This window comes from Glutamicibacter sp. (assembly GCF_032154645.1).
Taxonomy (GTDB): Bacteria; Actinomycetota; Actinomycetes; order Actinomycetales; family Micrococcaceae; genus Glutamicibacter.
Genome location: NZ_JALDXV010000011.1, coordinates 1 through 57,671, shown reverse-complemented (window position 1 = coordinate 57,671; position 57,671 = coordinate 1). Strand labels below are relative to the sequence as shown.

51 protein-coding genes, 1 tRNA gene and 1 pseudogene (1 of these 53 running past the window's edge) are annotated in these 57,671 nt (G+C 60.1%); 26 read left to right on the top strand and 27 right to left on the bottom strand.

What is annotated here, in order from left to right; translation table 11 throughout:
* The 5 genes from RUH64_RS10760 to RUH64_RS10740 all read left to right on the top strand — a co-directional run.
* Positions 1–2,475 carry the 3' portion of an MMPL family transporter gene (locus tag RUH64_RS10760; RefSeq protein WP_313813290.1) on the top strand. Its footprint begins 1,032 nt before the window's first position, so 2,475 of the gene's 3,507 nt are visible here — the last part of the coding sequence; its start codon lies off the left edge, out of view; its stop codon occupies positions 2,473–2,475.
* Complete coding sequence (locus tag RUH64_RS10755) at positions 2,472–3,113, top strand: nucleoside triphosphate pyrophosphatase (protein WP_313813288.1); 642 nt, start codon at positions 2,472–2,474, stop codon at positions 3,111–3,113. The genes RUH64_RS10760 and RUH64_RS10755 overlap by 4 nt, the downstream gene beginning before the upstream one ends.
* An 88-nt stretch (positions 3,114–3,201) precedes the next feature.
* A complete protein-coding gene (locus RUH64_RS10750) occupies positions 3,202–3,657 on the top strand; it encodes a hypothetical protein (RefSeq protein ID WP_313813285.1) in 456 nt (151 codons plus the stop codon).
* A 5-nt stretch (positions 3,658–3,662) separates the two neighbouring features.
* Positions 3,663–4,961: a glutathionylspermidine synthase family protein gene (locus RUH64_RS10745; protein ID WP_313813284.1), complete on the top strand. Its 1,299-nt coding sequence runs from the start codon at positions 3,663–3,665 to the stop codon at positions 4,959–4,961.
* A 261-nt stretch (positions 4,962–5,222) separates the two neighbouring features.
* Positions 5,223–5,738 carry a CGNR zinc finger domain-containing protein gene (locus RUH64_RS10740; RefSeq protein ID WP_313813283.1) on the top strand — a complete coding sequence of 172 codons (516 nt, stop codon included), beginning with the start codon at positions 5,223–5,225 and terminating at the stop codon, positions 5,736–5,738.
* 19 nt (positions 5,739–5,757) lie between these two features.
* Here the strand turns inward: RUH64_RS10740 and RUH64_RS10735 are convergent, their stop codons facing one another.
* A complete protein-coding gene (locus tag RUH64_RS10735; protein ID WP_313813281.1) occupies positions 5,758–5,955 on the bottom strand; it encodes a hypothetical protein in 198 nt (65 codons plus the stop codon).
* A 149-nt stretch (positions 5,956–6,104) separates the two neighbouring features.
* Between RUH64_RS10735 and RUH64_RS10730 the strand changes: the two genes are divergently transcribed.
* Positions 6,105–7,889, top strand: a complete 1,785-nt coding sequence (locus RUH64_RS10730; RefSeq protein WP_313813279.1) for a biotin carboxylase N-terminal domain-containing protein — start codon at positions 6,105–6,107, stop codon at positions 7,887–7,889.
* Positions 7,890–8,878: 989 nt separating this feature from the next.
* On the opposite strand, the gene RUH64_RS10725 is transcribed toward RUH64_RS10730, so the two are convergent.
* The gene (locus RUH64_RS10725; protein ID WP_313813277.1) at positions 8,879–9,232 is read right to left on the bottom strand and encodes a hypothetical protein; all 354 of its coding nucleotides are present in this window, start codon (positions 9,230–9,232) and stop codon (positions 8,879–8,881) included.
* An 84-nt stretch (positions 9,233–9,316) separates the two neighbouring features.
* Positions 9,317–9,553 carry a hypothetical protein gene (locus RUH64_RS10720; RefSeq protein WP_313813275.1) on the bottom strand — a complete coding sequence of 79 codons (237 nt, stop codon included), beginning with the start codon at positions 9,551–9,553 and terminating at the stop codon, positions 9,317–9,319.
* 222 nt (positions 9,554–9,775) lie between these two features.
* On the opposite strand from RUH64_RS10720, the gene RUH64_RS10715 reads away from it, so the two are divergent.
* The gene (locus RUH64_RS10715; RefSeq protein ID WP_313813274.1) at positions 9,776–10,087 is read left to right on the top strand and encodes a hypothetical protein; all 312 of its coding nucleotides are present in this window, start codon (positions 9,776–9,778) and stop codon (positions 10,085–10,087) included.
* 104 nt (positions 10,088–10,191) lie between these two features.
* Positions 10,192–11,103 (top strand): IS3 family transposase, encoded by a 912-nt coding sequence (locus tag RUH64_RS10710; RefSeq protein ID WP_313813273.1) that lies wholly within the window; start codon positions 10,192–10,194, stop codon positions 11,101–11,103.
* A 13-nt stretch (positions 11,104–11,116) separates the two neighbouring features.
* On the opposite strand, the gene RUH64_RS10705 is transcribed toward RUH64_RS10710, so the two are convergent.
* The gene (locus RUH64_RS10705) at positions 11,117–11,560 is read right to left on the bottom strand and encodes a GrpB family protein (RefSeq protein WP_313813269.1); all 444 of its coding nucleotides are present in this window, start codon (positions 11,558–11,560) and stop codon (positions 11,117–11,119) included.
* Between the two features lie 148 nt (positions 11,561–11,708).
* On the opposite strand from RUH64_RS10705, the gene RUH64_RS10700 reads away from it, so the two are divergent.
* Positions 11,709–12,206, top strand: coding sequence for a hypothetical protein (locus RUH64_RS10700; RefSeq protein WP_313813268.1), 498 nt, complete (start codon positions 11,709–11,711; stop codon positions 12,204–12,206).
* Here RUH64_RS10700 and RUH64_RS10695 read toward each other — a convergent pair.
* Complete coding sequence (locus RUH64_RS10695) at positions 12,196–12,936, bottom strand: NAD-dependent epimerase/dehydratase family protein (protein WP_313813267.1); 741 nt, start codon at positions 12,934–12,936, stop codon at positions 12,196–12,198. The two genes, RUH64_RS10700 and RUH64_RS10695, sit on opposite strands and share 11 nt — an antisense overlap.
* Positions 12,937–13,122: 186 nt before the next feature.
* Here RUH64_RS10695 and RUH64_RS10690 point away from each other — a divergent pair, with 186 nt between their 5' ends.
* Entirely contained in the window at positions 13,123–13,917 is a 795-nt protein-coding gene (locus RUH64_RS10690; protein ID WP_313813348.1) for an SDR family oxidoreductase, read from the top strand.
* A gap of 76 nt (positions 13,918–13,993) precedes the next feature.
* On the opposite strand, the gene RUH64_RS10685 is transcribed toward RUH64_RS10690, so the two are convergent.
* Both RUH64_RS10685 and RUH64_RS10680 read right to left on the bottom strand, forming a co-directional pair.
* A complete protein-coding gene (locus RUH64_RS10685; RefSeq protein ID WP_313813265.1) occupies positions 13,994–15,382 on the bottom strand; it encodes an MFS transporter in 1,389 nt (462 codons plus the stop codon).
* 244 nt (positions 15,383–15,626) lie between these two features.
* The gene (locus RUH64_RS10680; RefSeq protein WP_313813263.1) at positions 15,627–17,030 is read right to left on the bottom strand and encodes an NAD(P)H-quinone dehydrogenase; all 1,404 of its coding nucleotides are present in this window, start codon (positions 17,028–17,030) and stop codon (positions 15,627–15,629) included.
* A gap of 132 nt (positions 17,031–17,162) precedes the next feature.
* Here RUH64_RS10680 and RUH64_RS10675 point away from each other — a divergent pair, with 132 nt between their 5' ends.
* Genes RUH64_RS10675 through RUH64_RS10660 form a run of 4 tightly spaced genes read left to right on the top strand, consistent with a single transcriptional unit; the run spans position 17,163 to position 20,716 of the window.
* Positions 17,163–17,963 carry a purine-nucleoside phosphorylase gene (locus RUH64_RS10675; RefSeq protein ID WP_313813347.1) on the top strand — a complete coding sequence of 267 codons (801 nt, stop codon included), beginning with the start codon at positions 17,163–17,165 and terminating at the stop codon, positions 17,961–17,963.
* A gap of 42 nt (positions 17,964–18,005) precedes the next feature.
* A complete protein-coding gene (locus RUH64_RS10670; protein ID WP_313813262.1) occupies positions 18,006–19,721 on the top strand; it encodes a phospho-sugar mutase in 1,716 nt (571 codons plus the stop codon).
* A 17-nt stretch (positions 19,722–19,738) separates the two neighbouring features.
* The gene (gene deoC / locus RUH64_RS10665) at positions 19,739–20,425 is read left to right on the top strand and encodes a deoxyribose-phosphate aldolase (RefSeq protein ID WP_313813261.1); all 687 of its coding nucleotides are present in this window, start codon (positions 19,739–19,741) and stop codon (positions 20,423–20,425) included.
* Positions 20,426–20,458: 33 nt separating this feature from the next.
* Complete coding sequence (locus tag RUH64_RS10660) at positions 20,459–20,716, top strand: hypothetical protein (protein WP_313813259.1); 258 nt, start codon at positions 20,459–20,461, stop codon at positions 20,714–20,716.
* A 69-nt stretch (positions 20,717–20,785) separates the two neighbouring features.
* Here the strand turns inward: RUH64_RS10660 and RUH64_RS10655 are convergent, their stop codons facing one another.
* The gene (locus RUH64_RS10655) at positions 20,786–21,673 is read right to left on the bottom strand and encodes a helix-turn-helix transcriptional regulator (RefSeq protein WP_313813258.1); all 888 of its coding nucleotides are present in this window, start codon (positions 21,671–21,673) and stop codon (positions 20,786–20,788) included.
* Positions 21,674–21,814: 141 nt separating this feature from the next.
* On the opposite strand from RUH64_RS10655, the gene RUH64_RS10650 reads away from it, so the two are divergent.
* From RUH64_RS10650 to RUH64_RS10640, 3 genes are read left to right on the top strand one after another with little or no spacing between them, the layout of a single operon-like run.
* Positions 21,815–23,032 (top strand): MFS transporter, encoded by a 1,218-nt coding sequence (locus RUH64_RS10650; RefSeq protein ID WP_313813257.1) that lies wholly within the window; start codon positions 21,815–21,817, stop codon positions 23,030–23,032.
* Between the two features lie 33 nt (positions 23,033–23,065).
* The gene (locus tag RUH64_RS10645; RefSeq protein ID WP_313813256.1) at positions 23,066–24,109 is read left to right on the top strand and encodes an NAD(P)-dependent alcohol dehydrogenase; all 1,044 of its coding nucleotides are present in this window, start codon (positions 23,066–23,068) and stop codon (positions 24,107–24,109) included.
* A 9-nt stretch (positions 24,110–24,118) separates the two neighbouring features.
* Positions 24,119–24,640 carry a tetratricopeptide repeat protein gene (locus tag RUH64_RS10640; RefSeq protein WP_313813255.1) on the top strand — a complete coding sequence of 174 codons (522 nt, stop codon included), beginning with the start codon at positions 24,119–24,121 and terminating at the stop codon, positions 24,638–24,640.
* Here RUH64_RS10640 and mfd read toward each other — a convergent pair.
* Entirely contained in the window at positions 24,637–28,254 is a 3,618-nt protein-coding gene (gene mfd / locus RUH64_RS10635; RefSeq protein WP_313813253.1) for a transcription-repair coupling factor, read from the bottom strand. The two genes, RUH64_RS10640 and mfd, sit on opposite strands and share 4 nt — an antisense overlap.
* Before the next feature lie 244 nt (positions 28,255–28,498).
* Here mfd and RUH64_RS10630 point away from each other — a divergent pair, with 244 nt between their 5' ends.
* The 3 genes from RUH64_RS10630 (at position 28,499) to RUH64_RS10620 (ending at position 30,965) form a co-directional block, all read left to right on the top strand.
* Complete coding sequence (locus RUH64_RS10630; RefSeq protein WP_313813252.1) at positions 28,499–28,993, top strand: DUF2505 domain-containing protein; 495 nt, start codon at positions 28,499–28,501, stop codon at positions 28,991–28,993.
* Positions 28,994–29,165: 172 nt separating this feature from the next.
* A complete protein-coding gene (nhaA, locus tag RUH64_RS10625) occupies positions 29,166–30,515 on the top strand; it encodes a Na+/H+ antiporter NhaA (protein WP_313813251.1) in 1,350 nt (449 codons plus the stop codon).
* A 294-nt stretch (positions 30,516–30,809) separates the two neighbouring features.
* The gene (locus RUH64_RS10620) at positions 30,810–30,965 is read left to right on the top strand and encodes a hypothetical protein (protein ID WP_313813249.1); all 156 of its coding nucleotides are present in this window, start codon (positions 30,810–30,812) and stop codon (positions 30,963–30,965) included.
* A gap of 96 nt (positions 30,966–31,061) precedes the next feature.
* Here RUH64_RS10620 and sufU read toward each other — a convergent pair whose 3' ends face one another.
* From sufU to RUH64_RS10605, 3 genes are all read right to left on the bottom strand, one after another.
* Complete coding sequence (sufU, locus tag RUH64_RS10615) at positions 31,062–31,508, bottom strand: Fe-S cluster assembly sulfur transfer protein SufU (protein WP_313813248.1); 447 nt, start codon at positions 31,506–31,508, stop codon at positions 31,062–31,064.
* Positions 31,509–32,801: a SufS family cysteine desulfurase gene (locus RUH64_RS10610; RefSeq protein ID WP_313813247.1), complete on the bottom strand. Its 1,293-nt coding sequence runs from the start codon at positions 32,799–32,801 to the stop codon at positions 31,509–31,511.
* A 345-nt stretch (positions 32,802–33,146) separates the two neighbouring features.
* A complete protein-coding gene (locus tag RUH64_RS10605; protein ID WP_313813246.1) occupies positions 33,147–34,214 on the bottom strand; it encodes a DUF5937 family protein in 1,068 nt (355 codons plus the stop codon).
* 130 nt (positions 34,215–34,344) lie between these two features.
* Between RUH64_RS10605 and RUH64_RS10600 the strand changes: the two genes are divergently transcribed.
* Positions 34,345–35,577, top strand: a complete 1,233-nt coding sequence (locus RUH64_RS10600; RefSeq protein ID WP_313813245.1) for an MFS transporter — start codon at positions 34,345–34,347, stop codon at positions 35,575–35,577.
* A gap of 451 nt (positions 35,578–36,028) precedes the next feature.
* Here the strand turns inward: RUH64_RS10600 and pth are convergent, their stop codons facing one another.
* Both pth and RUH64_RS10590 read right to left on the bottom strand, forming a co-directional pair.
* Positions 36,029–36,610, bottom strand: a complete 582-nt coding sequence (pth, locus tag RUH64_RS10595) for an aminoacyl-tRNA hydrolase (RefSeq protein WP_313813244.1) — start codon at positions 36,608–36,610, stop codon at positions 36,029–36,031.
* A 42-nt stretch (positions 36,611–36,652) separates the two neighbouring features.
* A pseudogene (locus RUH64_RS10590) lies at positions 36,653–36,928 on the bottom strand (50S ribosomal protein L25); the annotation flags it as partial.
* A 281-nt stretch (positions 36,929–37,209) separates the two neighbouring features.
* Here RUH64_RS10590 and RUH64_RS10585 point away from each other — a divergent pair.
* On the top strand, positions 37,210–37,641 hold the full coding sequence (locus RUH64_RS10585; RefSeq protein WP_313813243.1) for a DUF1801 domain-containing protein: 432 nt from the start codon (positions 37,210–37,212) through the stop codon (positions 37,639–37,641).
* 96 nt (positions 37,642–37,737) lie between these two features.
* Here RUH64_RS10585 and RUH64_RS10580 read toward each other — a convergent pair whose 3' ends face one another.
* From RUH64_RS10580 to RUH64_RS10570, 3 genes are all read right to left on the bottom strand, one after another.
* Positions 37,738–38,718, bottom strand: coding sequence for a ribose-phosphate diphosphokinase (locus RUH64_RS10580; protein WP_141365102.1), 981 nt, complete (start codon positions 38,716–38,718; stop codon positions 37,738–37,740).
* A gap of 66 nt (positions 38,719–38,784) precedes the next feature.
* On the bottom strand, positions 38,785–40,239 hold the full coding sequence (glmU, locus tag RUH64_RS10575) for a bifunctional UDP-N-acetylglucosamine diphosphorylase/glucosamine-1-phosphate N-acetyltransferase GlmU (RefSeq protein WP_313813238.1): 1,455 nt from the start codon (positions 40,237–40,239) through the stop codon (positions 38,785–38,787).
* A 132-nt stretch (positions 40,240–40,371) separates the two neighbouring features.
* Positions 40,372–40,446: transfer RNA gene (locus RUH64_RS10570), tRNA-Gln, on the bottom strand.
* A 167-nt stretch (positions 40,447–40,613) separates the two neighbouring features.
* On the opposite strand from RUH64_RS10570, the gene RUH64_RS10565 reads away from it, so the two are divergent.
* Positions 40,614–42,407 (top strand): ABC-F family ATP-binding cassette domain-containing protein, encoded by a 1,794-nt coding sequence (locus RUH64_RS10565; protein ID WP_313813237.1) that lies wholly within the window; start codon positions 40,614–40,616, stop codon positions 42,405–42,407.
* Between the two features lie 72 nt (positions 42,408–42,479).
* Here RUH64_RS10565 and RUH64_RS10560 read toward each other — a convergent pair whose 3' ends face one another.
* The 8 genes from RUH64_RS10560 to RUH64_RS10525 form a co-directional block, all read right to left on the bottom strand.
* The gene (locus RUH64_RS10560; protein WP_313813235.1) at positions 42,480–43,502 is read right to left on the bottom strand and encodes an LLM class flavin-dependent oxidoreductase; all 1,023 of its coding nucleotides are present in this window, start codon (positions 43,500–43,502) and stop codon (positions 42,480–42,482) included.
* A gap of 28 nt (positions 43,503–43,530) precedes the next feature.
* Positions 43,531–44,028 (bottom strand): GNAT family N-acetyltransferase, encoded by a 498-nt coding sequence (locus RUH64_RS10555; RefSeq protein ID WP_313813234.1) that lies wholly within the window; start codon positions 44,026–44,028, stop codon positions 43,531–43,533.
* 26 nt (positions 44,029–44,054) lie between these two features.
* Positions 44,055–44,609 (bottom strand): GNAT family N-acetyltransferase, encoded by a 555-nt coding sequence (locus RUH64_RS10550; RefSeq protein WP_313813233.1) that lies wholly within the window; start codon positions 44,607–44,609, stop codon positions 44,055–44,057.
* 76 nt (positions 44,610–44,685) lie between these two features.
* On the bottom strand, positions 44,686–46,056 hold the full coding sequence (locus tag RUH64_RS10545; protein ID WP_313813232.1) for an FAD-dependent oxidoreductase: 1,371 nt from the start codon (positions 46,054–46,056) through the stop codon (positions 44,686–44,688).
* A gap of 91 nt (positions 46,057–46,147) precedes the next feature.
* Positions 46,148–47,083 carry a 4-(cytidine 5'-diphospho)-2-C-methyl-D-erythritol kinase gene (locus tag RUH64_RS10540; protein WP_313813231.1) on the bottom strand — a complete coding sequence of 312 codons (936 nt, stop codon included), beginning with the start codon at positions 47,081–47,083 and terminating at the stop codon, positions 46,148–46,150.
* 3 nt (positions 47,084–47,086) lie between these two features.
* The gene (rsmA, locus tag RUH64_RS10535) at positions 47,087–47,968 is read right to left on the bottom strand and encodes a 16S rRNA (adenine(1518)-N(6)/adenine(1519)-N(6))-dimethyltransferase RsmA (RefSeq protein ID WP_313813230.1); all 882 of its coding nucleotides are present in this window, start codon (positions 47,966–47,968) and stop codon (positions 47,087–47,089) included.
* Positions 47,969–48,083: 115 nt separating this feature from the next.
* Positions 48,084–49,247 (bottom strand): transglycosylase family protein, encoded by a 1,164-nt coding sequence (locus RUH64_RS10530; RefSeq protein ID WP_313813229.1) that lies wholly within the window; start codon positions 49,245–49,247, stop codon positions 48,084–48,086.
* Between the two features lie 255 nt (positions 49,248–49,502).
* Positions 49,503–50,462 (bottom strand): TatD family hydrolase, encoded by a 960-nt coding sequence (locus RUH64_RS10525; protein WP_313813228.1) that lies wholly within the window; start codon positions 50,460–50,462, stop codon positions 49,503–49,505.
* Between the two features lie 228 nt (positions 50,463–50,690).
* Between RUH64_RS10525 and RUH64_RS10520 the strand changes: the two genes are divergently transcribed.
* The 3 genes from RUH64_RS10520 to RUH64_RS10510 are packed head-to-tail and all read left to right on the top strand — an operon-like array spanning position 50,691 to position 55,414.
* A complete protein-coding gene (locus RUH64_RS10520) occupies positions 50,691–51,653 on the top strand; it encodes a MoxR family ATPase (RefSeq protein WP_313813226.1) in 963 nt (320 codons plus the stop codon).
* Positions 51,654–51,665: 12 nt separating this feature from the next.
* Complete coding sequence (locus RUH64_RS10515; RefSeq protein ID WP_313813224.1) at positions 51,666–52,988, top strand: DUF58 domain-containing protein; 1,323 nt, start codon at positions 51,666–51,668, stop codon at positions 52,986–52,988.
* Complete coding sequence (locus tag RUH64_RS10510; protein WP_313813220.1) at positions 52,985–55,414, top strand: transglutaminaseTgpA domain-containing protein; 2,430 nt, start codon at positions 52,985–52,987, stop codon at positions 55,412–55,414. Before RUH64_RS10515 ends, RUH64_RS10510 begins: the two co-directional genes overlap by 4 nt.
* A gap of 52 nt (positions 55,415–55,466) precedes the next feature.
* Here RUH64_RS10510 and RUH64_RS10505 read toward each other — a convergent pair whose 3' ends face one another.
* Both RUH64_RS10505 and RUH64_RS10500 read right to left on the bottom strand, forming a co-directional pair.
* Positions 55,467–56,768: an ISL3 family transposase gene (locus RUH64_RS10505; protein ID WP_313813218.1), complete on the bottom strand. Its 1,302-nt coding sequence runs from the start codon at positions 56,766–56,768 to the stop codon at positions 55,467–55,469.
* A 196-nt stretch (positions 56,769–56,964) separates the two neighbouring features.
* Positions 56,965–57,671, bottom strand: a 707-nt coding sequence (locus RUH64_RS10500) for an aldehyde dehydrogenase family protein (protein ID WP_313813217.1), incomplete at its 5' end; no start/stop codon positions are given.

The window sequence follows — 57,671 nt, the reverse complement described above, 5'->3', positions numbered from 1 at the left end:
CTCAATGCTGGCTTGGATACCGCGAAATCCGAACGCCAGAAGGCTGTTGCCGGAGCTTCGCAGGCGCAGGCCGGCATCAAGCAGGCCAACTCCGCCCTTGCACAGATTGATCAGGCTCAGGCGGGCCTGAAGCAGCTCGACGCCGCCAAGGCGAAGCTGGATGCAGGTCAGAAGGAAGTAGACCAGGGCAACAAGGAACTTGAAAAGAACCGCGCCAAACTGGTCAACGCCAAGGCTGACCTGACCGCCGCGAAGACCCAATTGGATTCCGGCAAGAAGGAGTTGGATTCCAACCGGGCCAAGCTCAACGACGGGTGGGCGCAGTGGCGCGCCGGCCAGGCGAAGCTCGATGCCGGCCAGAAGGAATTCGATGCCAAGAAGGCCGAGTTCGAGGCGGGCAAGGCACAGCTTGCCGAGGCCAAGAAGAAACTCGAATCGGGCGAGAAGACCATCAAGGACAGGACCGCCCAGCTGGAACAGGCCGAGAAGGACCTGGCCAAGGGTGAGAAGAAGCTTGATTCCGGTCGCGCGGAACTCGAATTTGCATCTCGTCAGGTCAATGCCAGCAACGGCATGCGCTTCATCTCCCAGGACGGCAGCACCGCGGTAGCCCAGGTCTCATTCAAGGGACAGACCGATGCGCTGACCAGTGAAGAACGCGAGATGATCACCGCCATCGCCGCCGGCCCTCAGGCCAACGGCGTCGAGGTGCTCTTCTCCAAGGAAATCCTGCAGGACATGTCCCAGGTCTTCGGCGCCTCCGAAATTATCGGTGTGGTCATCGCCGCGGTGGTGCTGCTGGTCATGCTCGGCACCTTTGTTGCCGCCGGGCTGCCCCTGCTGCTGGCGATCCTCGGCGTCGGCGCCGGCGTGGGCACCACCATGGCCTTCTCCTCGCTGATCTCCATGGCATCGATTACCCCGGCGCTGGCCCTCATGCTCGGCCTGGCAGTGGGCATCGACTACGCCCTATTCATCATCCACCGACATCGATCCCAGCTGCTGGGTGGCATGGAAGTGGGCGAATCCATTGCCCGCGCGGTGGGAACCAGCGGCAACGCTGTGGTCTTCGCCGGCCTGACCGTAATCATTGCACTGGCTGCTCTGGCGGTTCCGGGACTTCCGTTCCTGTCGATCCTCGGCTTCTCCGCCGCGTTCACCGTGCTGTGCTCGGTGCTGCTGAACATCACCCTGCTGCCGGCGCTGCTGTCCCTGGCCGGCACCCGACTGGTGTCCAAGCGCGCGTTCCGCAAGGCGGCAGAGCAGGCTGAACACCCGGTGATCAAGGAACCGATCTCCGCGCGCTGGGTCCGCATCATCACCAGGGTGGCGGTGCCGACGGTTCTGGTAGTGATCGCGCTGCTCGGTGCCATCGCCATGCCGGCGGCGCAGATGCGCACGGCCCTGCCGGACGGCAGCGCCGAACCGGCTGACTCCCAAGCCTTCCAGGCCTTCGAGCAGACCAGCGACAAGTTCGGCGCGGGCTACAACGGTCCGCTGCTGGTGCTCGCCGACCTGCCGGCCGGTCTCTCCCAGCGTGATGCGGATTCCATGGCGTTGGACGTCGCGGACACCCTGCGAGACTACAACGGCGTGGTGGCTGCCATTCCGGTGACCATGACCGATGACCGGACCCTGTCGGCCATCCAGGTGATCCCTACCGATGGTCCGTCCTCGGCGGCCACCGAGGAGCTGGTCCACGAGCTGCGCGATGACCGTGCGAAGATCCACGACGCCACCGGAGCTGAAATCTCGGTCACCGGCCAGGTGGCGGCACAGATTGACGTGTCCGAAAAGGTCACCGAGGCGCTGGTTCCATACCTGAGCATCGTGGTCGGCCTGTCGCTGATCCTGCTGCTGCTGGTCTTCCGCTCCATCGTGGTGCCGTTCCTTGCCACCGGCGGATTCCTGCTCTCGCTCATGGCCGCCTTCGGCGCCACCACCGCGGTGTACCAGTTCGGCTGGCTGGGCAATGTCTTCGACGTGAACGTGCCGGGTCCATTGCTCAGCTTCCTTCCGATCCTGCTCACCGGCATCCTCTTCGGTCTTGCCATGGACTATCAGGTCTTCCTGGTCTCCGCGATGCGTGAACGCTATGCACACGGCGAACCGGCACGGGATGCGGTCCGTTCGGGCTTCTCCATGGCGGCCCCGGTGGTCACCGCCGCGGCACTGATCATGATCTCGGTATTCACCGGCTTCGTGTTCTCGCACCTGGCGATGATCCGCCCGCTGGGCTTCGCCCTGGCCTTCGGCGTGCTCTTCGATGCCTTCGTGGTCCGCATGACGCTGATCCCGGCGCTCATGCACCTGCTCGGCGACAAGGCTTGGTACCTGCCGAAGTGGCTGGATAAGATCTTGCCTGATGTGGATGTCGAAGGCTCCAAGCTCAATGAGCTGCTGGAAGCCGAAGATTCCAAGGAAGATTTTGAAGATGGAAACGACGCAAGCACCAAGGAGAACGTCCCAGTATGAGCGATGAGTCAACTGCCGCCGCCCGCCTGCTGCTCGCCTCCGCCTCCTGGGGGCGCAAAAAGGTCCTGACCGACGCGGGCCTCGCCTTCGACACCCAGGTGTCAACGGTTGACGAGGACGCGGTGCTGCAGGCCGCCGTAGAACAGCTGGGCCCGCGGACCCCGGCGCAAACCGCCCTGCTGCTGGCCCAGGCCAAGGCGCAGGACGTGGCGGAGCAGGAGCATCCGGCGGGCACCGTGGTACTCGGCTGCGACTCGGTCTTCGAATTGGACGGCATCGCCTACGGCAAGCCGCACACCGAACAGGTGGCCCGCGAACGCTGGCGGCAGCTGAGCGGAGCCACCGGCGTGCTGCACTCGGGCCACTGGCTGATCGACACCGCCAACCCGCAGGCGGCGCAGGGCAAGATCTCTTCCACCACGGTCCGCTTCCATACGGTCTCGGAAGCTGAAATCGACGCCTACGTGGCCAGCGGCGAGCCGCTGCCCTGTGCCGGAGCCTTCACGATCGACGGGCTGGCTGCCGCCTTCATCGAGTCCATCGAGGGCAACTTCCAAAACGTTGTAGGTCTGGACGTTTCGGTGCTGCGCGGCCTGTTGGCAGAGGCCGGAATCCAGATCATCGACCTGTGGAGGTAGCACCGGTGCGGGGCTGAGCCCCGCACCTACCTCCATCAGGTAGAATTAATGCAACTTTTTTATTTCCCGCACCGAAGGTATGACTGTTTTGAGCGTCCAACGACGATTCACCCTGCCAGCCGTGGCCACCGCCGCGGCGCTGGTTCTAAGCAGCTGCGGCAGCGATTCAGGTTTTGAATCTTCAACCCCCGATGACACGGTGTACTGCGTCGACGAAAACAACGTGGTGGTCGACGAATCCCAGTGCAACGACGCCGCCCCGTCGAGTACCCACCACACAGGTTCCGGAATCGGCACCGCCCTGATGTTCTTCATGATCGGCCGCTATGCAGGAGGACTGCGCCCGGGAACCCGGCTGGATCCAGCGCAGTCCACCCAGCGCTTCCGCTCCGATGACACCGCGGCCCGCAGCAAGGCGGGGCTGTCCGGCACCGTCCGCAACGGCTACTCGGCCTCCACCGGGAAGCCTGCAGGATTCGGATCGAACTCCAAGCAGCGCAGCGGCCACTCGGGCGGCTTCGGCGGCGGACACTCGGGAGGCTAGGACCCATGCAGCGCAAGATGACCACGGCCCGGACCGACTATCTGGCAAAGGTCAACGCCTCGGGGCTGGTCTACACCCATGAGGACCGCAACAGCAGCGCACCGGAACTCTATCGCTACTGGCGCGACGACGCCTATTACGAGCTGACGCCGAAAGAAATCGAGGTGCTGCACAAGGCATCGAGTACCGTCTTCTCCATGTTGGAGGAGGCGGGAGACTTCCTGCTTTCCCCCGCCGGCTCGGCAGATCTTGCACGCTTCGGCATCCCTTACCGGGCCATGCGCGCTGTCATTGAAAGCTGGAATGAGGAACCTGCCTGCGGTTCCGTCTACGGGCGCTTCGACTTCCGCTTCGGCGGGCTGGACCACCCGGAACCAGACCAGCGCATCCCCAAGCTCTACGAATTCAACGCCGACACCCCGACCTCCCTGGTAGAGTCGCTGGTGCAATGGGAGTGGTTTGAGGACAACCGCCGCCTCGGCGCCACCCAGTGGACCAATATGTATGAGGACCTAGTTGCTGCCTGGCAGCGCAACCTGCAGTTGATTTCCCGCAAGATCGGCTCCGTCCCCACCGTCTACTTTGCATGCAGCGAACTCGACCTGTCCCATGAGGACGAGATGAACACCCTGGTGCTGCGCGACACCTGCGCCGCGGCCGGCTACCAGACCGAAACCATCTACATCGAAAACTTGTGGGTGGACGGCGAGGGCCGCTACCGCGCCGGAGAAAACGGTCCGCTGGTCCAGGTCATCTTTAAGCTGTACCCCTGGGAGCACATGGTGCACAGCCAGCATGCCGACGACCTCTTCAACGACATGCTCGATTCGGGCTTCAACGGGGCGCCCTATCAGGGCGGCACCATCTGGATCGAGCCGCCGTACAAGATGCTCTGGAGCACCAAGGCCATCCTGCCGGTGCTGTGGAAGCTCTTCGGCAATGATCCCGAGCGCTCGCAGTACCTGCTGCCAGCATGGTTCGAGGACCAGGCGCCGTCCTACCTGAAACGCCTGGGCTACGTGCGCAAGCCGCTGCTCAGCCGTGAAGGCGCAGATATCACCCTGCACCGCTCGAACGGCGAGCGCACCCTGGGGGAAGTTCAGGGCTACGGCGAGGAAGGATTCATCCTTCAGGAACTCGCGCTTCCGCCGGTCTTCCACCGCGCGGATGAGGACAAGGACGTCAGCACGGTACTGGGCGTTTGGATGATCGACGGTGAGCCTTCGGGTCTTGCCATCCGTGAAAGCGACGGGCCGATCACCGACAACTTCGCGAACTTCATTCCGCACGTCGTCACCCACTAGTCGGACCGGAGCTTAGGGCATTTCACTGCCCGCCAGGCCCGCGGTTCACGGCTTTAGCTCGAGGCTTGAGGCGAGAGCGGCCGCTGCAGCATCCGGCGGGTGGAACATGTGCTGCACCGCTGATACTGCACCTCGCCTTCGGAGGTCCAGTGCCGTGATTCGACCTCCCAGCGGTGTTCGTCGCAGGCTTCGTCATTCAGTATTGTCGGCGCTTCGGCACTAGCTATATAAGTCATGAAATCAGCATGATGTAATGTCCTTATGCAACTCAACCCTTACGGAGAGTACGCGGTGCTGTTGGCGGCATCGCTGGCGAACAACTGGCCTTCCGAACGCGACGAAATTGAAGAACGCACACGGGATGTCGGCATGACTATGCCCTTTCCGCGGCTGCCCAAGGACCACGCGCAGGTGCGTTCGGTGATCGACGACTGGCTTGCTGTTGTCGACGCGGCTTCGGATCAGGAAAGAGCGCGACTGCTCAATATCCAACTAGCTCAGGCCGCCGCGTATCCACGCCTGGTCGACCACGACAACGAAGGCTGGCATCTGCACTATCGCGACGACGGTCAAAGCATGCCCCAGGTGCTCAGATCGGTCATCTGCACCGGCACCGCCCTGCACCTGACCACCCGCGGCATGCACAGGCTGCACCGCTGCGAAGCATCCCCCTGCACCAACGTCGTGGTCGACGTGACGCGCAACGGACGTCAACGCTTCTGCTCGGTTCGCTGCGCCAATCGGGCCGCGGTTCGACGGCACCGCGCCCGCAATTGATACGTACTAGGGGCGGCTGCTACTTACCGATGAATAAATTCTCGTGGATGCGTTGCCAGCCTTCAGATTCATAGTCACCGTTTGACGCATCATCGCGAACCAGCAGCATATTTCCCGCTTGGGTCCGCACCTGAATGATGCGTTCGGTGCCTACACATTCCAGTCCATACACATAGACGGTGAACCAAAGACCGCTTAGCTTGTCCCCTGCAGCCACTGGATATCGAGATCATAGGAAGACTTTTGTAGGAATCCTCCAAAAATTTACGGCGAACACCCCAGTTTGAGCGGTTAACTACATATAGTTCCCACAAAAACGATAGGCTCCTAGGTGAGAAACTTTAATTTTTGAAGACAAGGTTCACGATGAATCCATTGACGAAGGTGCTGATCGCCAACCGCGGCGAAATTGCTGTGCGCATTATTCGCGCCGCCCGCGACGAAGGGATCGAGTCGGTTGCGGTCTACGCAGACTCTGACCGCGACGCCCTGCATGTCCGTTTGGCTGATGAGGCCTACGCACTGGGCGGCACCACCGCAGCAGAATCGTACCTTCGCATCGAGAAGATTCTGGATGTTGCAGAGCGCTCCGGCGCAGACGCCATCCACCCGGGCTACGGCTTCCTCTCGGAGAACGCCGAGTTCGCCCAGGCCGTCATCGACGCCGGACTGACCTGGATCGGCCCGCCTCCTGCCGCCATCGACAAGCTGGGCGACAAGGTCAAGGCCCGCCACATTGCAGAAAAGGTCGGCGCACCGCTGGTTCCAGGCACCAAGGACCCGGTGGCTTCCGCTGACGAGGTCTACGCCTTCGCCGACGAGCACGGACTACCGTTGGCCATCAAGGCCGCCTACGGCGGCGGCGGACGCGGCATCAAGGTCGTTCGCAACCGTGAAGAGATCGGCGAACTCTACGAGTCGGCAGTGCGCGAAGCGGTGGCAGCCTTCGGCCGCGGTGAATGCTTCATCGAGCGCTTCCTGGACGCCCCACGCCATGTGGAGACCCAGTGCCTGGCCGACGTGCACGGCAATGTCGTGGTGGTTTCCACCCGCGACTGCTCGCTGCAGCGCCGCAACCAGAAGCTCGTCGAAGAAGCACCGGCACCGTTCCTGAGCGAAGATCAGATCGCCCGCCTCTACGAATCCTCCAAGGCCATCCTGCGCGAAGCCGAGTACAGCGGCGCAGGCACCTGTGAGTTCCTAGTCGGACAGGACGGCGTGATCTCCTTCCTTGAGGTCAACACCCGCCTGCAGGTTGAGCACCCGGTGTCCGAAGAGATCTCCGGCTTGGACCTGGTGCGCGAGCAGTTCCGCATCGCCCGCGGCGAGGAACTCGGCTACGAGGATCCGGCACTGCGCGGCCACTCCTTCGAGTTCCGCATCAACGGTGAGGATGCAGGCCGAGGCTTCATGCCAACCCCAGGCACCATCACCAAGATGAACCTGCCTTCCGGTCCAGGCGTCCGCGTTGACTCCGGCATCGAGCAGGGCGAGAGCGTCTCCGGCAACTTCGACTCGATGATCGCCAAGCTGATTGTCACCGGTCCTACCCGCGACATCGCAGCCGCCCGTGCCCGCCGCGCACTGGAGGAATTCCAGATCGAGGGCATGGCCACCGTCCTGCCATTCCACCGAGCAGTGATGAGCGATCCAGCCTTCGTTCCCGCCGAGGGCCCGTTCCGAGTGCACACCCGTTGGATCGAAACCGAGTTCGACACCTTCATCGCCCCTCATCCATTCCCTACCGAACAGGCTGAGGAAGAGGACAACGAGCGCACGTCAGTGACCGTAGAGGTCAGCGGCAAGCGCCTTGAGGTAACCCTGCCGGCATCGCTTGGTTCGGTATCATCCAACGGCGCCGCCGACAAGGGTGGAGCCAAGAAGAAGCGCAAGTCCGGCCGCAAGGCTGCGGGAGCCGCCGGCGGCAACTCCGCAGAGCTGCGCTCCCCCATGCAGGGCACCATCGTGAAGGTCGCCGTAGAGAACGGCGCCGAGGTGGCCGAGGGCGACCTGATCGTGGTCCTCGAAGCCATGAAGATGGAACAGCCAATCACAGCTCACCGCGACGGTGTAATCTCCGGGCTGGAAGTTACCCCGGGTGAGACCCTGTCGTCCGGTGCTGTCATCGCCACCATCGACGACGCGAAGTAGTCTTCGAAAATTACCAAAGACGCGAAAGGAGTCCTACTCAATTGAGTAGGGCTCCTTTCGCCATACCTACCGGAGATTCTGGATTTTGCAAACCTTTAGTTGTTGCACATGAATTCTCTGAAGACCGCATCCAGTGCATAAGCTTAATTAGTTTTACGTCAGCCCACTCACCTTAAAGAATATGATTCTGGAAGCTGATAAGGGTCCTTCGATTGGCTTCAATTTCCGCCTCACCTGCTTGAGATATCGTCCGTTCCTGAGTAAACAATTCCCCGTAGCTATGAGAGTCATGAACTTGGACAATAGCGCGGCAGGCCAGTCTAATGGCTTTGAACCGTCCCGGCGGAAATCATGCCGCTAGTCAGTTAGCGATATGGTTTCCGGGACGGTTCAGTGAGGGCAGCTGTCTTAGACGTGTGGGCTGAACTACGAAGTGATGAAGTGGACGCAATTTGCGAGCCTATCCACTAATCGGTGCGTCCCGATTTGCTACCGTGATCTGCCCGAAGCCGTTTTCCGCGAAATATGCTTCCATCGCGATGAATATGGCGCAAAATACCTGTTTCGCCGCGTTCTTCGAGAGTCGGACGGGTACCAGCCACGGGATGAAAGCCGTGCGTGCTTAGTTCCCACATACCATCGCTTCTTGGAACTCCTCGCGACCATGGCCCGGCGGAAGGCCTCGCAAATCTGAAGCTTAATACAGAAAAATCGCCTGACCACTTCGATGTGAAATGGTCAGGCGGTCCCCCTCTATCAGACTAGGAGCCTAGATTGCTCAACGTCCTTCTAATTGCTTCGTCTTAGACCGTCGCGCCCACTCAAGCCCGCCAGCAACAAGGCCAACCAGTGTTCCTACAACAGGAACCACAATCGACACTAGAAGAACAACAAGGTTCTTTACGGACTTCACCATTAAAAGATTCCAAGCGGTCAAGACGATTACAGCCATCCAAGCCACAATCACAATTACTTCAAGCAGTCCCAGCTCAAGCATCGTAGTCCCAGTATGCAATTCGAGACCCCTTTCCATTCACACGTAATCCTTGCACAGCATCGCCAACCTGAATACCCCCAGATTTGGTCATGTGCCATCTGATCTCACAGACAGCTTTAGTTTTCTTGCTCTCAAAGTATTGAGAAGGTATTGATTGGATCGTGCGCAGCGGAACCAGGTTCGTGTAGAAACCTCCACAGCTGTTGATAGCGGTGACGGTTTTCCCGTTGTACTGGTAAGTCATTCGAGCTTCCAAGGATGCGTAGGTGATCCCGAATAGTTTCCAGTTTTTCTTATGCGTATCAGTTTTCCGTTTCACTGCTGCAGCTTCAGCTATGTCTAACATGACGGCGCTCCCAGAGGAAACTACGGATTCCTTAGAAATCGATTCTTCTACAGCTTTCCATTTGCCGGTTCCTGCGTTTTGCAACTATGACGGGTCAAGTGCCGCTGCCAACAGTTCCTGTTGCTGTCCACTTGAGAGCTTGTCGAACCTTGCACGGTCTGATTGCGGCATGTTCGACCGCAGAGTTTGCAGGCTACTTTGTTCAGCTCCACCTGATGGCATCGGGGCGGCTGTCGCTGCAAGAGCAGGCGTTGCGAACAGGGTGGAGGCCAGCAAAAATGAGCCTGCTACAGAGATCACCCGCTTAAGAATATTCGTCATCAATACACCTTTGGTTGATAATACATACTATTCAGATCGCACTTTTCCTGAACACTCAATAACCTATACCGAATGCACGAATAATTCCAATCGTGGATTTTAATAGACTCACCCTTAAGAAAATCAAGTACGAAACAAAACCTGCCCCACCCTCGTTTGGCGAATTCTAACGGTCGGGTGAAACAGCCAGGTGAATCGTCCCGGAAATCATGCCGTTCCTATTTGAGAGAATGGAACACATGCCCAAGCAGTACACCCCCCGAAGTCAAGGAACGCGCCGTCACCTACGTCCTTGACCGACTGGACCGCTACAAGTCCGCCTACGGTGCCTGCCAGGACCTCGCACCGAAGCTGAACATCGGAGCAGAAACTCTGCGCCGGTGGGTTGTTCAAGCTCAGGTCGACGCCGGGGACCGGACCGGTCCCACCAGTGAAGAACTCGCCGAGATCAAAGCCTTGAAGGCCAAGGTCAAAGTCAAGGACTTGGAAGAAACCAATGAAATCCTTCGGCAGTCAGCGATTTTCTTTAGCTAAGGGAGCTCGACCCTCGCCGGCACTAATCACCGAGTTCATCGACCAGCAACGAGAGTGCGGCTACGCAGTCGCGTCCGTTCTGCCAAGCCCTGGGATTCCAGGGTTTGAAGGTCTCTGCGCGCACTTACCGCGGCTGGAAACAACGCCAGCCGGCCTCCCGGGCCATCACCGACGCTCAGATCCTCAACGTTCTGCACGACCTGCAGCAGCCGGATTCGAAGACCGGTAGGCCGAAGCCTGAAGTGCTTTACGGGCGACGGAAGATGCGGGCCTGGCTGCAGCGTCATGGTTTCCCCGACGTATCGAAACACACCGTTGACCGGCTGATGCGAGATACGGGAATGAACGGCTTGGTCCGTGGCCGGCGGACCGTCACCACGATCCGTGCCAAAGACAAGGTGCGCGCGAAGGATTTGCTGAACCGCAACTTCTTCACTAATGCACCAGATAAGGTCTGGATCACTGATTTCACTTATGTCCCGACGAGGAACGGGTTCACCTACATGTCGTTCGTGATCGACTTGTTCTCACGTCGGATCTTGTCGTGGGCTTCGTCGACCTCGCATGATACTGAGTTTGTCGAGGAGGCTCTCCGGTTGGCGTTATGGCAGCGTCGGAAAGGTTCAGGCCCTCATAAAAGCCCTGTTCAGGGGACAATTCACCACTCGCATGCGGGCAGCCAGTATACGTCCCAACGGTACACGCAGAAGCTGGCCGTCGAGGGGCTGGTTCCCTCGATTGGTTCGATCGGCGATGCGTTCGATAATGCGGCCGCCGAGACTGTGATGGGGTTGTTCAAGAATGAGGCCGTGGCCAGGGATTCCCCGTTCCGTCAGGGTCCTTTGACGTCCAAACCGGATGTGGATGACGTGGTCGTGGAATGGGTGCATTGGTACAACAATTGCCGTTTGCACTCGACTCTGGGGTATCGGAGTCCGGTGGAATTCGAAGAACTCTATTATGATGAAATCAACGGCGCGTTACCCGATGTTGCCGCTAGTAAATTAGCGGCATGATTTCCGGGACGGTTCATTTTACGGTTGGTTCTTTTTTCCCACTTGATGTCGCTGCAATTTGTTTAACCGCCAAATACTTGGCACGGGCGGAAGAGCTTTCACGCAGCAAATCCCGAAACGCAATACGACGAGTCCACCTACGAGAATTGAGATGGACGATATGAAAGATGCTTTGTCGGTTATGTCGGGACGGAAGGCTCAACCAGCAATGGTCTGAGAAACTTCCTTCGAGATCGTACCCTCGCTTTTTCAATTCCTGAGCAATCGGTTGAATTCGTTCGGGACGGACACCAATCAAGATGTCAACTACGTCCTTGGCTGGCAATCCTGGAACAGATGTTGAGCCGATATGCTCGATTCGAGTATCCCAGTCAAGCGGTAGCAGTTCTGTGATTGCAGCTTTTGCTCGTTTTCCCCACAATTCGAATTGGCTGTCATGAAGTTTTACCTTGTCCATGCTCCAACACTAGTTATTTCACCACTTAACGGCGTCTTCGTGTCTACTCCGCCATAAAAAGTACTACTCATTCGTTCAATGCAACTTCAGCCGACATCGTGGGCCCGTCATTCCCATTGATCGATGGCTGGATCTATAGACTCAACTTATGCGCTACATCTTGATAGTTTCCGGTGCAGCTATCGTTATCGCCTACAGCCTGTACGGAATGTTCGTCGTCAACGACCTGGCAGTCGCCGCTGCTAGCGGTGTCCCGCTTGAAACTGCCGTCGCGGAAATGAAAGCCGCAGACCAGACCTACAGCAAACTGGACGGCATTGGTTTTGCGGCCTTTGGCATTCTTCTGGCTTTGTCGTGGAGCCTGCTAGCAGCATTTGGCAGCAAGAATTTCCGCGGACCCATGGCGCTCCTGTTCTGGTCGGGAATCCTCTTCTTGGGAGCGCCGGCTTATTTCTTCGCGGCATTCGGCAATCTCAACTCCGTGGGAGACACCTTCTACGACTGGTACCCCGACGCGGCTTTCCAGTACGAATGGCCCATGTATCTGGCAAGCGCACTGGCACTGCTTTCGGGAGCCGGTGCGGCCGTGGCACTGCTCGTCCGCAAACCAGGTACCGGGCTTCCTCCGACTACTGCTATTGCTTAGCAAGCCATTCCGTAAAAGTTTCCGTCCCCAGTCGGGCGTTCGCATCGGGAAGGATTCCCCCGTCTTTCATGGCCTTACCCATGGCTCCCGGCAAGGGGACTTCCACGATCTTCGGCGACTGCCCGTTCTTCGCCAAATACTGTGCGAAGAGATCCGGCATCCATTCCTCTTTGGGCCCCGCAAGGTCTTGGACAATGCCAGCCGCCGGCTGCTGCGCTAGGTCGGCCAGCGCCTGTGCGACTTCATGTCCGGCGATCGGCTGCAGCCTCATCTTGGGTGCCACCTGGATTGGGCCGGCGGACAGGCGTCCAATGTTCTGACCGACGAATTCATGAAACTGCGTGGTGCGCAGCAGCGTGAACCCACCGGGCAGGACGCGCAGCATCCGCTCCTGCGCGGCTTTGCCCGCATAGTATCCCGAATCGATGGCGGCAGCCCCCACAATGGAAATTGCCACGTGGTTGCGCACGCCGGCTTCTCGACCGGCGATCAACAGGTTCGCCGTAGCTTGGGTGAAGTATTTCATCGAATTCAACGCACTGGTGGTCGGTGCGCCCGAGACATCAATGACGGCTTCACAGTCCACCAGCCACTGCCTCACCGAATGCTCATTTGTCAGGTCGCATCCTGCGGTGCGAGACAACACCAGGGCTTCATGCCCGGCTTTCTCTACCGCTGCGACCACTTGTTTACCCAAGACGCCGGTTCCACCGGCAACTGCGATTCGCACTATGCTGCCCTCTTTTATCCCGTCGGTATTTCTCGTGCCCATGCTTGCACGATCATCCGCGTTTGATAAGGGTGCGTCTAAAAGTTCACCGCAGGTTTTCAGACTTGATTCGAGCTGCTCCTATCCCCTGCACGCTGCCCTGGCATAGGCTGGCGTGAGAACTGCTGAAACTTGGAGGCCTTGATGCTGCAGATTGATCTTTCAGGAAAAACGGCTGTAGTTACCGGATCAACGGCTGGTATTGGCTTCGCCATAGCCAGCAATCTGGCTGATGCCGGGGCGACTGTCATTATCAACGGACGTTCAGAGGGCAGCGTTGGCAAAGCCGTCGACGCAATGTTCACCGAGGCATCGGGGCGCAAGCTCAAGGGCATCGCGGCGGACGTCACGACGGCACAGGGGACAGCTGCACTGGTTGAGCAGGCCGGTGCCGTTGACATTCTCGTCAACAATCTCGGCATCTTCGGCGCCGCTGACCCCTTGGAAATCAGCGACGAGGAATGGCTGCGCTACTTCGAGGTCAATGTACTTTCCGCTGTGCGGCTCACCCGCCTGCTTCTGCCGGGAATGCAGGACCGCGGCTGGGGCCGCATCTTGAACATCGCCAGCGACTCCGCTACCGTCATCCCCGCAGAGATGATCCACTACGGCGTCTCCAAGACCGCCTTGCTGGGCGTCTCACGAGGGTTCGCCAAGGCCGCGGCAGGCACCGGGGTTACAGTGAATTCGGTCATCGCCGGCCCCACCCACACCCCAGGAGTTGAGGACTTCGTCTACCAATTGGTGGACAAGGAACTACCCTGGGAACAGGCTCAGCGGGAGTTTATGAAACTGCACCGCCCACAGTCGCTGATCCAGCGCCTGATTGAGCCAGTGGAGATCGCCAACATGGTCGCCTACCTCGCTTCGGATCTGGCCTCCGCTACCACCGGCGGTGCCCTGCGCGTCGACGGCGGCTACGTGGACTCGATCCTTCCCTAGCCCCCATTAAGCAAGCGACGGCTGTACCTCCCCTGATGGAGGTACAGCCGTCGCTTGCTGACTTCGGGTTGGCTATTTAGTCAACGAAATTCTCAAGATCCACATCGGTGGTATCTCGGGTAAAGAACAATGCCACGAGGGTCAGCACCGCGGCGGCCGCCAGATAGAGTCCGACGCCCAGGGTGTTGCCTCCGCCGGCGTTCCACAGTGCAATGGCGACGAACGAAGCAGGTGCCGCGCCGATGACCGATGACAGGTTGTAGGCAACTGCAGAACCGGTATAGCGGACGTTGGATGGGAACAGCTCCGGCAGGTAGGCGGCCATTGGGCCGAAGGTCAGGCCCATCAGCGTGAAGCCAACGATCAGGCCGACCATGGCAGCCGCCTGGCCCGGTCCGAAGAACAGGGTCCAGGTGGCGCCGAAGACCAAGATGCCAGCGGTGACCCAGATCAGGAACTTGCGACGGCCAAACTTTTCAGCCAGTGGTCCGGAGACCACGGTAAAGATGCCGAAGAACACGACGCCGATGATCAACATGGTCAAGAAGACCGGACGATCGATGCCCAGACCCGGCACAAATGCTGTCGGGTCGAAGACCTTGCCCTTGGCTTCGGCCGCGGCGCGAGCCACATCTGCGGTAGCCGGTGCGGTTCCGTAGGTCAGGGTGAAGGAGGTCATCAGGTAGAACAGCACGTAGGTGGCGAGCATGATGAAGGTTCCGGCCAGGGTTGGACGCCAGTGACGCTTCATGGTCACCGCAAATGGCGACTTGACAACCTTGTTCTGCTCGACGACCTTCTGGAAGGACAGCGATTCAACCAGCTTCAGGCGTACCCAAAGGCCGATGATCACCATAACGGCGGAGAAGAAGAACGGAATGCGCCAGCCCCACGCCATGAACTGTTCCGGGGTCAGACCGGTCTGCAGCCCGACGAACAGCAGGTTGGCGATGATGAAGCCTACAGGAGCACCCAGCTGCGGGAATGTTCCGTAGACCGCACGTCGGTTCTTCGGAGCGTTTTCGGTAGCCAACAGCGCGGCGCCCGACCATTCGCCGCCCAGCGCAAGACCCTGGGCGAAGCGCAGCAGCACCAGGGCCAGCGGGGCAAGGACGACCCACATGCCCTGCGCGGGTGGCAGGAAGCCAATCAGGAAGGTGGCGATACCCATCATCAGCAGCGAGGCAACCAGGGTTCCCTTGCGTCCAAGCTTGTCGCCGTAGTGGCCGAAGATGATCGAGCCGAGCGGGCGGGCAAGGAATGCAACACCGAAAATGGCGAAGGACGACAGAATCGCATTGATGTTGCTGGCGTTGGGGAAGAACAGAGTGGGGAATACCAGCACCGACGCGGTGGCGTAGGCATAGAAGTCGAAGAACTCGACCGTGGTTCCGATCATGCTGGCAAACAGCACGCGGCCGCGGGTATTCTCCTTTGGCGCTACCTTATCTGAGGCTTGAGACATGGGGGTGCGTCTCCTTTAGTGACTAACGAGTGACCGTCCCCGAGAGCGGGACCGACGTGAATGAAATAATCCTAAACCCGGGTGATCAGTATTTGGATATCGATGTCCACTATTTGGACATTTTGACTAGGTTTCATTTCACTAAGTGGCATAAAACACCACAGGGGGCGTTCCCCACTGATCAATAATCAGTAAGAAACGCCCCCTGGGTGCGCTTTTCAGCGTGAAGCTATGCGTTCATCTTTTAGCCGTGGCGGTGCAGGCGGCGCGCCGCCTCGGCCAAGGACCCGGACAACGACGGGTAGACGGTGAAGGTCTCCGCCACGTCATCCACGTGCAGGGAGTTCTGTACCGCGAGGGCCAGCGAGTAAATCAGTTCACTGGCGCGCGGCGCTACGACGACGCCGCCGATGACAGTGCCCGAACCCTTGCGCGAAACGATCTTCACGAAGCCCTGATCAACGTTCATCATCTTGGCGCGAGCGTTGGAGTTAAGGTCAACCTTGATGATGTTTGCCTGGTACTTGCCTTCGGCCACGGCACGCTGGCTGACACCGACGGTGGCAATCTCCGGCGAGGTGAAGATGTTCGATGCCACGCGGTCGAGGTTCAACGGCTTGACTGAATCACCCAAAAGGTGCGCCACGGCGATGCGGCCCTGCATGGCGGCGACGGAAGCCAGCGCGAAGACGCCGGTGCAGTCGCCCGCTGCGTAGATGTTGGTCACGGTGGTGCGCGAAACGCCGTCCACCTTGATGTGGCCCGAATCGGTGAGCTGAACGCCCGCCTCTTCCAGGCCGATGCCCGCGGTGTTCGGGATGGAGCCAACCGCGACCAGGCAGTGGCTGCCTTCCAGCACGCGGCCGTCGGCCAGGGTGACGAAGACCTTGTCCCCCTTGCGCTCCACACCTTCGGCGCGGGCCTGGGCAACGACGTTGACCCCGTTTTCCTTGAAGACATCTTCAAGCACGCCTGCGGCATCTGCGTCTTCGCCGGGAAGCACGCGGTCGCGCGAGGAGACCAAGGTCACCTTGGCGCCCAGCAGGTTGTAGGCGGAGGCGAACTCGGCACCGGTGACACCGGAACCGATCACGATCAGGTGCTCGGGCACCTCGTTCATGTTGTAAATCTGGGTCCAGTTGAAGATGCGCTCTCCATCTGGCTTCGCGGTGGGCAGTTCGCGCGGGTGGGCGCCGACGGCCAGCAGGACCGCGTCAGCATCGATGTTCTGTTCGGAACCATCCGGATGGGTGACTGCCACGGTGTTGTTGTCCACCAGGCGGCCGTCGCCGATCAGGATGCGCACGCCGGCACGCTCCAGGCCGGTGCGGATATCTGCGGACTGCTCCTTGGCAAGATCAAGCAAACGGTGGTTGACCACTGAGAAGTCGGTGACGGCCGAATCCAGCCCGTCGACGTGAACGCCGAAGGCCTCGGCCTGCTTCACGCGGCGCACGGCATCCGCCGTAGCGATCAGGGTCTTGGAGGGCACAACGTCGGTCAGCACCGCTGAACCGCCCATGCCTGCACGTTCCACCACCGTGACGTTGGCACCGAGCTGAGCTGCGCCCATGGCAGCCTCATAACCGCCGGGACCGCCGCCGAGAATTACTAACCGGGTTGCTTCATTTTTACGTTCTGCGCTCACTTAATCCATTGTCCACGATGCATGAACATTGCGCACATCATCACTTGCACAGCACAACGTGATTTTTGTTGTGCTCACCGTCAATCGCCTGACAAAGCGCTTAACGCGCTGTAGCGTATTCACGTGACTGATATGCATAACGACCCACAGGTCCTCGCAGCCGAAGCTGCCAAGGTAATTGCCGAACGCACCGGCGTAGCAAAGCACGACATCGCCCTGGTCCTCGGCTCCGGCTGGGGTGCAGCCGCCGAACTGGTCGGCGAAACCACCCACGTCCTGGACGCAACAGACATCCCAGGCTTCCACGCTTCCGCCGTTCCCGGCCACAAGGGCAGCATCTCCTCGATCCTGACCTCCACCGGCAAGCGCGTGCTGGTGCTCGGCGCCCGCACCCACTTCTACGAGGGCCACGGCGTCCGCGCGGTAGTCCACGGCATCCGCACCGCTGCAGCCGCCGGCTGCACCCAGCTGGTGTTGACCAACGGCTGCGGCGGCCTGAACGAAAATTGGAGTGCAGGCACCCCGGTGATGATCTCCGATCACATCAACCTCACCGCCGCCTCCCCGCTAGAAGGCGCCACCTTCGTCGATTTGACCGACCTCTACTCCTCGCGCATCCGTGCAATTGCCCGCGAGGTCGACCCGACCCTCGACGAGGGCGTCTACGCCCAGTTCACCGGCCCACACTACGAAACCCCTGCCGAGGTGCAGATGGCCAAGGTCATCGGCGCCGACCTGGTGGGCATGTCCACCGCGCTGGAAGCGATCGCCGCCCGCCACGCAGGCATGGAAATCTTCGGCATGTCCCTGGTGACCAACCTTGCCGCCGGCATCAGCCCGGTTCCGTTGAGCCACGCAGAAGTCATCGAGGCAGGCCAAGCAGCAGGTCCACGCATCTCCAAGCTGTTGGCACAGATCATCGCCAAGCTCTAAACGAGCCTCAGCTACCGGCACAGACCTCAAGGAAATAACAGCGTGAAGGAAATCAAGCAGCTGCTGGCACAGGCAGTGAACTGGGCCGAACAGGACCCGGATCAGGCAACCCAGGATGAACTCGGTGCATTGATCATCCGCGCCCAGGAGGGCGACGAAGCTGCCGTCACCGACCTGGACGACCGCTTCAGCGGCGTCCTGGAATTCGGTACCGCGGGCCTGCGCGCCGAATTGGGCGCCGGACCAATGCGTATGAACCGCATGGTGGTGCTGCGCACCGCCCGCGGCATCGCCCGCTTCCTGTCGGCAGAGGCCAACGGCAAGTACCAGCCGCGCGTGGTCATCGGCTACGACGCACGGTACAACTCCGACGTCTTCGCCCGCGACTCGGCTGCAGTTTTCCACGCCGCAGGCTTTGAGGTGCTGCTGATGCCGGCGGCCCTGCCCACCCCGGTCCTCGCCTGGGCGGTGCGCCGCTTCGAGGCCGAGGCAGGCATCATGGTCACCGCCAGCCACAACCCGCCCAAGGACAACGGCTACAAGGTCTACGTCGGCGGTCGTGTGGCCCAGGAGACCGGCCGCGGCGCCCAGATCGTCTCCCCGATCGATGCAATGATCTCCGTGCTGATCGACCCGGACGAGCACATCGACTCCATTCCGCGTTCGGTCACCGGTTGGAGCGTGCTGCCCGGCGCCGGCGAAGCGGGAGACGTGGAGGCGGAGTACCTGGCTGCCATCCACCCCGTCGTCGCCGAACAGGGCGCCGACCGTGAGAAGCTGCGCGTGGTGGTTTCGGCCATGCACGGCGTGGGCGGACACACCATGAAGCAGGCCCTGCTGGATGCCGGTTTCAGCGACATACATATGGTCGCGGAGCAGGAAGAACCGGATCCCGACTTCCCCACCGTGAAGTTCCCGAACCCGGAGGAGCCAGGCGCCATCGACCTGTCCTTGACCCTGGCCCGTGCGGTGGGTGCAGACCTGGTGATCGCCAACGACCCCGACGCAGACCGCTGCGCGGCGGCCATTAATGACAACGGCGAATGGCGGATGCTGCGCGGCGACGAGGTGGGCTGGCTGCTCGGCGACCTGCTCTCCCGCACCTTGCCCGAGGGCAAGGTCCTTGCCAACTCCATCGTCTCCTCGCGCATGCTCGCGGCCATCGCCAAGGATGCGGGTCGCCAGCATGAGGAAACCCTCACCGGTTTTAAGTGGATCTCCCGCGTGGAAAATCTCGGCTTCGGCTACGAGGAAGCACTGGGCTACTGCGTCGCTCCGGAGCTGGTCCGCGACAAGGACGGCATCTCCGCCGGCTTAATGCTTGCAGACTTGGCGGCCACCCTGAAGGCCGAGGGCTCCAGCATTGCCCGCCGCCTTGACGTCCTAGCCGTCAAGCACGGGGTGCACGTGACCGACCAGCTCTCGCTGCGCTTCACCGATCTGGCGAAGATCGCCGCGTTGATGGACAAGGTACGCACCGATCCCCCGGTGCATCTGGGCGGCTCTGCCATCAGCGAGGTCACCGACCTCTCCCAGGGCTCCGAGAACTTGCCTGCCACCGACGCGATTGTGCTGCATACCTTCTCCGGGGACCGGGTGATCATCCGCCCGTCGGGCACCGAGCCAAAGCTGAAGTGCTATCTGGAAACCATTGAACCTGTCGGCGAGCCATCCGAGCTTCCCAATTCTCGACGCATTGCGAACGAGCAGATTGCTTGGATCAAGGAACAGCTCTCCGAATACCTGAACGCCGAATAAAGACTCAAAGGAACATCATGAGTGAACTTTCAGCCCGCGACATTGCCGGCTACATCGACCACACCCTGCTGGCGCAGAACGCTTCACGCGAACAGATCGTGAAGATCTGCGAAGAAGCAAAGAAGTACGAATTCAAGTCGGTCTGCGTCAACCCGCTGTGGGTATCCACCGTGGCCCGCGAATTGGAAGAATCCGACGTGCTGACCTGCTCGGTGATCGGCTTCCCGCTGGGCGCCTCAGCCACCGACGTCAAGGTCTTCGAAACCAAGCACGCCGTGGCCGACGGCGCGAATGAGATCGATATGGTCATCGACGTCGCGGCAGCGCTGCGCGGCGACCGCGACGCCTTGGTCAACGAGATCTTCGCCATCGCCCAGGCGGCCCACGAGGGCGGCGCAATCCTGAAGGTCATCATCGAAACCTGCCTGCTCACCGAGGAAGCCAAGGTGCTGGCCTGCGAGGCTGCCAAGGCCGCCGGGGCAGACTTCGTGAAGACCTCCACGGGATTCTCCACCGGCGGGGCCACCGTGGAAGACGTCGCGCTCATGCGCAAGACCGTTGGACCAGAAATGGGAGTCAAGGCATCGGGCGGCGTGCGCAGCCTCGAAACTGCCCGCGCAATGATCGCCGCAGGTGCAACGCGACTAGGTTCTAGCTCAGGAGTTGCTATCCTAGAAGGAGAGCAAAGCGGTTCCGGCTACTAAGCCACCGCACCGAGAGTTCAACAAGGAGAAAAAGTGTACTCGAACGGCAAGAATACGTCCCACTCCGGTGAAGGTCGTTTGGTAGGCAACATCCTCACTTTCGTGATCTTCTTCGTTGCCTTCTGCGGCGCGCTGTACTCGCTGTCCTTCTGGTCGTTGGAGAACGCTTGGTTGCCAACCATCGTCTGCTTCGTGCTGGTTCTTTTTGCCTTTGCTGTGCCGATGACCTTCCTGCGCCGCGGCGAATCCGCAGAGGAGATCTCCACCGCAGCAGCTGAGTTCCAGAAGTAATTTTCACTTTGCGGTGATGGGCGGGCCTTCGGGCCCGCCCATCATTGTTTAACCGGAGGCTTTCGGCTCCTACTGAGGCTGGCTTTCGGTCTTGGCCCAGCTGGCCATCAGCGCCAGCTTCTCGGCCGAGGCGCTTCCTGGGTCGGCGGTGTAGGTGGTGAATTCAAGCGATGACCGCGGTTGGCTCGGTGCGGTCAGGGTCTGATAGTAGAGTTCGATCGGGCCGACCACTGGATGGTTGAGTTTCTTCGCCCCTTCGTGGACGAACCTAATGTTGTGCTTGGCCCACAGATCTCGAAACTCTGCGCTCATGGTTGATAATTCACCAATCAACTCGCGCAGTGACGCATCGTGGGGTTCCCTGCTGGCCTCCACCCTGAGCAGCGCGGCAGTTGCATGGGCGCCGCCTTCCCAGTCAATGAAGAAGTCCCGGGATGCGGGATCCAGGAAATGGTACCGGGCAAAATTGGCATGCCCATGTTCTTTAGTCGTTGCACTCTCGAACATCGGCTGGTGCAGTGCACGGCCCAGATCGTTGGCGGCGATGACGTCCAACCTGCCGTTTCTGACGAATCCGGCGGCGCCGGTGATAGCATCCAGCAGCCATTGCATTTGAGCCGACGGTCCCTGTTGCGGCTTTCTCTTCGCTGCTTTGCGATAGGTGCCTCGGGCAGAACTGGCCAGCTCCCACAGGTAGCTGCGTTCCTCGTCGGTCAGTTGCAATGCGGTAGCGACGGCGGACAGCACCTCCTCGGAGACACCGGCAATGTTTCCCTTCTCCAATCGCGTGTACCACTCGGGGCTGACGCCGGCCAGAACCGCCACCTCTTCGCGGCGCAGGCCTGGGACCCTTCTGCGGCTGCTTTCGGGGAGCCCAACTTGCGAGGGGCTGATGCGCGCCCTCCTGCTGGTCAGGAATTCCTTGATGTCAGCACGCATGTCACCGGAGTCGTTCATAGTTCAACGGTAAACCCGTCGGCGCAAATTATGGGGGCAGAATTTGTACCCCCATAACCTGGGCCTTCTTCAAGCAGCTGAACATCTGTGTACTGGATATCGACAGAAATTCACACTTCCTCCGAAAGAAGATTGGCCCACTTGAGTCAAACTAACACCAAAGAAACACCACGGAACGCGGCAGCGGCCTCCACAAAACTGCCGCTGTCGATATACATTCTGGCATTGGGCACGTTCTTGATGCTGACTACGGAATTCATCATCGCCGGGATGCTCCCGGAGATCGCAGCAGACCTGGAGATCTCACTGGCCGCGGCGGGTTCACTGATCACCGTATTTGCCGCCGGAATGGTCGTGGGTGCACCACTCATGGCAATTCTGACGATCAAACTGCCCAATAAGCTCACACTGATCCTGGCGTTGCTCGTCTTTTCAGCCGGGCATGTGGCGGTGGCCCTAAGCACTAGTCTTCCGCTGCTGCTGGGCGCGAGGTTCATTACCGCCCTGGCCACCGGGGCCTTCTGGTCTATTGCCAGCGTTGTCGCCGCCCGGCTCGCTCCTGCAGGATCCTCCTCGCGGGCGCTGGGCATGATCACTGCCGGCGGAATGCTTGCCACGGTACTCGGCGTTCCCATCGGCGCGTTCTTCGCTCAAATCACCGGATGGCGGGGAACCTTTGTGGCCCTAGGAATCATGGCGCTGATCGTCGCCGGGGTCATCGGCAAGTGTATTCCGGACCAAAACAATGACCTCAGCCAGTTCTCATTGCGTTCTGAATTGGCAGGCCTGCGCTCCCCACGGCTGTGGCTGGTTCTCGCCGCCTGCGCAACGACCACCGGCGGCGTCCTGGCTGCCTATTCCTATATCGCTCCCATGCTGACCCAGTCGGCCGGTTTCAGCCCATCGGCGGTTCCATGGATCCTTGCGGTCTTCGGCGTAGGGTCATTTATTGGTGCAATCCTCGGTGGCCGCATCGGTGATCGGCGTCCGCACCTGTTGACGATCCTGGTGCCGATTGCCAGCGCCCTGTTGTTGGGCCTGATCTACCTCAGCTCCTCCAATCCGTTCCTGCTCCTGATCCTCATCGGGCTGCTGGGGTTGAGCGGACTGAGTGTGAACCCGGTCCTCATCTCGTTGGCGCTGCGCTATTCGCAGCAAGCCCCGGCGCTGGGCTCGTCGCTCAGCGTCGCCGCATTCAATCTCGGCACCATGGCAGCTTCATTCTTTGGCGGCAAGATGCTGGAATCCGACTTCGGCGCCCAAGGACCAGTCCTGCTCGGAATGGCGGTGGTTGCCCTGACCTTGATCCCCGCCATTATTCTCGCCACACCAGAAACAACCGCTACGACTGCATCGTAGACTTTCCACATCACCACAGAAAAGGATCCCAAAATGACCTTGGTTAATGCCTATGCAGCCCCGGCCGCCGGCGAAGCGCTGCAGCCAATTCACATCGAGCGCCGCACCGTCGGAGCCCACGATGTTCTCATCGACGTAAAATTCGCCGGCATCTGCCACTCCGATATCCACACGGTGCGCGGCGACTGGGGTGAGCAGTCATATCCCCTGGTACCTGGCCATGAAATCGCGGGCATCGTGGCAGAAGTGGGCAGTGCGGTAACGAAATACCAGGTGGGCGACCGCGTTGGTGTTGGCTGCATGGTCAACTCCTGCGGCACCTGCGACTACTGCACGGCAGGAGATGAACAGTACTGCCGCAGCGGCATGGTCGGCACCTATGGGGCAGTTGACCGCGACGACACCATCACCCAGGGCGGCTACAGCACCCACATCGTGGTGACCGAAGACTTCGTGCTGTCCATCCCCGAGGGCATCGAGCTGGATGTCGCCGCACCACTGCTGTGCGCCGGAATCACGACCTACTCACCGCTGAAGCGTTGGGGCGCCGGCCCCGGGAAGAAGGTTGCAGTCGTGGGACTGGGCGGTCTGGGACATATGGCGGTCAAGATCGCCGCCGCCATGGGCGCAGAAGTCACCGTACTCTCGCAGACGCTGTCCAAGCAGGCCGACGGACTGCGGCTGGGAGCCCAGCACTACTTCGCGACCACTGACCCTCAGACCTTCGACAAGCTGGCCTCAAGCTTCGACGTGATCATCAACACCGTCAGCGCACCGCTGAATATCAGCGCCTATCTTGGCCTCTTGCGCGTCGACGGAGCCCTGGTCAATGTCGGGGCGCCTGCCGAACCGCTGGAGGTCAATGCCATGGCATTGATCGGCGGCCGACGCTCATTTGCCGGTTCAATGATCGGCGGCATCGCAGAAACTCAGCAGATGCTGGACTTCTGCGCCGCCCACGGCCTGGGCGCAGACATCGAGTTGATCTCGGCGTCTCAAATCAACGAAGCCTATGACCGCGTTCTCGCTTCGGATGTGCGCTACCGCTTCGTCATCGACACCGCAACCCTGAACTAGACTTTTGCGGTGCAGGCAGGTGCCTACACCGCAAAAATCCTAGGGGAACACATGCAAGATTCGTGGCAAACAGCAATCGACGGCTTCTGGAATCAGGTCGACGGTAAAACCGAAGGTGAGCTGCAGTCCGAACTCGGCGCTTTACTTACCGCTCAGGTTCCTACGGCCAACGCCCTCTTCGAGCGCGCGAGCCTCCATGATTACCTAGGTGAAGAAGCCACTGCCGTGGGACTCTACCAACAAGCGATGGCCTCTGGTTTGGAGGGCCCAAAGCGCAGCGAAGCCATGATCCAACTAGGCAGCAGCCTGCGCAATATCGGCCATGCGCACCAGGCGGTTCAGTTGCTGAAGCAAATCGAGTTGGAGGATCCGCTGTATCTCGATGCGCAAGGGTTCCTTGCCCTGGCGCTGCTGGATGCAGGACACCCGGAATCGGCGGTAGCCAGCGCATTGCGGGCGCTGGCACCGGCCATGAAAATCTATTCACGGCCGGTGCAGCGCTACGCCCAGGAACTGGACAAACGCGACTAGTTCTTGCCCTCGGCCGCCGGAGGGGTCGGTTCGAAGATCGCATAGATCAACTTCTCGGCCCACTCCAAGATCGCCTCGTCAGCCAGATCCCGTCCACCGATCGGCGAACTCTTTGGCTTCGGCACAAAGATCGCATTCAACGCAGGCTTGTTGGCCGAGCCCGGGTAGAGCCGTTCCAAACGCACCTGACGGCTGGCGGGAAGATCCTCGATCTTGGCAGGAGCCAGCTTGATGTTGTTGCCGATCTGCTGGATGTCGTGCAGCCCCACCGCCCGAGCGCGAATGCGCAGGGCCGCCACCCGCAACAGGTTCTGAACCGGTGCCGGCGGCTTGCCGTAGCGGTCTTCAAGCTCCTCGCGGACCTCGGCGAGCGCTTCATTGGTCTCGGCGGCCGCGATATTCCTGTAAGCCTCCAGGCGCAGGCGCTCGCCGGGCACGTAGTCGTGCGGCAGGTGCGCATTGACCGGCAGGTCGATCTTCATCTCGGTGGCTTCTTCTTCGCCCTCGCCCTTATAGTCCGCCACTGCCTCGCCCACCAGGCGCAGGTACAAATCGAAGCCAACCCCGGCGATATGTCCGGACTGTTCACCGCCAAGCAGGTTGCCAGCCCCGCGCAGTTCAAGGTCCTTCATGGCCAGCTGGTAGCCGGAGCCCAACTCGTTGTGGGCCGCCACAGCCTTCAAACGCTCCAGAGCGACCTCGCCCAACGGCTTCTCGGCATCCCAGAGGAAGTAGGCGTAGGCACGTTCGCGGCCTCGGCCCACGCGCCCGCGCAGCTGGTGCAGCTGGGACAGGCCGTAGTTGTTCGCCCGGTCCACGATCAGCGTATTGGCGTTGGAGATGTCCAGACCGGTTTCGATGATGGTGGTGGAGACCAGAACATCGAACTTCTTCTCCCAGAAGTCCTGGATGATGCGTTCCAACCGGGATTCGCTCATCTTGCCGTGGGCTACCTCCACGCGGGCCTCGGGCACCAGCTCACGCAGCTCGGCGGCGACCTTGTCGATGGAGGATACGCGGTTGTGCACAAAGAACACCTGGCCGTCGCGCATCAGCTCTCGCTTGATCGCGGCGCTGATCTGCTTGTCGCTGCGCGGACCCACATAGGTGAGCACCGGGTGGCGCTCCTCCGGCGGGGTGGCCAGCGTGGAGGTCTCGCGGATGCCGGTCAGGGACATCTCCAGGGTGCGCGGGATCGGGGTGGCGCTCATGGCCAGCACGTCCACGTTGGTGCGCATCTTCTTGAGCTCTTCCTTGTGCTCCACGCCGAAGCGCTGCTCCTCGTCGATAATCACCAGGCCCAGGTTCTTGAACTCCACGGTCTTGGACAGCAGGCGGTGGGTGCCGATCACGATGTCCACCGAGCCGTCCTTCAGGCCCGCGAGGATCTCCTTGGATTCCTTGGCGGTCTGGAAGCGAGACAGGGTCTTCACGCGGACCGGGAAACCGGAGTAGCGCTCGGTGAAGGTCTGGTAGTGCTGGGAGGCAAGCAGCGTGGTGGGCACCAGCACCGCCACCTGCTTGGAATCCTGCACCGCCTTGAACGCCGCGCGCACGGCGATTTCGGTCTTGCCAAAGCCCACGTCGCCGGAGATCAGGCGATCCATCGGGATCTCTTTCTCCATGTCCGTCTTGACCTCGTTGATCGCGGTGAGCTGATCGGGGGTTTCGATGAAGGCAAAGGCCTCTTCCAGCTCATGCTGCCACGGGGTGTCGGTGGCGAAGGCATGGCCGCGGCTAGCCATGCGGGCCGAATAGAGCTTGATCAAATCCCCGGCGATCTCCTTGACCGCTTTACGCGCCTTGGACTTGGTGCTGGCCCAGTCCGAGCCGCCCATCTTTGACAGAGTCGGCGCCTCGCCGCCCACATAGCGGGTGATCAGGTGCAGCTGGTCGGTGGGGACGAACAGCTTGTCCCCCGGCGCCCCGCGCTTGGAGGAGGCATACTCAACAACCAGGTATTCGCGCTTTGCATCCTTGCCGGAGCCGTTGACCTTGCGGGCCACCAGCTCCACAAACTTGCCGATGCCGTGCTGCTCGTGCACGATGAAGTCGCCCGCCTGCAGGCTCAGCGGATCCATCGCATTGCGCTTGCGCTTGACCGTGAGTTTGCGGCCCTTGCGGTTCGGGTAGGCGCTGGAGCGCCCCAACAGGTCGGCCTCCGTCAGCAGTCCTGTCTTCAACTCCTCGAAGACAAAGCCGCGTCCGGCGACCGCCTGGGTGATTTCGATCAGCCCCTCGGTGGGAGCCAGTGACAGGTCCTCGACGCGGTGGGCAGGGATTTTGAACTCGGCAAAGAGTTCAGACAGGCGGGCCGCTGGACCCGCGCCCTCGGTGGCAACCACCACGCGCCAGCCATCGGCGACACGCGAGGAGATAAATTCCATCATCGCTTCGATATCGCCCTGGTAGCCGTGCGGTTCCCTGGCTGGCACGCGGATCGTTGCCGCACCGAGGTCCAGCTCTTCATCAGCACCCAGTGAGGTGATGGCCCACCAAGACACCTTGGCCTCCCGGGCATGCTCAACCGTCTCAGACAGGGATGAGAAGTCGCCGGTGGCGAGCTTGCGTGCCGAGTCGGCGGTGCTCAGATCCAGCGGGGCGGCGCCGCCGTCGGATGCCGTGGCCCACGCGGCCGCCAGGAATTCGGCGTTGGTTTCATTCAGGTCGTGGGCGCGGGCGCGAACTCGCTCCGGCTCCATGACCAGCGCAATCGACGACTGGGGCAGCAGCGACAGCAGCGGCACCATGTCGTCTACCAGCAGCGGGGCCAGGGACTCCATGCCTTCGACTGCGATGCCTCCGGCGATCTTTGTGAGCATCTCGGTGGCTGCGGGGAAATTGGCCTTGAGATTGGCCGCACGGCTCATCACCTGCGGGGTGATGAGCATTTCTCGGCAGGGGGTCGCGATGATCTGGCGCGGGCCCTCGCCCTCGTGCGAGCGCTGGTCGGCGATGGAGAAATAGCGCATGGAATCGATTTGATCCCCGAAGAAGTCGATGCGCACCGGATGTTCGAGGGTGGGAGGGAATACGTCGATGATTCCGCCGCGCACGGCGAATTCGCCGCGGTGCGTCACCATATCGACGCGGGCATAGGCGGCGGCTGCGAGGTCCTTGATGACCGAATCGAAGCCGGGCTCCGCGTCCAGTTCAAGGCTGACCGGACGCAGGGCGCCGAGTCCGGCGACCAGCGGCTGAAGCACCGCGCGGATGGGGGCGATGATGACCTTCAGCCCGGTGTCCCCGTCATGCAGCCTACGCAGCACTTCAAGGCGTCGGCCGACCGTATCCGAACGCGGAGAGAGGCGCTCGTGCGGCAGGGTTTCCCATGAAGGGAATTCGGCGATCTGTTCTGCGGGCATATAGGCGCTCAGCGATGCCGAGACTTCTTCCGCTTCGCGTCCGGTAGCGGTCACGATTAAGGTGACGGCGCCCGCGTTTCCCTCCTGCAGACCCTGGCTGACGTGTGCGCCGAGGATGGCGCGCATCCCCTGCGGTGCAGCGATTTCAAGCTCTTCGCTGCGTGAAGAGTAGTCATGTGCTGCACTTTGTCGGATGCGGCGGAATGATGGCTCCTCGCGCAAGAAATCATGAAGTCCAACTAGGCTCATGCGGCTTTCGTGTCCTCTCGTGCAGATTGTGGGCTGCATTTACCTCGACGGTGCAGTTCCCGGTATGACACCACGAACACCGACCGCAAAAGAATTCCGCGGCCGGCTAAATGCCAATATGTTGTTTTGATGTCCTCCTAGCCTACCTAATGCCTCCGAGCAGATAGGCTTAAAGCTGTCCTTATCCCGGGTCGACTTCATGTCTGGACCGGGCCGCCTTGATTTTTAGATTGGGATACCTTTCATGGCATTGAATGCAAGCACTCAGATCGCTCACCCGGCCGATCAGGTAATCGCCACCTTGACCGACCGCGGCTTCGCCGAGCACCTGACTTCGCTGGCTAACGGCACCCTTCAGGACTTCTCCGTCAGCGGCGACACCGCTGGAGCATTCACCCTGACCACCGTCCGCGCTATGCCTACCGACCGTGTGCCTGATATTGCCCGCAAGTTCGTCGGCGCGTCCATCGACGTGACCCAGGTGGAGGAATGGACCGCTCCTGATGCCTCCGGCAGCCGCTCGGCCAACGTCAAGATCACCATTGGCGGCGTTCCAGTATCGGTATCCGGCAGCGAAACCCTGACCGCGCAGGGCGAGAACACCGAGTTCGCCATCGAAGGCAAGGTTTCCTCCTCGATTCCCTTCATCGGCGGCAAGCTGGCTTCGGCAGCAGAACCGTTCCTTGCCAAGGCCTTGAACCTTCAGGCTACGCAGGTCAACGCCTGGCTGAGCAAGTAGTTTTCGCGGCGTCTGTTGGACGCTGATCGAGGCCCGGAACCGTTTCATAATTTTTGCGCGGTTCCGGGCATTCGTCGTTTCAGGCGTTGTTTGCGTTAGGCTTGAATTCTGGTGTGCCGGGAAGTCTGGTCGGCGTGAATTATTCATTTAACGACGTAAGCGAGTGCAACGCATGAGCAACAACTCTTCTTCGGGAGCGCCGAAGAATCTCTTTTCCCGCCCCAGCTACAGCGAATCGCTGCGCATCGGCGACATCCTGCGCAAAGAAACCGTTGGCGGCCTAGTCTTGATCGTTGGCGCTGTACTGGCACTGATCTGGGCAAATACGCCGATGAAAGATTCGTACTTTGCGCTGCGAGATTTCCATTTCGGTCCGACCATTTTCGGCGTTGACCTGAATCTGTCGCTTGGCCATTGGTCTGCTGATGCGCTGTTAGCGGTCTTCTTCTTCCTCACCGGCTTGGAACTGAAGAAGGAATTCGTCATCGGCGACCTGCGCAACGTCAAGACTGCACTGGTCCCGGTAACCGCTGCCTTCGGTGGCGTTTTGGTCCCGGCACTGATCTTCGTAGCGATCAACGCTCCCACCGGCGGAGCCGAAACCCTCAAGGGCTGGGCAATCCCCACGGCGACCGACATCGCCTTTGCGGTGGCGGTGCTCGCGGTGATCGGTTCGGCGCTGCCCGCCGCGCTGCGCATTTTCCTTTTGACCCTTGCCGTGGTCGACGACCTGATTGCGATCATCATCATTGCAGTGGTCTTCACCGAAGATCTCAAGTTCTCCTACTTAGCTCTTGCAGCGATCCCGGTCGTGTTGTTCTTCTGCCTGGCCAAGTTCCTGCCCAGGTTCTTTGAGAATCACGCGTGGGCCGCATGGGTCATCCTCCTGCCGCTGGGCATCGTCACCTGGATTCTGGTCTTCGGCTCGGGCATCCACTCGACCATTGCGGGTGTAGTTCTCGGCTTCTGCGTACCGGTGAAACGCTATGACGGGTTGAAGGGCAAGGGTCTCGCTGAGCAGTTTGAGCACCGTTTCCGCCCGCTCTCCTCCGGCTTCTGCATCCCCGTGTTCGCCTTCTTCGCCGCCGGCGTCACCGTCATCAACACCGGCTCTTCGGGTTCGATGCTCTTCACCGACCCGGTCTTCTGGGGCATCGTTCTCGGCCTGATCTGCGGCAAGCCGATCGGCATTCTGGCGTCAACCTGGGTACTGACCAAATTCACCAAGGCCGAGCTTGACCCAGACACGAAGTGGTCTGATCTGTTCGGCGTCACCCTGCTCGCGGGTATTGGTTTTACCGTCTCGCTGTTGGTATCGGAGCTTTCTTTCGGCCTCGAATCGGCTCACTATGAACATGCAAAGGTAGCAATTCTTGCTGGCTCGTTTGCCGCTGCCATTCTCGGGGCCTTGTGGCTGGTTCCCCGCAACCGTCGCTACCGTGTTATTGCAGAACGCGAATCAAGGGACTCCAATATGGACGGCATCCCCGATGTCTACGAGCCGGATAACAAGGATGGTTAGATCCGCATGTCTTACTGTGCTCATCACAAGGCAAGTACCGCGCCGGGTGCGCTAAACATAGTCGACTACGTTGAAGCCGACTATCAGAATCCCGAGTTTCGGATGATGAGGCTGGAGGAATTGGAGCAATGCAAGCCCCTACCCGAACCGGAGTCAGCGAGCCATGTGTTGCAGCTAGCAACTCCAGGCACCCTAAATAACTCCTTGTCCGTCGCAAAGCTGCGCACGTTGCTTTCTAGTTACCTGAACATCCTGCGGCACCAGCTGATGACGGGTCCTGAGAGGCGTAATGCCATGTCTAGCGTAGTTTCGGTTGCCCTTGTTATTCGTCAGGAAGCTGGAGAACCCGCCTCGGAATCACTAACCGATGATCTGTTGCTGGTGCTGGATGAATTCATCTTCGACCAGAATACGGATGTCGAAACGGTAGTCAGCGACCTTTGCGGCTAGGAGTTGGAAGGCCGCGCAAATAAATATGCCGACAGCCGCCAACCTTGAGGGTTGACGGCTATCGGCATATTTTATGAAACGTGGTTCATGCGCCGCTCAGTCGGCTTCCAGCGTTGCAACTTCTGCGGCAACCCAGGCCAGCATGGCGCACTTAACGCGGGCAGGGAACTTGGAGACGCCGACAAAGGCTACGGCGTCTTCTAGAACGTCTTCATCCGGCGTGGCGGCGCCCTTGGAGCGCATCATTTCCTTGAATGCGTCCTTCTTAGCCTGGAATTCTTCCTTGGTCAGCTCGGGCAGCATTTCGCTGAGCACCGATGCCGACGCCATGGAGATGGAACAGCCGTCGCCTTCCCAGCTCATGCGGATGAACTTGTCGCCGTCGAGCTCGACGCGGACACGGATCTGGTCCCCGCAGATGGGGTTGTGCTGATGAGTTTCACCGGACTGGTGCCCCTCGGCCGCTTCCACCAGCGGCGAGCCGATGCGCTGCTTCGAATGGTCGAGGATGACCTGCTGGTACATCTGATCTAATTCGTTCATTTAGACTCCAAAGTATTCACGCACGGAGGCGACTGCCGCGATGAGAGCCGCAATGTCTTCTTCCGTGTTGTAGAGGTAGGTGCTCGCACGTGTTGTGGCCGAAACGCCAAGAGCACGGTGCAACGGCTGGGCGCAGTGATGACCCACGCGTACCGCAATTCCGCGGGAGTCTAGGTACTGGCCCACATCATGCGGGTGTACACCGATCACTTCGAAAGGTACAGTTCCGATGCGCTTGGCCTCGGTAGGGCCAAAGACCCGGACGCCCTCAAGCTTGGACAGGCCGTCGAACAGCAAGGCGCCAAGGTGCTCTTCCCACGCGGCGATGCGGTCCATGCCGATTTCGTCAAGGTAGCTGGCAGCCGTAGCCAGGCCGTGGACCTGTGCGATGCGCTGGGTTCCGGCTTCAAAGCGCTGTGGAGCGGGAAGGAACTCTGCGTGCTCCATATCCACCACGGTGATCATTGACCCACCAGTCAAGAACGGCGGCATGGCGTTGAGCAGTTCCTCGCGGCCGTACAGTGCACCGATGCCGGTGGGACCGAGCATCTTGTGGCCGGAGAAGGCCATGAAGTCCACGTCCAGCGCTTTCACGTCGATCGGCAGGTGCGGCACCGATTGGCAGCCGTCGAGGACTGTCAGGGCTCCGACCTTGCGGGCGGCATCCACGAAACGCTGGGTGTCGGTGATCGTACCCAAAACGTTTGAAACGTGGGTGAACGCAACGAGCTTGGTGTTTTCGTTGACGAGCGAATCGATCAGGTCGTAACGCAGCGACCCGTCCTCGGCAACGGGAACGTAGCGCAGGGTTGCGCCGGTTCGGAATGCGAGTTCCTGCCATGGGATGAGGTTTGCGTGGTGCTCGATTTCGGTGGTGAGAATTTCATCGCCGGGGCCCAAGCGGAAACGGGTGGCTTCCTCACCGCCGCGGCCTAGGGAAGCGTTGGAGATCGAGTAGGCAATGAGGTTCAGCGCCTCGGTGGCGTTGGAGGTCCAGACGATCTCATTGGTCTTTGCCCCAATGAACTTCGCAACGGTCTCGCGTGCCTGCTCATAGATTTCGGTGGCTTCTACCGCGAGGGTGTGGGCGCCACGGTGCACTGCCGCGTTGGCGTTCTCGTAGTAGTGCTGTTCTGCTTCGTACACGCAGCGAGGCTTCTGGCTGGTGGCGCCGGAGTCAAGGTACACCACGTCGGTTCCGTTGACCTGGTGCTCAAGAATTTCGAAATCAGCCTTGATACGCGCAACCTCTTTAGGGTTCAGCGCATGTGCTGTCTCAGTCTGACCGGCCATCGTATCCACGGAGCCTCCGAAAGTTTGTCGTTAATCGCCGTCGCGCTTCACCGTGTCTTCCGGTGAAAAGGCGATTAGGCAATGGGTACATTAGGTAATTATTCCACTGTGCATCTCAGAAAACACCTAAGTTCGTCCTTAGTAAGCAACGCCTCAGAGATTACGAAAAACGCCCGATTACTGGCAGCTGATGATGGTGGCCAGTAAATAGGTCGCGAGGGCGGAAACTTCACACCATCGATTGATTGGCCTGACTGCCCAGCGCCGTGTCACGAGTTCGATACAAGCAGTTGAGTAGTCGGTTTATGGTCTTTTGACCTCTGCACATTCGAACCAGTCTTGGCTCTAGTAATCCTTAGTGTCGATGCCTAATAGCGCCGACCCCAGCGAACTTCGGAAATATAGAACGCTCCGTCCATATCGGGTGGAGGTCACCAGCCCAACGTCGCGCAGGGCGCGGAGATGTTGATTCACGGCCGAGGTGCTGACATCGAAACGAATACCAAGCTCGGTCGACGAAGCCGGGCTGGTTAAAGCCGTCAGCAGGCTAGCCCGCGTCTTGCCGAGTACTTCTGCTACCGCTTGGGGATTGACGACGCGCTCGGTCTCCCACATGGCCCCTTGGCCGCGTGCAGGGTACAAAATGATCGGCGCTTCATGAGGATCTACGGGGACGGAGGCCTGCCGGGTGAACATTGTAGGTACCAACGTTATCCCTTGCTCGTTGACCCTTGCGATGTCTTCTCCCGGAAGACTCGACCGCATGACGGTAAGCCTGCTGCTCGTCATAGAAACGGTGGCAGTAATGCTGTTGAGCATTTCTGCAATCCCTTGCTGAGCCATCACCCTTCCCCGATAGGTAATATCCGCTTCGAGGATAGTGCGCATACGTGGCCAATAGGGGGAAAAGCAAACTTCCCAGTATTCACGAAGCGCCAACATCATTCGCTCTATCGCCCGATCAGGTGAACAGTCAAAAACCAAGGGAACCTCGCCATGGATCCTTACAAGCTGTTGAACGAATTCCGATGGATCGATTTCTGAAAGTACTTCCAATTCATCCTCGATACGCCCCAATGGAGAATGCGGAACTGGACTCAAAAAATCCGGCGTCCATAGCTTGTCACCCACCAGCCCTTGGAGGACTTCCAAATCTAGGTTTTCCCAGGATCTCCTTGTTCGAGAAAGCCATGGTAGTTGCAATGGAAATCGGTTCGGCTCTCTGATGGTCCTCAGAGAAAGCCCCATTTCACACAAGGGTGAGATACCAAATCGGACTTCGCTCAGTCCTGAATCACCCAACTCATAATGCAACATCAAGCTATACGCTACATCAATTAAGTTCGCAGAATCAGCATGGGATAACTGCTCTATGCCATGTCTTTCTTCTTCTGAAACATCGACGAACAACACCGACCGTGACGTGACCCAATCCGCTACAGGTAACCCTGCGCAACGTCGGGATTTCATGAGCCGTGCTGTTCAGTCACCTTCTCGTCAATCTATGCCACGGCAAAGTGCTCTACGCCGAGTCAGTAATTCCGTGGCTGATCCAGTACTGCGGATCCTCGCATCGATAACTTTTGTCGGCCGAATAGGACGTGGTGTATTTCTTGCCGTCACGGTTCTGTTCATGACGTCCATCGTTGGATTGTCGGCTGGCGAAGTCGCATTAGTTCTGGGAGTTTCCAGCGCAGTCGGCGTGTGCACCGCTTACCTGGGCGGTCGGCTAACGGACAGATATAGCGCCCGGCGACTTTTGTTCGTTCTGATGACTGCCGAAAGTTTCGCACTGGGCTGCTATGGGTTTGCCACGAACTTCGCTGGCGTCCTGATTCTTGCTTCGTTGCTTCAGGCGTTGAGCAGTGCCGCGAACACGGTGCGGATGGCGATTGTGGCTCACGCATTCGTTGGTGAAGCAAGAGTGCAGGCTCGTGCTTTGCTCCGTACCGTAATTAACGTTGCAATAGCGCTAGGGGCGGCCGTCGCCGCAATAGCTCTCATCTCCGATACTGCCGACTCATATCGAATCGCGATGATTGGTGCTGGCACCGTGAACCTTTTGGGCATCATCCCCCTGTTGAAATTGCCCAGCCGAGTAGATTCGACGGCTAAGTCCTCTAGGAGAGCGACTGCGGTCCCCAACAGGCCCACTAATTGTGAGACATCCCGAACTCTTACATCGCCATTTCGGGACCGCCGCTACCTGTTACTCACCACATACTCGGTAATCTTCGGGATGCAGTTTAGTTTATTTGAGGTCGGTGTACCGCTATGGATTGTCAACAATACAGTCGTTCCGGCGGCCCTCGTGGCAATCTTGCTCATGCTGAACACTGCGGTCGTTATCGTCTTTCAGATCCCGCTCTCGAAGGGTACCCATGACCTGCGTAAGGCCGGGAAAGCAGTGGGAATGGCTGGAATTTCGCTTGCTTTCGCGTGCGTCGTGTACTCTCTGGCAGCGGGAGTTCCGGCTGTGCCGGCCATTTCCCTGCTGGTACTAGCAACTGTCGCACACGCATTCGCCGAGGTCTGGTCGCAGGCCGGTACCTGGGCCATGTCCTTTGAACTAGCTCATGAAGCAAGTCCTGGAGCCTATCAAGGCGTCTTCGCCATGGGCACTGGAATAGGAGCAATGTGTGCCCCATTTGTCGTTGCAGGGACCGCGCTCAAGTTCGGAACAACGGGATGGATTTTCTTGGCTCTGATTTTCATTGGTTCATCGCTTGGCATCGCAGCCATTGCGAGGAAAGCCTCCAGGCCATCTTCCAGCTAACGCCGTTTTATCTTCAGCGGCCACTTCCGAAACATTGGAAATTGGGTGGCGGCGCTTGGGGCTTCCCGCGTTATGCATAGCCCTGCCGGCTTGTCCCTAATTTATGGGCAATTGAATTCACCGAATCGGTGATACCGCTTCAAGAGGTCGCGCCGAGCGTCTAAACATGAATCACGCGTCGTTCTTTTTCGGAAAGTGGCTGAATTGAACCGAGAATCACTAACATGATGCAGAAATCGCTGACGATCCCACTTTGGGCGTGCACTTATTGAACATCAGTTTGAAATGCTCCGTCCCTAACTGAATCTCGATTCTTCACATACAGTTCAGTACTTGCAGCGCAGTTTGGCAGCACTGGTTTATGAAAATGGGCTGCACCTTGAAAGCTTGAGACTGATCTTTTCAGCCGAGTTTCCAAGGCGCATCCCATGGATATTGAACCGCGCCATACTTAGGAAGTATGGAATTTTCCTTGAGCTGCTTCAAGCCCTTGGGACATGAGCAATTCAACCGCGTCTGCAGCGTTGTCGATCAGGAACGGCAGCGACTGCTTCTCGGATTTGGAGAAATCCTGCAGAACCCAATCAGCTGTGTCCATGCGACCCGGCGGGCGACCAACACCTGTACGTACTCGGAGATAATCTTTGGACCCCATGGCCTTCGAGATATCCCGCAACCCGTTATGGCCGCCTTCTCCCCCGCCGCGTTTGAGCTTGATGGTGTCAAAGGGAATATCAATCTCGTCGTGCACAACGATCAGATTGTCCAACCCAATGTTGAAGAACTTTGCCAGGTTCGCCACCGGGCCACCCGACAGGTTCATATAGGTCATAGGCTTGGCCAAGACGACCCGCGGTCCGCCTACGCCAAGGCGCCCCTGGATAATTTGGGCGCGCGAGGAATGGGTCTTGAACTTTGAACCAGCGCGGTTGGCCAGTTCATCGAGCACCATCTGCCCGATATTGTGCCTATTGCCAGCGTAGCCGGGCCCGGGATTCCCGAGCCCGGCTACCAGCCAAGTGTCACTACTCATGATGCTTAGCTAAATGCCTTTTCGCTAAGACTAGGCAGCGACCAGAAGGTCCAGGTGATCAACGGTGCGGTTCAGCGCGTGGATCTGGATGTCCTTGAGGGTGGTCTTAACTTCCTTGCCCTCGATGTTCAGAACCAGCTCAACGCTGCGGTCGCGAACTGCAAGGGTGGTTTCCTGAGCTGGCAGCAGAACGTGCTGTGGCTCCGAGCCTGCGCCGTAAACTACTGCTGGGATCTGGCCTGCACGGCGAGCCTGGCGGGCTGCGCCCTTACCGAAATCGGTGCGTACTACAGCGTCAAGGTTGACTGATGCCATGATAATTCTCCTTAGGAAATGAATGCTTCTTCTTACGCCCTTACATGGACTCGGGAAGCATCCAACATCTAGGAGATGAAAGAGCTTTTCCGGCCTTGTCGATAACGGTCCTGTCATTGCTGACAGTTCCCTCGCCTGGGCACAGTGAATAATTCTACCAGTTGCGCCGCCCGAGGAAAAAATCTGTAGTGAAGGCCACGGTTGGCCGCCAAGACATTTGGGTAGCGTAAAGTCAGATGCCCCATGAAACGACGCAGCCATCATATGCTGCTGGAAGGATTCCTATGGCCTCTAAGCAACCTGCAATGTCCCCGTCCGATCTTCCAGTTGCATCGGTTCTAGACCGGGCCTCCGGCCCCCGGCGTGCCGAAGTCGATGAACTACTTGAGCTGTTCCGGGAAATCTCAGGTGCAGAGCCTGTGGTTTGGGCCGGGCGAATCCTTGGCTTCGGTCAGTACGAGTATCGCTACGAAACGGGACACGGAGGCATCGCGCCGCTGCTGGCCTTCGCTCCGGGTCCTAGCAACCATACGATTTATCTGACCACCGGCTTCGCCGAACGTTGGCCGGAACTGCTGGGCAAGCTCGGCAAGCATCGCAGCAGCAAAGCCTGCCTGTATCTGACCCGGCTTTCCTCGGTGAATCGAGAAATACTACGTGAACTGATAGAGCGATCATTGCAGGAAACGCTAACGGACAGCACGACCCAGACCTGAGCTCAGCAGACAATAGTGCTTTCGCAGGCTGCATTAACGACCTGACGGCCGGCACCCATATAGGTACCGGCCGTCAGGCTTGCGAAACGAGGGCTGCTAGGCGCGGCCGTCGAAGAGGTTCGTGACCGAACCGTCGTGGAAGACCTCGGAGATCGCGCGAGCGAGCATCGGAGCGATCGACAGAACGGTGAGGTTCTCGAAACGCTTCTCTTCTGGGATTGGCAGGGTGTTGGTGACAACAACCTCGCGGGCGCCGCAGTCAGCAAGACGCTGTGCTGCAGGATCCGAGAACACTGCGTGGGTGGCAGCGATGATGACGTCCTTGGCGCCGGCTTCCTTCAGCACGCGCACTGCGCCTGCGATGGTTCCACCGGTGTCGATCATGTCGTCGATCAGGATCGCGGTGCGTCCTTCAACCTGGCCCACCACGGTCTTGGACTCGGCCTGGTTAGGCACGGTCAGGTCGCGGGACTTGTGCACGAAGGCCAGCGGTGCGCCGCCCAAACGGTCTGCCCACTGCTCCGCCACGCGGACTCGGCCGGTATCTGGGGACACCACGGTGACCTCGGAAACGTCCACCTTGGACTTGATGTAATCAGCCAGCAGCGGGAAACCAAACAGGTGGTCGACCGGGCCGTCGAAGAAGCCCTGGATCTGCGCGGTGTGCAGATCGGTGGTGATCACACGGTCGGCGCCTGCGGTCTTGAACAGGTCGGCAACCAGGCGAGCCGAGATCGGCTCACGGCCGCGGCCCTTCTTGTCCTGGCGTGCGTATGGGTAGAACGGCGCCACAACCGTGATGCGACGGGCCGAGGCGCGCTTCATCGAATCGATCATGATCAGCTGTTCCATCAGCCAGTTGTTCAACGGAGCTGGGTAGGACTGCAGCAGGAACACGTCCTTGCCGCGGACCGACTCGTCCGAACGCACGTAGATCTCGCCGTTGGCGAAGTCGTAGGCGTTCAGCGGCAGCAGCTCGATGCCGAGCTCCTTCGCTACCTCTGCGGCTAGTTCCGGGTGCGCACGACCGCTGGCAAGCACCAGCTCTTTGTCGACGTTATGGCGGATTTCACTCATTGTTATGCTTTCTCGCTCGCTTCGCTGTCACGTATGAGGTGTTCTGAGGAAATAAAAACCGACGCTTTACTTCTCGGTGGCCGAGGAGTTCAACGAGGATTTGAATGCTGCGTCTGCCGAAGAGGTGCCCGGACGCTTTTCAAGCGTCCATCCCTCGGTATTGCGCTGCGGAGCCACAGACAGTGCCAAGGCACCGGCCGGGACGTTTTTGCGGACGACTGCTCCGGCACCGGTGTAGGCGCCGTCCCCGATTTCCACCGGGGCCACGAAAACCGTGTTGGAGCTGGTGCGAACATGCGAACCGATCTTGGTCCGGTGCTTGTTCACGCCGTCGTAGTTTGCGGTGATGTTGCCACAACCAATGTTGGTGTACTCACCGATTTCAGCATCCCCGGCATAGCCGAGGTGCGAGAGCTTGGAGCCGCGACCGATGGTCACGTTCTTAGTTTCATAGAAGGCGCCGATCTTGCCGTCCGCACCCAGGTCGGTACCCGGACGCAGGTAGGCAAAGGGGCCGACGCTTGCGTTATCTGCAATACGCGAGTCGGTGGCATCGGTGCGCTTGACGGTGGCGCCCCTGCCTACCCGCACGTTGGTCAAGGTGGTGTCGGGGCCGATGACTGCGTCGGATCCGATCAGGGTCTCACCGTGCAGCTGGGTGCCCGGCTTGATCGTGACATCCTGGCCGATCATGACGTCTGCGTCGATCCAGGTGGTCGCAGGGTCGACGATGGTTACGCCCTGACGCATCCAGAATTCATTTTTGCGCTGGTTGTAGATGCGGGCCAGGTTGGAGATCTGTACGCGGTCGTTGGCTCCCTCGATCTGCCAGCGGTCGGCAATCTGCTTGGAAGCAACGCGTCCGCCCTTGGCACGGGCAATGGCCAACACGTCGGTCAGATACATCTCGCCCTGAGCATTCTCGGTGGTGACCTCGGTCAGAGCCGAGCGCAGCAGCTGTGCGTCAAAGGCGTAAATGCCGGAGTTGATCTCTTTGATCTCCAGCTCCTGGGCTGATGCATCCTTTTGTTCGCGGATTCCTGCGACATCTCCGTGCTCGTCGCGCAGGATGCGGCCATAGCCGGTGGGATCCTGAAGTTCGGTGGTCAACACGGTCACCGAATTGCCGTTGGACTCATGGGTTGCTACCAGATGCACCAGTACATCGCTGGTGAGCAATGGCACATCACCGTAGGTCACCACAACTGTGCCTTCAAGGGCAGGATCGACCTGGTCGAGGCCCTGCTGCACCGCACGGCCGGTGCCTGGAATTTCATCTTGATCGGCAATGGTAATGCCGGGGAACTGGGAGAGGATGTGCTCTGCGACCAAGTCCCGCTGGTGGCGCACGACAGCAACAAGGTTGCGTGGTTCAAGCGCCGCAGCCGCGTGGAGTGCATGAGAAATCATGGAGCGACCTGCAATTTCGTGCAAAATCTTAGGCTTGGCAGATTTCATTCGCGTACCAGCGCCGGCGGCGAGGACGATGACGGCAACTGGTGCGGTGACCTGATCGCTCAAGTTGTATTCTCCTGCGGGTCGATTCAGGGTTTTAGACAGTTAAGAAAACCCATCAACCAGTCTAGCGCCCACAGGTACCTCAACCGAATAAAGACAAAAAAGAAGGCGCCGCTCGTGGCGGCGCCTTCAAAATGGTTCCGCCCCTAGGATTCGAACCTAGAATGCACAGCTCCAAAGGCTGGCGTGTTGCCATTACACCAGGGCGGAAAATGTGGATGACGGATAGTCCGTCCAAACACGTTCTATATTCTGCCATGTTCATCCTGTCTGCGCGAAATCGCTCCAGCCGCCGGATGGCCTCGCAATTTTTTCTCGGCACCACACCCGTCACAGACCAAAGACTGCCGATTTGCACGCGTCCGTAAAATAGAGGTGTGGCTCATTTACTCGGGGGCGAAGCCCTGCATCTTGAATATCCCACCCACGTAGTCTTTGACTCGGTAACCATCGGCATCTCCGACGGCGACCGCATCGGTCTGGTGGGTCGCAACGGCGAAGGCAAATCATCCCTTCTGGGCATGCTTTCTGACAAGATCGAACCGAATTCGGGCCGTGTCACCAAGCGCAACGGTCTGCGCGTGGGCGTGCTGGACCAGTCCGACACCCTGGATTCCGATGCCACGATCCACTACTCCGTAGTGGGCGACATGGCTGACCACGAGTGGGCTGGTGAAGCGCGCATCCGCGACATCATTTCTGGACTCGTTGCGGACCTGGACTGGGAAGCGACCGTCGGTACGCTCTCCGGCGGCCAGCGCCGCCGCGTCGCACTGGCGGCCCTGTTGGTGCAGGACTGGGATGTCATCATCCTCGACGAGCCCACGAACCATTTGGATGTTGAAGGCATCTCTTGGCTGGCGGAGCACATTAACAACCGATGGTCCAAAAACGCCGGCGGCCTGATGGTCGTCACCCACGACCGCTGGTTCCTCGACGCGGTGTGCACCACCACCTGGGAGGTCCACGACCGCATCGTCGAGCCTTTCGAAGGCGGCTACGCAGCCTATGTCCTGCAGCGTGTTGAACGCGACCGTATTGCGGCCGTCACCGAGTCCAAGCGCCAGAACATGATGAAGAAGGAGCTTGCCTGGCTGCGCCGCGGCGCCCCGGCACGTACCTCCAAGCCGAAGTTCCGCATCGAAGCTGCCAACCAGTTGATCGCCGATGTCCCACCGGTGCGCAACCCCTTGGAACTGCAGAAGATGGCCACCAGCCGTTTGGGCAAGGACGTCATCGACCTGCTGGATACGGAAGTTTCCTTCGGGCAGAAGCAGATTCTCAAGCCGTTTACCTGGCGCATCGGTCCCGGCGAGCGCTCGGGCCTGCTCGGCGCCAACGGCGCCGGCAAGTCCACGCTGCTGGGCTTGATTGCCGGCACCGTCGAGCCAACCGGCGGACGGGTGAAGCGCGGTCAGACGGTCAAGCTTGCGGTGCTGGATCAGCAGTTCCGTGAACTGGAAAAGATCGGCGAAGACAAGGTCCGCGAAGTTTTGGGCCGCTTCCGCACCACCTTCAACGTGGACGGCAAGGACCTGACCCCGGCTCAACTGCTTGAACGCCTCGGGTTCTCTTCCGCGCACCTTTCTACCAAGGTCAATGAGCTTTCCGGCGGCCAACGCCGCCGACTGCAGCTGCTGATGATCTTGATGAACGAACCGAACGTCATGATCTTGGACGAGCCGACCAACGATGTCGACACCGACATGCTCGCGGCGCTGGAAGACCTGCTTGATTCATGGCCGGGCACGCTCATCGTGGTCTCCCACGACCGCTACCTGTTGGAGCGCGTGACCGACCAGCAATACGCGATCCTCGACGGAAAGTTCCGCCATGTTCCCGGTGGCGTTGACGAATACCTGAAGCTGCGCAGCAGCCAGAGCGCCGGCACGGGTTCCAATCCTTCCAATGCTTCAGCGCAGGATGCCGCCCAGAAGCCATCGGGGCCTTCGGGTGCCGAGATCCGTGCGGCGCAGAAGGAGATGAACGCCAACGAGCGCAAGGTTGGCCAGCTGAACGAAAAGATCGCCAAGATCCACGAAAAGATGGCAGCCCATGACCAGAGCGACTATGAGGGTCTGGGCAAGTTCACGGCTGAGATGAACGAGCTGCAAGGCCAGGTGGACGAGCTTGAGGAACGTTGGCTGGAACTGTCTGAGATCATCGGCTAGTTGCCAACATTAAAGCCGAACCGGAGGCACCCCCTGGGGTGTCTCCGGTTCGGCTTTAACGTAGATGCACCGCTAACTGATCATGTCCTTGACCATCGGGACGACCTGTTCACCGTACAACCCGATGCTCTGCTGGTGGGCTGCGTGGGTCACCGGCTGGTCGTATTTGAAATCAAACCGATTCACCTTCAGCACACCCAGCGTTGCGGCAATTTTCTTCGCAACGGTTTCGGGTGAACCAACGTACAGTGCACCGTGTTCGATTTCCCGCTCGAAGTCGCCCGGTGAGGGTGCCGGCCAGCCGCGCTCTTGACCCATGCGGGTGCGCATCTTCAGCCAGCCGTCGTGGACCAGTTCGCGGGCTTCTTCATCCGTCGGGGCCACCAGACCCGGCGAGTGAACTGCTACCGGCTTGTGCGGAATACCGAATTCATCCTGGGCGCGCTCGAAAAGATCGACATAGGGTGCGAAGCGCTGGGCTGATCCACCGATGATCGCCAGAAACAGCCCAAAACCGTGGCGTGCAGTGCGGATGACCGATTCCGGGCTTCCGCCCACTCCCACCCAGGTGCGAAGCCCGTTCGCCGTCGTGGGGAAGACCCGCTGGCTGCGCAGCCCAGCACGAGTGCTTCCCTCCCAGGTGACTGGTTTTTCGGTGACCAGTTTGGCCAGCAGATCAAGCTTCTCCTCGAAGAGCACCTCGTAGTCTTCGAGCTTGTAACCGAAGAGCGGGAACGACTCCGTGAATGAGCCGCGGCCCGCAACGATTTCGGCGCGCCCGTTGGAGGCCGCGTCAAGGGTGGCGAAGCGTTCGTAGACCCGTACCGGGTCATCCGAGCTGAGCACCGTGACGGTGGATCCCAAGCGGATGTTCTTGGTCAGAGTGGCTATCGAGGCAAGTACCATCTCGGGACTCGATACAGCGAAATCAGGCCTGTGGTGTTCCCCAATTCCGAAGAAATCCAACCCCAGCTGATCCGCAAGTACCGCGTCGTCAATCAAGTCTCGAATGACCTGAGGATGTTCTACCGGGATCCCCTGTGCGTCCTGGGTGACTCCGCCAAAAGTATCTACACCGAATTCGATTTCACTCATGCCACATGTAACTTCATGGAAGCTACAACTATTCCCCGGTGATTCTCAGCTTGAATCCCACATGCGAAGCGGTGAATCCCAAGCGCTCATAGAATCGGTGCGCGTCCTTCCGGGAGGCGTCACTGGTGAGCTGAACCAGCTTCACTCCCCTGCGCTTACCCTCGGCAATGGCCCAATTGATCATTGTCGAGCCCAGCCCATTGCCGCGCAGGGTCTCGTCCACTCGCACGGCTTCGATTTGCAGCCGGGTGGCTCCGGCCCGGGCAAGTCCTGGCAATACCGTGAGTTGCATGGTTCCGACAACGCGCCGCGCATCATCCACCGCGACGACCAGCAAGTGCGCCGGGTCGGCGTCGATGGCGCGGAATGCTTTCAGATACCTTGCGCTTGATTCGTGGTCTACATCGAAGTCAGCTTTCCTTATCGCATCATTTTGCATCAGTTCAACGATGGCAGGGATGTCGGCTTCGACCGCACGTAGCAGCACATAGGAACTTTCACGAACATTCAGGGATTCAAGGATCATACCCATATTCTTCCACCTCGGCTCGGTCATTGTCCGGGGTTCACGATGCAGGACAGCTGCTCAAAACTCAGCGGGCGGTCGGCATAGATCAGGCGGATGGCCGACGGGTCCGGATTTCCTCGGTCCAGTCCGCGATAGGCAAGTTTCATGCCGAGTTTCAGCGCCACCGCTTCGGAGGCGCCATTGTGTTCCAGTATCGATGCGATGATCGGCAGTTCCCCTGCTGCTTCCCGCGCCGCGTGCACCGCTGCACGTGCGATTTCGGTGGCGAACCCCCTGCCCTGCGCCGCGACGGTGAACCGGTAGCCAAGATTCCAGTAGGCGTCGCCGACCTGGGTGCATCCGCCGTAGCCGATGACCGCCTGATCGCCGGCCTCGCGGACAACCCAGGTTCCCAATCCATGCTTCTTCCACCCTGCCGACCAGGCGTCGATCATGGCACGGGTTTGTGCCGGGCTGCGATGGCGGGAGCTCGGGCGGTGCTCCCACACGCGGGCGTCGCTGCAGATTTCATAGAGTTCGTCGAGGTCTGCGGGCACCGGTGGTGAGGCGATGAGTCCGGTGGTGAGAAATTCTTGCATGTCTCCACGCTATGGCGTCGAACCGACAGCGGATACCAGTCAAGGCTAGGCGTCCTGCCGACCGGGTGGCACCTGCCTAGGGCTTGCCGGTAATGAGATCCGCCATCCGGGCGATGGCCGGGGTGGAGCTGCGCCCGTCCAGTTCGCTGCGATCGGCCCTGCCGTAGGCCGCGTAGAGCCCCTTGGTGGCAATCCACCGCAAGGGTTCGGGTTCCCACTGCCGCACCCGGTGGTTAACCCAGGGCAGCGTGGTCAGGAGCGTTGCCTCGCCCAGGACGAGATCGCGCAGGGTGCGTCCCGACAGATTGGTGGTGGCGACCCCGGTGCCGACATAGCCTCCGGCCCATCCCAGCCCCGAGGCCGGGTCCAGGCCTACGGTGGCCGCCCAGTCTCGCGGTACGCCAAGGACCCCTGACCAGGCATGCTCGATGCTCGCTCCTGCGGTGTTCGGGAACATCCTGTGCAGAACCTCCTGCAGCCCACGGATGGTGCTTTGCGGGGTCTGCCCATCGGTGTCGGTGCGCGAACCGAACTTATAGGGCACGCCCCGCCCGCCGATGGCGATGCGGTCATCGGCCGTGCGCTGGGCATACATGTAGACGTGGGCGTAGTCCCCCAGCACCTCGCCCTGGCTCCAGTTCAGTTCATCCCACAGGTCGCTGCCCAGCTTTTCGGTGACGATCATCGAGGAATTCATGGGCAGCCACAGCCGCTTGTACCCCTTGAGCCCGGCGGTAAATCCCTCGGTGGCGCGCAGGATGTACTCGGCGTTGACGGTGCCCGCCTCATATTCCAACTGGCGTGGTCGAATGGTGGTCACCGGGGTATTTTCATAGATGCGCACACCGAGCTTCTCGACCACCTCCGCCAGCGCCTTGACCAGTTTGGCTGGCTGGATGCGGGCGGCGTGTGGATGCCAGAGGGCCGCGCGGGTGCCTGCAACATTGATCTTGGCCGCAGCCTGGGCCGACTCGAGAAGTTGGGTGTCAGTGTATTTCCAGGCGGCTTCGGCCTTGGCGTGGGCGCGGAGGCGACGCTCCTGGGCCGGGGTGTAGGCAACCTCAAATTCGCCGCCCTGTTGAATGTCGGCGTCGATCCCTTCGGCCCGGCAGACCTCGATGACTTCCTCGACGGTGCGGTTCATTGCCAGCTGGAATTCTTCTACCGCCTGGCGTCCGTGGCTTTTCAGGTAGCGATCGCGCCCGCCGGTCACCGTATTGGTCAACCAGCCGCCATTGCGGCCCGAGGCCCCATAGCCGACGTGGCGTGCTTCAAGGATGGCGATCTTCAGCGAGGGATCGGACTTGGCCAAATAGTATGCGGTCCACAAGCCGGTGAATCCAGCTCCGACAATCGCCACATCAACGGTGAGATGTCCGATCAGGGATTCGCGGGGTTCGGGCAGTCCGGTGCTTTCCCACCAGTGGGAGACGCGGCCATTGAGCATGAGGATCCTTTATCGCAGAAACAAAATGAATCCTCTTCACTTTATGATGCGGCTCACACTCCTACAAGGCCCCGGGCGTAATTCCCGCGAATTACTCCTCGGAGAGTTCCACACGGGCGCCGGGTGCCGGAGCGTTCACCGACAAGGTGGCCACACCGACCTCGTCGCCCAGCTGTGCCATGACCTGCTCGGCATGTTCGGAATCTTGAACCAGCAGCGCCAGGGTAGGTCCCGAACCCGAAACCATCGCGCGCAGCGCGCCGGCGCCCTCGGCAAGATCGCGCACCGTGCCCAGTTCAGGGGCAAGGGCCAAGGAGGCCTGGGTCAGGTCGTTGACCAGCACCTGCGAGAGCGCGGCGGCATCCGAGTCCATCAGCGCTCCGATGACATCCGGATCAACTTCCTGCGGAACCTCAAGGTCTTGGCCCGCACGCAGGCGGTCAAGCATCGCATACACCCGTGGGGTGGAAAGACCGTAGCTTGCAGGAATCAGTACCCAGTGGGTCTTGGCGCGGGTCAGCAGGGGTGCCAGCTGGTCGCCCACACCCAAGCCGATGGCGGCCCCGCCCATCAAGGCGAAGGGAACATCTGCGCCGAGCCGCGCACCGAGCCGCCCAAGTTCTTCGCGGTCAAGCCCCGTCTGCCACAGCTCGTTGCAGGCAACCAGCGTGGCAGCGGCATCGGCAGAACCGCCGCCCATGCCTCCGGCGATGGGGACGCGCTTGGTGATGTGCAGGTTGGCGCCCAGGGTGCACCCGGTGTGGTCGCGCAGCAGCTGCGCCGCCTTGTAGACCAGGTTCGCCTCCCCCAGCGGGAAGTTCTCCGGATCGGAGACCACCTCCGAGCCTGGTTCCAGGCTCAGCTGTAGTTCACCATCGGTGCGCAGGGTAGCTTCGATCTGTTCGAGCAGGGACACCGCTACGTAGAGGCTCGCCACCTCGTGATAGCCGTCCTCACGCGGGGGGCCCACCTTGAAGTACACATTGATCTTGCCCGGCGCGGTGGCAATGACGCGTTGCTTGGCCATGGGCTAGGCCTCGTCCTTGGCTTCGGCTGGGACCTTGGCCGCAGCCTCGGCAATGGCGATGTATGCGTCGATGTCCAGCTTCTCGCCGCGCTCCTTGGGGTCGATGCCGGCGGCAACCAAAATCTGTTCGGCGCGTGCTCCGGAACCCGCCCACGAGGACAGGGCGGCGCGCAGGGTCTTGCGGCGCTGGGCGAAGGCAGCGTCGATGATCGCGAAGACGTCCTTGCGATCCGGTGCGCCGCTGCGGTCCTTGTCGCGGGTGAATGAGACGAGGCCCGAATGGATCTTCGGCGCCGGCCAGAATACGTTCATGCCTATCACGCCGGCCTTGCGCATGGTGCCGTACCAGGCGCCCTTGACCGAGGGGACCCCATAGATCTTATTGCCCGGAGTGGCGCTCATCCTGTCGGCCACCTCGTCCTGAACCATCACCAGTCCATGACGGATTGATGGGAAATGCTCCAGCAGATGCAGGACCACCGGCACAGCAACGTTGTACGGAAGGTTGGCCACCAGCGCGGTGGGTTCGCCAGGCAGCTCGGTCACCTTCATGGCGTCACTGAGAATGACAGTGAGGTCGTCTTCGCGGCCGGGGCGGAATTCTGCCATGGTCTGCGGCAGGCGCTTGGCCAGCGGCGGGTCGATCTCTACCGCCACCACCTTTGCGGCGGCGTCCATGATGCCAAGGGTCAGCGAACCCAGACCCGGACCGACTTCCAAAACCGTCTCTTCGGGGGAAACATCTGCGGCCGCGATGATACGGCGGATGGTGTTTCCGTCGATCACAAAGTTCTGGCCCAGCGTCTTGGTGGGACGGATTCCTAGCTCATCGGCCAGTCGACGAATATCAGTGGCAGAAAGCAGTGGTAAAGATTCCTTAGACATCACGGTTCCAATTCTAGTTCAGCCAAATTCTTAGCAAGAGAACAACGCGGCGCGCCCACCGTGATGGTGAACGCGCCGCGTTTGAAAAATATGTTCTTGTGGCTGCGCCGCTACTTTAGCGCAGGCCCAGCTTGCTGGTGCAGCCTGGCCATGCGCCCCAGCCCTGTGCCTTCTGCACCTTCTTGGCAATGCGCACCTGCTCTGCCTTGGAGGCATCGCTTGGCAGTCCCGAACCACCGTAGGCACGCCAGGTGCCGAGGTTGAACTGCAGGCCGCCGTAGTAGCCGTTGCCGGTGTTGATCGACCAGTTGCCGCCGGATTCACACTTGGCGATGGCATTCCATACGCCGGAGACGGTGGTGTTGTCAGTCTTCTTCGACGAGCTCGACGAGGAGGATTTCTTTTCCTCTTCCTTGGTGCCGACCTTGATGACCTCGACTACAGGTTCCTTGGTGACCTTCGACTTCAGGACTTCTTCCTCGCCCTTTTTGCCGTTGCGGGTTTCCTGGCGCAGGGTCAGCTGGCGTTCGCCCTTCTCGCCCTCGGTGTCAACCTTGGTCTTGCCCTTTTCGAGCTTCTTGTCCTTGACCTTCTTGGTCTCGAACTTGATGTCGCGGGTTTCGTCCCAGGTCTTGATCTTGACCTTGATGACCTCGATCTCCTGGCCATTGGCGATCTTGGAGCTGGTTTCGACGTCCTTCTCGGTGTCCTTGTCCAGCTTGATGTTTACTTCATCGTCACCGCCAAGGGTGACCTTTTCTTCGGCCAGCAGGTCCTTGACGTTCTGGGTGGTGGTCGAAATCTTCTTCTTCTTGTCATCGACGACCAAGGTCACGTCCTTGGGGGTGATGATTTCGATGTCACTGCTGACGGTGGACAGGTCTGCAGACTCATCCATAGAAATTTCGGAGCCCTCTTCGAGGTTCAGTTCGTTGGCCAGATCGGCTACGGTCATGCCGGTGGTGTGGACCACGCGATCGGTTCCGTCGAGGTTGACCTGAATTTCCTTGTTGCGCTTGATATCGATGTTCTGCTCGTTGACCAGATCAGAATCAGGAGCCGCGGAAATCTCGTCGCGATCGCCTAGGGTGATGTTCTGCTGCTCTAGAACCGCTGCGACGGTGTCGGCCCGGGTGGAAACTTCCCGGCTGTCGCCATCGACGGAAATCGTGACAGATTTTTGTCCGGCGATATAGAAAACGGTGCCGGCGATAACCAACGCCACGGCGAGCGTCTGAACCAGGTATTTGGCCCAGCGGTTCTTGAGCAAGTGAGTCACGGTCGTGAGATCCCCATCGTTTGTAAGCTGAACACCGGCGTTTGCGGATTAGTTCGTTCAACCCGGCGGCTTGGCCGCCTGTCTATCATTCAGTTTCTTCGCCGTGTTTCCCTCGTGCTTCATGCCCTGGGATCAGGCTGCGTTTAGTGCACCGAAGTCCAAAATTGGGCGCGGCGGAAAACGCATCCTTACTACCGTAACCGAATTGTTACATTTCGGGCAACCGTCACATGAGCAGCAACACACCTTTTGTGCTTAGAATTCGCCATACACTTCCCGAGTGTTTGCATCGATTTGAGTGCAGAACTGCGCCAGCTCAACCCCCTTAGTTTCAGCCATGAAGCGCGTGGTGTAGGGGATCATGTAGCTGGCATTGGGGCGGCCGCGGAAAGGATGCGGGGTCAGGAACGGTGCATCGGTTTCAACCAACAGCAGTTCAGGTTTCGCCAGCGCCAACGCTGCGCGCAGGTCGTGCGAATTCTTGAATGTCACGGTACCGGAGAATGACATGTACCAGCCATTGTCATTGCAGATTTGCGCCAACTGGGCATCGCCGGAGAAGCAGTGGAAGACCACGCGCTCGGGCAGACGCGAATCTTTGAGGACCCGAACGACGTCTTCATGGGCGTCGCGGTCGTGGATCTGCAGCGCCTTGCCCTGCTGGACCGCGATACGCAGGTGCTCGCGGAACGACTCTTCCTGCGCTCCCCTGCCTTCGGGCGGAGTGCGGAAATAGTCAAGGCCGGTTTCACCGACGGCGCGGACTCGCCCATCCGACGCCAACTCTTCGATCCGCTCGATGGCTTGTGTCAACTCATTGCGCTCCGCCAGCCGCGCCGCGTCATTCGGGTGGATTGCCACGGCCGCCAGCACATTGGGGAACTCATTGGCGATCTTCACCGCGTATTCAGAAGACTCAACATCGCAGCCAACCTGGATCAGGCCCTTGACTCCCACGGCGGCCGCAGCTGCCAGCGCTGCGGCGGCTTCGACCTTGACGGTGCCGTCTATGAAGTCGAGGTGGGTGTGGTTGTCGACAACGCCTATCGGCAGCGCGTCGGGAGCTTCCGGGTAGCGCAGGTTGCGTTTGGAGCCGCCCTTTTCGTTATTCTGCGATCGCGACCGGTCCGCATCTGCGGTAGACGCGACCCCGGCGTCCGGTCGGTAGGCTTCAGGAATTCCCGCATAGGGATCGTCAAGGTTTTCCGTGTTCATTGTCCCGTTTCCTTCTCGTCCTTCATGCGCAGGTGAGGCGCCGTTTATCAGCCTCTGAACAATTCTGTCACTGCCATTAACGGTTCTCCGAATCACCGGTATTCCGCAAAGGCAATTAGCATCTGTTACTGGATAAAAGATGCCCATACGATAGGTGGAACACAACCATAGATTCGTCATCCCAAGAAAACCCTTGGGAGAAATGATGAGCCTGTCAGGAGGACGCGCATGAGCGCACAACCAACTCTGCCATCGCTCGATGCCAACTTCCGAAGCAACTGCGAGCGTGTTTTCGATGCGGTGCAGAGCGTGATCACGGGAAATCCTGAGGCGATTACCAACGCTATGGTGGTGCTTTTAGCGCAAGGACATCTCCTCGTTGAGGACGTCCCCGGCGTGGGCAAGACGATGCTCGCTAAATCACTGGCGCGCAGCCTGGACTGCACCGTGCACCGTATCCAGTTCACCCCCGATCTGTTGCCCAGCGATGTCACCGGCGTTTCGGTCTATTCCCCGCAGACCCATGAATTTACCTTTCACCCCGGTCCGATCTTCGCCAATATCGTCATTGCCGACGAAATCAACAGGGCCAATGCGAAAACCCAATCGGCGCTTCTGGAATGCATGGAAGAGCAACAGGTCACCGTCGATTCGGTAACCCACCGCCTGCAGCGGCCCTTCATGGTGGTTGCCACGCAGAATCCGATTGACTCCGAGGGGACCTTCGCGCTGCCCGAAGCGCAGCGGGACCGCTTCATGGGCAGGATCTCCATGGGCTACCCCCAGCGCGAGGCAGAAGTTTCCATGCTGACAACACATCACCGCGACGAACCGTTGGAGTCGCTGACTCCCGTGCTGCAACAGGCAGAACTCCAGAAGATGATTGAGCAGGTCAAGCTCGTCACCGTCACCGAAAGACTGGGCGCCTATGTGGTGGACCTTGGCAGGGCAACACGCGAACATCCCCAGGTTTCCCTCGGCGCCTCCCCGCGTGCACTGCTGCAATGGGTGAGGGCCGCCAAATCCTACGCCGCGATCCACGGCCGGGATCATGTGCTTCCGGAGGACGTTCGTGCGGTGGCCGTCATGGTGTTGGGTCATCGATTGATCCTCACCCGTCGGGCGCTGGCCGACGCGGTAGACGTAGAAGATGTGGTGCGGGAGATCATCTCCGGCACTCCGATCAGCTGATCGAGCAACATCATGGATAAACCGCAGCGTTTTGATTCACGCAACGCCCTGTCATGGACCCGCTCCACGGAAGGGCCGGAATCACTGCGGCGTTGGCACTTGGACCTCTTCACCCGGCGCGGTTGGGCGGTCCTCGGCGCGGGGGCTGGCTTGGTTTTCCTGGCCTATCTTCTGGGCCGCCATGAGCTGATGGCACTGGGCGTGGGCCTGCTGGCGTTGGCACTGAGCAGTTGGCTGCTTGTCCTGCGAGCCAGGCGCACCACCGGTGTGCGGCGCCTGCTGCATTCCCCGGCGGCAACCGTGGCCGAAGCCGCGCGCATCACGCTCCTTTGCCCGGATGATGTGAGCATCAAGGAAACCCTGCCCGAAGGCTTTGGTCCCGGGCCTGATTTTTCAGGTCCGGGGTCGGTGGACTACGAACTGGTGTTCCGCGCGCGGGGGGTTCACCTTCTGGGACCGGCCCGTCAGGTGATCTCAGATCCTCTAGGCCTCATCCGCGGCTTGGTCTCCGTCGGCGAACCCCAGCCCGTGCCGGTCCGCGCCGAGCTTCATCCGATGGCGCGGTTTGCCTCCCTGGGAGAACGCATGCTCACCGGTGATGCACGATTTTCCCGCAGCACCACCGCCGACTTCTACGACGTGGCAACCCGCGACTATCAGCAGGGCGACTCCATCCGACAGGTGCATTGGAAGGCCACCGCACGCCATGGAAAACTCATGGTGCGTCAGGAAAACCATGTGGCCACCGCCCAGGCCCTGCTGGTCCTCGACCGGGCCAGTGAACACTGGATCGTCGACGCTGCCGACCTGCGGCTGAGCATCCCCCAGGGTCTTGGGCCGGAGTTGAACAGCAGCAGACGCTTTGAAAATGCGCTGTCCCTGGCCTGCAGCCTCGGCCAACGATATGCAGCCAGCGGCTACCAGGTGTTGTACCGGGATTTGAGCGGAACATCGTTGATCCCCGGCCAGGTGCAGCAGCTCTCTGACAATGATGCCAGGACCAGCTTCGAAGACTTCCATCTTGCCAGCGCGGAACTTGGCTTGAAATCGGTGGGCGTCCAGGCCTCCGCCCCGGAGCCGCTGTCCCCCACGCTGCTCAAGGAGCTGCAGGCGATGCGCGAAGAACCGATCATCATGATCTTAGGCCGCCTCACCGTGGAGCAGGCAGCAGCGCTGGCGGCGCTTTCACGCACGGTGCGCCACGTGCAGTTGTTTTTCATGGCGTCGCACCCGGAAAGGGAAACAGATATTCAGCGGGCGCTGGCCCGCACCGGATGGTCGATCCATGTACTGGCCGGCAATGCGTCGATTGAATCGGTACGGGAAATCTCATGAGCACCATCACCCGCGAACCCGACAGGCAGCAGTCCCCAGATCCTCAGGACGCGCCCCGACCACAACCCCCGGTGGCGCACCACCTGATGGCACGCGCCATCGCTGCGCTGTGCCTCGCCCTAGCGGTGCTTGCAGGTTTCGCCTCAATCACGGGTGTGATTGAGGGCCTTGCATGGTTCCCTGCACTATTGCTGCCCGTCATCGGCATTCACCTGTGCGCCGGACTGCTGCGCGGAATTTGGGGGCTGCGCTGGGCGGCGTTGCCGGCGGCGGTGCTCATCGCGTTCACCGCGCTCATGCAGCACCCTGCAATGCAGTCCACCGGGTATTCGGTCACTGGGATGCAGTGGTTCATGGCAGTGCTCTCCGAGGCGGCGCTGCAGTTCTCCACCCAGGTGCCGCCGGTCGCCTATTCGCGCTATGTAGCCTTCGTCATCCTGCTGCTGGCTTTGGTCGTCAGCCTGTTGATCGAGGTACTGGCCACGTTCAAGAAGCTTGCACTGCTGATCACCATTCCCCTGTGTTTCGCCCCGATCATCGCTTCCCTCTTTAAACAGGAAGGTGCGGGCATTGGGTACCTTGCACTGGTAGTTGCAGGAATTCTCGGCTTTAGCGCGTTGCACCCCTACCTATACCGCGGCACGTCTGCGGAGCACCACAGCCATTTCCCCTCACGCAAACAATTGGGATTCCTCGGGGCAACATCGGCCGCGTGCATCGCTGCGATGCTTGCCGCCAGCATGTGGGTGCCGGGATTCCGTCAAGGAATGTTCCCCGAAGGGCAGCGTCCCTCGGGCGACCTCTTGGCCAGTAATGTCGACCCGCTGCTGAATCTGGGCAGGGACCTGCGCTCAAATTCCGGGGCGCCGGTGCTGCGCTATTACACCTCCGCCGACCACGCGCCCTACCTTCGAACGGCAGTCATTGAAGACCTCAATACCACGCGGTGGGAACCCAACGAGGCCCTGCCGCGGGACACCTATTTTGGCGACACCGCCGTGGAAAGCGACTTCACCACATTCAATTCAAGGGAAGAAGTGGCACTGCTTGACTACAGCGCAGGGATCAGCTCGCCGGTGCTTCCCCTGCCCAACCGCAGCTACCTGGTCGAAGGGATCATCGGCAACTGGGATTGGACTCCCGAAACTTCGGTGGCACGGCTCAGCGGGGATGCGGTAGCGCAGACAAAGCAGGTGGCGGTCGCCTACTCCGAACTTGATCTGAGCCCTAAGATGGCCCAATCCCTGGAATTCTACGGCGGTATCCGCGACGACACCCCGACGGACATCTATCGTTCACTGCCAGAAGACCCTGAGGGCACGCTGACCGCGGCCTTGGATCAGGGGTTGAAAGAAGCCTACGCCCAGGCTAAAGCCTCACGTTCCGACCTTGAAAAAGCCGTGGCGATCCAGGATTATCTGCGCTCCGCCAGATTCATTTATTCCGAACGCACACCGCTGCGCGAGGGATATGACGGCGCAAACAAGCGCGTAGTTGAAGCCTTCCTGGAACGACGCCAGGGATACTGTGTGCACTTTGCCTCTGCCATGGCACTGATGGCCCGCGAAGCGGGGATCCCCTCGCGCATTGCCGTGGGTTACGCACCGGGCAAGGCTACCGGAACGACAGTCAAGGCCGACGACGTCCAGCAGAGCAGCTCCATTAATACACAATTGAATCCGACCTCGGAACTGACCGAGTACACGGTTTCCGGCAAGCAGGCCCATGCATGGCCAGAACTTTATCTCGGGGCCCTGGGCTGGATCCCCTTTGAACCTACCCCCAGCCAGGGCCAGGTTCCCAGTTATGCACCGGAGAAATCAGAAAAGCCCGAGGCCGCTGCGCCAACGATCAATGAGGTGCCGACCAACCGTTCCACCGGACGACCCGAGGATCAGGGCGCGGCCGAAACCCAAGATGAAACAGCCCCCGAGGCCCAGCCCGACGGCAGTTTCACCGGATGGTGGGCGGCTGGTGTGGCGCTGATCGCCTTGGGTGCAGGATTGAGCGTTGCCCCGCTGCGCCGCAGGAGGCTCAAGCAGCAGCGGCGCCAGGTTGCCAGCCAGGCCGGCGCCGCGGCGGCATCCGCGCTCTGGATGGAGCTGCAGGCCGCCGGTGCCGACGCCCTGACGCCAGCCGACGCCAACGAGACAGTCAACGGATACACCCGCCGGCTGGCCGCGAAGTTCGAGCCGTGCGCCACCGAGCTGGAATTGCTGGGCGCCGTCATTCAGGACAGCTTCTATGCCGGGCGCCATCCTTCGACAGGACAGATGCCGGAGCTGCTGGGCAGCCTTGATCGAGCCACGCACCAGATGCATCGGTCGCTGCCAATCCGGCAGCGCGTGGCGGCGGCGCTGTTCCCCGCGTCGCTGCGCAGGGCAGCGCTGCGCCGCGTTCCCGACGGCGAGCAGATCAACGCCTAACCTGATCAGTGGTTGGCGCGCAGGATCCGGCCGGTTAAACGGCTCTTCGCAATTAAGGGTGTAACACAGGTCTGAACCCACCAGACTCCAACAAGGACCTTGCAATATAGTTCGCGAGGTTCCTGAACCCCAACGCCGAACCACGAAGATGCTCCAACCGCCCATTGATCGCCTCGGTCGGCCCATTCGACGATCCCAGATGATCGAAATACGCCAAGATATCCGGCGCCCTCTTCTTCAACGTCGTCGCCAAAGACTTCACCTCGATCAACTCCTGCGGCAAGACCTTGGTCAGGTCATGAATCAAATCCCGCAATAGTTCCTTCCCCGCAGCCGGAGAAGGGGCCCGATACGCCGCCACCAACCTTTGATACACCTTCCACGTCGCTTCCACGACCCGATGGCCCGACGCGGCAAACAACGCCTCCAACTGACCTTTCCCACGCTCACTAAGCAGTTCCTCACCGGTCAGCAGCGTCCTGCGTGCCCGATACAACGGATCCTTGCTCCGCCCCCGGCGCCCCAGCGTCTCATGCTGGATCCGCTGCCGGGCTTTCTCCACGGCGGTGCCTGCCAGCTTCACCACATGGAACGGATCCATCACCTCCACCGCATGCGGCAGTTCTTCCACCGCGGCGGTCTTGAACCCGGTGAACCCGTCCATCGCCACGATCTGCACCCCGGCACGCCAGGCAGAGTCCCGGTCTTGCAACCAAGACTTGAAAACTTGCTTCGACCGGCCCTGGACCATATCCAGCAGCCGTGCTGGTCCCGTGCGTTGCTGCACCGGAGTCAAATCAATGATCACCGTGACGTATTTGTCCCCGTGCCGGGTATGCCGCCACACGTGCTCATCAACCCCGATCACCTTGACCCCGTCGAAGCGAGATGGGCTGCTGATCAGCACGCGCTGTCTTTCGGCCAGCACCGCGTGGTTCGCGGTGTTCCACGAAACGGCCAGCGATTCAGCGACCCGGGCCATGCTCAAGTGCTGGCACACAATCCCTTTCAAAGCCCACCGCAGTCCTCCACGGGAGATCTTCGCTTTCGGCTCGGCCGCCAGATGCGTGTCCTGCACCCACACATGCTGGCAGCTCGCGCAGCGGTAGCGGCGCACTCGGATGGCCAGAACAGTGGGCCGCCACCCGAACGGTGCGTGGGAAAGCCGGCGGATCCTAGTATCACGGGCAGTGCCCTGGGCTCCGCATCGGTGGCAGAACTTATCGTCGAGGACGACTCTGCATTCAATGACGGCGCGGGCTGCGGTGAGGTGCTGGCCGGTAGCGGTCAGTCCGAGCTCGTCTAGTCCGCAGAAGGTCGTCAAGTTCGGGGTGCAGTAGGTAGCATGGTGCATGGTCGAGAGCTTTCGACGGTGGTTGTGTAGGAACTTTCATTCTCGTGAAGCTCTCGGCCTTTTCCATGCCGTGACACGCTACCTTGTGTCCGGTGTTCGATGGGGCTGTTACACCCTTGATTGCGAAGAGCCGGTTAAACGCACTTCGGGAGCAAACCGCAATGGTTTGCTCCCGAAGGAAAGTAATCGCTGAAGACTACTTGGCAGCGTATGGATCGGCGATGCCGATGTACTGCACGGTGGTGTACTCTGCCAGGCCTTCGGCGCCGCCTTCACGGCCCAGACCCGACTGCTTCACGCCGCCGAACGGTGCTGCAGCGTTGGAGATCACGCCTGCGTTGAAACCAACCAGACCGAACTCGATCTGCTCGGCAACGCGGAACAGACGGTTGAAGTCCTTGGAGTAGATGTAGGAAGCCAGGCCGTACTCGGTGGAGTTGGCCAGCTTGATTGCCTGCTCCTCGGAGGTGAAGGTGGTCACCGGTGCCACTGGGCCGAAGATCTCCTGGGACAGGATCTTGGCGTCGTTGGCGACGTTGGCAAGAACGGTTGGCTGGTAGAAGTAGCCTGGGCCGTCTACCGGTGCGCCGCCGGTCACTGCGGTAGCTCCGTTGGCGACAGCAGCCTCAACCAGTGCGTGGACCTCGTCGCGGGCCTTCTCTTCAACCAGTGGGCCGACGGTGGTGTCTGCCTCGGTGCCGCGTCCTGGCTTCAGCGCCTTCATGGCAGCAGCGAACTTGGCGGTGAATTCCTCGGCAACATCCGCGTGAACCAGGAAGCGGTTCGCAGCGGTGCAGGCCTCGCCCATGTTGCGCATCTTGGCCGCCATGGCGCCCTCGACTGCCGCATCCAGGTCTGCATCCTCGAAGACGATGAACGGTGCGTTGCCGCCCAGTTCCATCG

Coding starts and splice junctions, on each gene's coding strand:
- RUH64_RS10755 (WP_313813288.1), top strand. CDS start 2,472: ATGAGCGATGAGTCAACTGCCGCCGCCCGCCTGCTGCTCGCCTCCGCC.
- RUH64_RS10745 (WP_313813284.1), top strand. CDS start 3,663: ATGCAGCGCAAGATGACCACGGCCCGGACCGACTATCTGGCAAAGGTC.
- RUH64_RS10740 (WP_313813283.1), top strand. CDS start 5,223: ATGCAACTCAACCCTTACGGAGAGTACGCGGTGCTGTTGGCGGCATCG.
- RUH64_RS10730 (WP_313813279.1), top strand. CDS start 6,105: ATGAATCCATTGACGAAGGTGCTGATCGCCAACCGCGGCGAAATTGCT.
- RUH64_RS10725 (WP_313813277.1), bottom strand. CDS start 9,232: ATGTTAGACATAGCTGAAGCTGCAGCAGTGAAACGGAAAACTGATACG.
- RUH64_RS10720 (WP_313813275.1), bottom strand. CDS start 9,553: ATGACGAATATTCTTAAGCGGGTGATCTCTGTAGCAGGCTCATTTTTG.
- RUH64_RS10705 (WP_313813269.1), bottom strand. CDS start 11,560: ATGGACAAGGTAAAACTTCATGACAGCCAATTCGAATTGTGGGGAAAA.
- RUH64_RS10700 (WP_313813268.1), top strand. CDS start 11,709: ATGCGCTACATCTTGATAGTTTCCGGTGCAGCTATCGTTATCGCCTAC.
- RUH64_RS10685 (WP_313813265.1), bottom strand. CDS start 15,382: ATGTCTCAAGCCTCAGATAAGGTAGCGCCAAAGGAGAATACCCGCGGC.
- RUH64_RS10675 (WP_313813347.1), top strand. CDS start 17,163: ATGCATAACGACCCACAGGTCCTCGCAGCCGAAGCTGCCAAGGTAATT.
- deoC (WP_313813261.1), top strand. CDS start 19,739: ATGAGTGAACTTTCAGCCCGCGACATTGCCGGCTACATCGACCACACC.
- RUH64_RS10655 (WP_313813258.1), bottom strand. CDS start 21,673: ATGAACGACTCCGGTGACATGCGTGCTGACATCAAGGAATTCCTGACC.
- RUH64_RS10645 (WP_313813256.1), top strand. CDS start 23,066: ATGACCTTGGTTAATGCCTATGCAGCCCCGGCCGCCGGCGAAGCGCTG.
- mfd (WP_313813253.1), bottom strand. CDS start 28,254: ATGAGCCTAGTTGGACTTCATGATTTCTTGCGCGAGGAGCCATCATTC.
- RUH64_RS10630 (WP_313813252.1), top strand. CDS start 28,499: ATGGCATTGAATGCAAGCACTCAGATCGCTCACCCGGCCGATCAGGTA.
- nhaA (WP_313813251.1), top strand. CDS start 29,166: ATGAGCAACAACTCTTCTTCGGGAGCGCCGAAGAATCTCTTTTCCCGC.
- RUH64_RS10620 (WP_313813249.1), top strand. CDS start 30,810: ATGTCTAGCGTAGTTTCGGTTGCCCTTGTTATTCGTCAGGAAGCTGGA.
- sufU (WP_313813248.1), bottom strand. CDS start 31,508: ATGAACGAATTAGATCAGATGTACCAGCAGGTCATCCTCGACCATTCG.
- RUH64_RS10610 (WP_313813247.1), bottom strand. CDS start 32,801: ATGGCCGGTCAGACTGAGACAGCACATGCGCTGAACCCTAAAGAGGTT.
- pth (WP_313813244.1), bottom strand. CDS start 36,610: ATGAGTAGTGACACTTGGCTGGTAGCCGGGCTCGGGAATCCCGGGCCC.
- RUH64_RS10585 (WP_313813243.1), top strand. CDS start 37,210: ATGGCCTCTAAGCAACCTGCAATGTCCCCGTCCGATCTTCCAGTTGCA.
- RUH64_RS10580 (WP_141365102.1), bottom strand. CDS start 38,718: ATGAGTGAAATCCGCCATAACGTCGACAAAGAGCTGGTGCTTGCCAGC.
- RUH64_RS10560 (WP_313813235.1), bottom strand. CDS start 43,502: ATGAGTGAAATCGAATTCGGTGTAGATACTTTTGGCGGAGTCACCCAG.
- RUH64_RS10555 (WP_313813234.1), bottom strand. CDS start 44,028: ATGATCCTTGAATCCCTGAATGTTCGTGAAAGTTCCTATGTGCTGCTA.
- RUH64_RS10550 (WP_313813233.1), bottom strand. CDS start 44,609: ATGCAAGAATTTCTCACCACCGGACTCATCGCCTCACCACCGGTGCCC.
- RUH64_RS10545 (WP_313813232.1), bottom strand. CDS start 46,056: ATGCTCAATGGCCGCGTCTCCCACTGGTGGGAAAGCACCGGACTGCCC.
- RUH64_RS10540 (WP_313813231.1), bottom strand. CDS start 47,083: ATGGCCAAGCAACGCGTCATTGCCACCGCGCCGGGCAAGATCAATGTG.
- rsmA (WP_313813230.1), bottom strand. CDS start 47,968: ATGTCTAAGGAATCTTTACCACTGCTTTCTGCCACTGATATTCGTCGA.
- RUH64_RS10525 (WP_313813228.1), bottom strand. CDS start 50,462: ATGAACACGGAAAACCTTGACGATCCCTATGCGGGAATTCCTGAAGCC.
- RUH64_RS10520 (WP_313813226.1), top strand. CDS start 50,691: ATGAGCGCACAACCAACTCTGCCATCGCTCGATGCCAACTTCCGAAGC.
- RUH64_RS10515 (WP_313813224.1), top strand. CDS start 51,666: ATGGATAAACCGCAGCGTTTTGATTCACGCAACGCCCTGTCATGGACC.
- RUH64_RS10510 (WP_313813220.1), top strand. CDS start 52,985: ATGAGCACCATCACCCGCGAACCCGACAGGCAGCAGTCCCCAGATCCT.
- RUH64_RS10505 (WP_313813218.1), bottom strand. CDS start 56,768: ATGCACCATGCTACCTACTGCACCCCGAACTTGACGACCTTCTGCGGA.